Origin of the sequence: Paenibacillus contaminans (genome assembly GCF_003285015.1) — a bacterium.
In the GTDB taxonomy this organism is placed as follows: domain Bacteria; phylum Bacillota; class Bacilli; order Paenibacillales; family NBRC-103111; genus Paenibacillus_V; species Paenibacillus_V contaminans.
Genome location: NZ_QMFB01000035.1, coordinates 1 through 57,671, shown reverse-complemented (window position 1 = coordinate 57,671; position 57,671 = coordinate 1). Strand labels below are relative to the sequence as shown.

Here is a 57,671-nt window from a genome sequence, read left to right as displayed (position 1 = left end):
CTCCAGACGGATCAGGGATCGCTGCGTGTCGGGCCGTTGAACCCGATCAATCTGGCTCCCTGGCAAACAGCGAGTGTAAGCGCTGTCATATCGGTGCTTGCGCAAACGATAGACGGTACGTATCAAGTGGAGATGAAGACGCTTGCGAATGGCGAGGAGCTGGAGCTGCTAACCTTGAACGTGCAGCTGGATCGGAATATCGTTGTGAATTCGGGCTTCGACGCCGATCTTGCAGGCTGGTGGGCATCAACCGGTGTCGCAACGCGAGATGTGACGGAGAAGCATAGTGGCGCGTCTTCCATGCGCATAACGGTGCCCGCAAGCGGTTACACGTATGCGCGGACGGATCAGAAGCTGTATTTGGAGCCAGGGCGCGAGTACGTGCTGAAGGCGTGGATGAAGGGATCGCGTGCGGGCAGAATCACGATGGAGTTCCGCTCGCTCAAGAATAACAGCGACATTACGAATGGTTCGACCAAGCTGCGTGTTGAGATCGGCGCCGATTGGACTTACGTGGAGATCCCTTACACGCGCAATCCGAATTTGGACTTCGATTATAACTGGATTGCAGTATGGGCTTACAATGATGCCATTGGAACGAACACCTTGTGGGTCGACGATGTAACGATTAGCCCCGCCAATACGGCGGAGGAGTTGGGGAACGAACCGGCCGTGAACACGCCGGCCAATGTGGAAGCGCCCGAATCCGGCGCCGAGCATACCCGCATTATACTGGCAACGCCGGAATCTTATCCGGAGCTGTCCACGTTGTTTGCGGACGATTTGGCTTTCTTGGAGAATTCCGATGGATTCGCTGTCCGGCAATCGGGGAACACCATCTATATTTTCGGCTCTGAGCCTCGCGGCGTCCTGAACGGCGTCTATGATTTTCTGGAGAAAAACGCTGGCGTGCTGTGGACCCGGGCGTCCGATGTTGGAACGATTTACGAGCCGCGGCCGACCATTCAGGCGGTGCAGACCGACTATCGGGAGAAATCGCCTTTTGCGATTCGCGGCTGGCATACGCCGGGCGTTGGCGCGAACGGCGAATTTCATACGGATGCCCGAACGAACCAGATGCTTGCCCGCAACAAACTGAACGCCAAGTTCGCGGAATTCGGCAATCTTTCGTACTGGGCGGGGCATGAAAGCATCGGTCTCAAAGCGGTTAATCTGGGTCACAGCTTGAGTTACTGGCTGCCGAACCAGGAATTTTTTAGCTCACATCCGGAATATTACAACTGGGAAAACGGACAATACGTGCCTGTCACGGGTGCAACGCAAATCAATTTCTATCATCCGGATATCCCTTCGATCATTGCGGGGAAAGTGAAGACGTTCTATCAAACGTACGGGACGGAGTATATCGGAATCGGGATCAACGACAATCATAGCTTCACGCAAAGCGCGGAGAGTAAACTGCCGTTCACGACGCCGGGCGGTCTCGTTGTGCAGCCTGACGATCCGGCTTACAAGTCTACCGTCTTTTTCACCTTTCTGAATAAAGTGGCGGCGGAGGTGAAGCAGACGAATCCGGAAGTGAAAATTGTTTCGTACGCGTATTTCTTTACAGAAGTGCCGCCGAAGGTTGAATTGGAGGACAACATCGTCATTGTGATGGCCCCGGCCGGCGAAGACGAGCGGATTCCGATCAATACGGAGAATCAGCAAAGCAACAACTACAAATATAAACAAATGCTTGAAGAGTGGGTAAAGCTGACGAAAAACATCGTCATGTACAACTATTACGGCTGCTGCTATGCAAAGTCTTATGAGCGGCCGCTCGCCGAGAAGGTTCAGGCCGATGTGCAGTATTATCGCGAACTGGGTATTCTGGGCATGTTGCCGGAAGGGATAGTCGACGCCAAGAGCGAAGCCTGGGGAGTCAATGCGCTGCAATTTTGGCTGTTCGAGAAGTTGTTCTGGAATCCGGATGCCGACATCGAGGCGCTCACGAATGAATTCGTCCACAAGGCATATGGTGCGGCGGCCGAGCCGATGAAACGGTACTATAATCTGATCAAGCAGGGCTGGAACTACGACCAACAGCCGATCAATTGGTACTCGAATGAGAGTCAGCTGATCGGGCAATACATTGTGCAGGCCGGCATTCAGGAGGCAGCGGCGCAGGAGCTCAACGAAGCCTGGGAGCTTGCGGATGAACGCGCCAAAGCAAGAATTGAACCGATTCGTTCGACCTTTATGGAAATGACCTTCAAGTACGGGGGACGTCAGCAGGTTACAGGCAATGCGGTAAAAACGTCTGCAACACAGGAAGAGATTGTAAGCGCGCTTGATTTCAGTCAGGGCCCCTGGTCAGTCGCGGAACCGATAACCGCTTTCCTGAAAATGGGCACCAATCAGACTCCTTCTGTCGAGACGAAGGTATATCTGTTGTGGGACGATGAGCATTTATACGTCGGTTACGAGAATTTCGACAACGATATGAATGGCAGAATCATAAGTCAGGACGCGCCGGGATCATGGTGGAGAAGCGGTGCTGACGATTCGGCGGAAACGCATTTGTCTGATGGCAAAGGCGGCACTACCTATGCTTATTTCACGAATCCGCTAGGTGTTAAGTTCACGTATAAAACGGGACCGAAATTGGCTCCTGAAGCAGAGTTTACGGCCGGCGCCACTACGCTGGGGGATCGCTGGAATGTGATTCAGGCGATACCGTTTGCCAGCTTTGGGGTGGACCCGCAAACCGATGACAAATTCAAAGCGCTTTTCCTTCGTAATTATCATGGTCAAACGGCTTGGTACAGCTGGGGCGGCGGTGCGGTCTGGAGTCCTGCCGACCAGAGCGTGGTTCATTTGGTTACGCCTGTGTATGCTATCGCCGAAATAGGCGACCAGACAGCAGCGCAGCTGCGGGCGGGTTATGAGCCTGGCACGCAGGAGACGAAGGTCATTCAGGTGGGGAATAGCGGAACAGCGGCTTTGAGCGGGCTGACCGTTGCGGTTAGCGGTGAACATGCGCAAGATTTTATATGGACCCAGCCGGAAACGGCTACGTTAGGCATTGGAGAGTCTGCAAGCTTTACGGTGAAGGTCCGGCGGCAGGAACCTACACCGCGACGATAAAGGTGTCGGCTGCTCATATGCAGGATGTGACCTTCACGATTACACAGGTCGTTAACGAGCAAGGAGTCCCGGCCGCTCCGCAACATTTGCAAGCAACCGCGGGAGATCGGCAGGTTGTTCTGACATGGGATGAAGTGCCGGATTCCGTCTATTACAACGTGTACATGTCCACTGCGGCGGAGTCGTTCCCGTTTGATGAAGCGATCACGGTGACAAATGCTACTTATACCCTCTCCAATTTGGTTAATGGCATGACGTATTATTTTGCAGTGAAGGCGGGCAACTCCGGCGGCTTGAGCGTTGCTTCCAATCAGGTGAGCGCGACTCCAGCCACGATTCCGGGCGTGCCCGGGAATGTGTCGGCAACTGCCGGAGACGGCGAAGCGACCGTTTCTTTCACGGCCCCGGCAGACAATGGAGGAAGTCCGGTTACGGGGTACGAGGTGATGGTTTCACCGGGTAATCAGGTGGTGGCCGGAACGGCAAGCCCGATCAAGGTTAGCGGCCTGACCAACGGAACGAGCTATACGTTTACGGTGAGAGCGATCAATGCGATGGGCAAAAGCGAAGTTTCTTCGGCTTCCGCTCCGGTTGTGCCGAATAAGAGTAACAATGGCAATAACGGGAACGAAGGTAACAACGGTAATAACGGTAATAACGGTAATAACGGCAACAATGGCAACAACGGTAATAACGGTAATAACGACAATAATGGAAGCAACAGTAGTAACGGGAATAGCGGAAATAACGGCAACAATGGAAACAACGGCGCTGCCACGCCTCCTGTCGTATCGGCTGATCGAATTCAGTGGTCTTTGCAGCCTGACGATGATGGGAGCATTACGGCAGCGATACCTACGGAGGCAATCCGTAAGGCTATGGATAGTGCCGCGGGAACCCTTACGATTGAACTGGATGTGAAGGATGATGCGAAGAAACTGCAGTCAGTTGCCGTCTCGTTTCCAATCGACGCACTTTCCGATGTAGTGAACCGCGGGTTGTCTTTGTCCGTCGATATGGGCTTGGGGACAGTCACGATTCCAGCCGACCAACTGAAGCAAGGGGTGTCGAGCTCCGCAGCCGGGGTGCTGACTCTATCTATTACGCAAGTAGTTGGGAAAGACCTCCCGTCTTCCGTGCGCGATCGGATCGGCGATCATCCTGCAGCCAATTTTACACTGTTGCTGGACGGAGCCAAACCGGAGCATATGGAAACGGTCAAAATTCGGATACCTTATATGAAGCAGTCCGGGGAGAATGCCCATCAAGTAATTGTCTACTCCATTACGGCCGATGGCAAGCTTGAAGTCGTTCCGTCAAGCCAGTACGATCCTGTTAACGGCTTTGCAACGTTCCAGGCGGACCATTCCGGCAGCTATGCAGTTGGCTATCGCGACGTTAGCTTTACTGACCTGGATTCCGCTGACTGGGCGCGTGAAAGCATTGAAGCTCTGTATGCCAGAGACGCCGTGGAAGGCAAAGGCGACAATCGTTTCGATCCTGACGGCACCGTTACCCGTGCCGAATTCCTTCAGATGCTGATGAACGCGTTAGGACTGAAGAACAGCGTCGCTGCTAAGTCTGCCTCCTTCACTGATGTCGATGATGCGCAATGGTATATGGAAGCAATCAGGAATGCTGTTGCTTTAGGTATTGTTAATGGACGGGAAGACGGCACATTCGGCGTGAACGATGCGATTCGGCGCGAAGACATCGCGGTCATGATCGACCGCGCGTTGAAGCTGAAAGGGCCAGTTTCCGCCAATATATTCACAGACATAGAAGCCGTCTCCGGCTACGCCCGCGATGCGGTCGCAAGGCTGCAAGGTGCGGGTCTGATACAGGGCTATGAGGACGGCAGCTTTAGAGCAGCGGCGCACGCAAGCCGGGCGGAAGCCGCTATCATGATCTATTCTGTCTTGATGAAACTAGAACGTCTGACAAATTGAGCGTAACCGGCTTACGATCATGGTAAAAAAAGTATATTTTTAGGGAGTTGTCTCGAAAGTCCTTAGGGACTTTTCGAGACAACCCCCGTTATTATCATCTCTATATCGCATTAATTTGAGGAGGAACGAGAAATGGGAAAAGCAAAATTCGTTGCTGCAAACGAAAATGAAAGCGTTTTACCGACCCGGAATGAACCGATGAGCAGGCGAAAACTGTTATTATCTCTAGGTGCGGCGGGTGCGGCATTATCCGCAGGCAGTTTGCTGCCTTTTCAAGGGATGACGGGCGTTGCGCAGGCAGCGGCAGGCGGCGTGGAAACGTTGACGCTTGCGGATTTACGATTGACGTCCGCACCGGACCCGCTGACCATCTATTTCGTTACGGATAGCGGAAAAGAAGGGTATTTTCACTACGATTCTTCGGACATGTCCTCGGCGGATAATACGGGGACGGTTGTCGTATCGACATCCGGAGCGCGCTTCAAACGGATGACGGACGGGGAATTCGTCAATGTGAGGTGGTTCGATGCCAAAGGCGACGGCATTACGGACGATACCGCAGCGATGCAGGTCGCCCTGTACGCAGGAGCAGGGACGGTGTTTGTTCCTGACGGAACTTACATCGTCGACGGAGTCGTATCATCGGCCAGACGCGACACCCCGAACCGCGGACTGGACATCCCGGACAACACGCATTTGCAGTTATCGCCAAAAGCCGTCATCCGGATCGTGACCAATTCTTTGGATAACTACACGATCTTGCGTGTGCAAGACCGGAGCAACGTGAGAATAAGCGGCGGTACGATTGAAGGAGACCGCGCTACGCATACGGGCACGGGGGGAGAATGGGGCTACGGGATTTGCCTGAACGGGGCGAAAAACGTAACGATCGAAAATATCATTGTCAAAAATTGTTGGGGTGACGGCGTGTTTATTAGCCGGGGAATCGCAACAACCGCCCCCTCATCGAATATTAAAATCATCGGCCTTACATGCGACAACAACCGCCGGCAAGGGATGAGCTGTCTCGCGGTAGACGGTCTGTACGTTGGCGGGAGCAGTTTTCGAAATACGAACGGTACGCTGCCGCAAGCCGGGATTGATTTTGAAGTCGAGCTCGACATGACGAACAAAAATATTAAAATTGTCGGATGCGAATTCGTGAACAATGCGGGTGACGGCATCCAGTTGAACAAAGCGACTTCGCAGTTTAATATTAGCAACTGCACGTTCGCCGGTAATGGCGGCAGAGGTGTTTCCACCTTTTTGAACGCATACGGTTCAATTATCGGCAACACGTTTACCGGCCATACGGCAAGCAACGCGATCATGGTGTTGAATTGCAACTATATGACCGTTTCCGAAAATACTTGTACCGGTAATAGTGTAGGCATTTACGTCGGCGCTTCCGCTTCCTATCTGTCGATCAGAAGCGGCGATCATAATACGATAGCGAATAATACCTTAGAGTCGAATACGACATGGGGAATGATCATCGCTACTTCCTACAATCAAGTGTCGGGCAATCATATCCATAACAATGCGAGCGTCGGGCTCTACTTATCCTCAGCCACGCATACGAGGGTGTCGGATAATAAGGTAAGCCTTAACGGGACGGGGATTTACGCCTCCGTCAGCTCCAGCGATATTATGTTTAGAGGGAATATCGTCGAACGGAACAACAAAGACGGTATTTCGATCAACGGCGGCGCCAATTACTCAGCGTCCGACAATTACTGTACAAGCAACGGGCTGCTTACGAACGCGACTTACAGCAATATCGTGCTGAACGCCTGTACGAATTCTTCCGTAATGAACAACATTTGCCGCAAAGGGGATCTGACGAACAAGCCGGCAAACGGCATTTTCCTGAGCGGTGCCGGCAATGCCAACTTTGTAACGAACAACGACTGCTACCAAGGCGGAACCGCGAACGGGATCAAAGATTCGAACACATTGACCGTTTTCGGGGCAGGCAATCGAACGAACGGCGGGACGTTTTCCATTACGCCGAGCTAGGCAGGCGAAGGGGCTGTCTCAATGACCTCAAGCTACACGTGAAGCAACACTGAAAGGGAAGTAAATCACATACCGAAACGAAATTTGAACTGATTTTGGAAAGCTGCATGACAAAACCCCTTCAAGCTTGGCTTTCGAGAGAAAACTCGAAGCCTGCTTGAAGGGGGTTTTTTGTGCTGCTATTACTCCGTCGCAACCGATTGATCGGCTTGCAAACCGACCGGCGCGATGCGCACGAAGCTAGTGTCCAAGTTATCGAGCAGCGTTTGAACCTTCGCCGCCGTATCGGCTTGGCCGGAAGCGGCAAGCTCATCGCGGTAAGCGCCGAGCAGCTCGTTCAAATCTTTGCGGCTTTGCTGGCCGATCGCTTCCACCTTTACCTTCGCGCCTTTGGCGACACGGCGCTGAATCGCCGCTTCGTCCAACCCCATCTCGGGATTCAGGCGCTGGTAGATCACGCCGCCGGTCATGCCCGCGCAAATCCATGGACCCGGGTCGCCGAGAACGACCGCACGGCCGTTAGTCATATATTCGAAGGCGAAGCCTTTCAGGTTCGCACGGCTGGCGATACCGCCGAGCTCGTCGCGCAGAGGAGAAGTAATTTCTCCGCCGAATACGACATCTGCGCCCGAGAACCGGATACAAGCCCGCGTATCGGCGTTGCCTTGAATAAGGAACAAGCCTCTTTGCGCTCCGTAGCCGAACGATTTGCCGACCGAGCCGTTGATCAACGCTTGGTTTTTGCCTTGCGATTTCAAGATGGCGACTTTACCGCCGTTCGCCATTTTGCCTACGCCGTCCTCAGCGCCGCCTTGAACGGTAATGTTGACGCCGCGTGCGTTGAACGCGCCGAGGCCGTTACCCGGCACGGAGCCGTCCACAAGCTCGAGCTTGACCGGAGGCAAGCTGTCGAAGCTGCCGTCGAACCGGTCTCTGACGCGATGGCTGGAGAAACGGCTTCCGAGAATGCGCGTTTCGGCGTCGATTCCGGACCATCTGCGTTCCACAGGCGCGTCGAATTCGAGCGCATCCGGGAACATCGCTTGGCCTTCGGCCCCTGCAGCAATACGGATATCTGAGGATACCTCTGCTGCCGCGACCGCCGCTTCCGAGTTCGCTTGTTCGCGGGAAACGAATTGCAGCGGAGCCGGACGAAGGATGTCGCTCAGATCGATTTTATCGAGCTTCGCAATTTGCTGCAGCAGGTCTGAACGTCCGACCAGCTCCTGCAGGCTCTTGTAGCCGAGCTGCGCGACGATTTCGCGCACTTCCTCGCCGATGCCGCCGAACAGGCGGATCAAGCTTTCTACAGCCGTGTCGTAGACACGCGGCACGAAACGGCGCAGTCCTTTCTCCTCGGCTTCGCCGAGCGAGTCGATCTGCGTGGCGATACCGACGTGGCAGGTGTCGAGATGACAGCCGCGGCAAGTCGTACAGCCGATGGACTGCATCGCGATGCTGCCGAAGCCGCAGCGGTTTGCGCCCATCAAGACCATCTTGACGACATCGGCGCCGGATTTGAGACCGCCGTCCGACCATAGCTCGACTTTATGCCGCAGTCCTGCTTCAATCAAGGCCACGTGCGCCAGCTTCGTTCCGATCTCCGTTGGCAGGCCGACGTGTGTGATCGAATGGATACGGGCCGCGCCTGTGCCGCCATCGAAACCGGACAGGGTGATGACGTCCGCGCCGGCTTTGGCGACACCGACTGCGATGGTGCCGATACCCGGTACAATCGGAATTTTGACGATGATTTTAGCTTTCCGACCGCTTGCTTCCTTCAGCTCGGAAATGATTTGCGCCAAATCCTCGATCGAATAAATATCATGGTTGTTCGAAGGCGAAATCAGGTCGGAGCCGATCGTCGCGTTACGTGCGGCGGCGATTTTGGCCGTTACCTTCGAGCCCGGCAGGTGACCGCCTTCGCCCGGCTTCGCGCCTTGACCGATTTTGATCTCCAGGAATGCGACGGCATTGGCAAGCTCGACATTGACGCCGAAGCGTCCGGAAGCGACCTGAGCGCCGCGAGTCCGCTTGTAGCGGCCGAGCATGTCTTTGATTTCCCCGCCCTCGCCGTTCATCGTAACCATGTTCAGACGCTCGCCTGCTTCGGCATAGGCGCGGAACGCGGTTTCGTTCTGCGAGCCGAACGACATCGACGAAATAAGCATCGGCAGATCATGGCCGCCGATCGAAATATCGACTTCGGACGGATCGAGCGGCTTGCGGCCTTCGGCCAGCGCCTTCTCGAAATTGATGCCGGCGATATGACGGATCGAAATCGGATTGCGCTGCTCTTCCTCACGCAGCTTGTCGCGATACTCGCTGTAAGGAACCGTACCCGCAGCGGCGTCGCCGAGCGCTTTCCACATTCTTTGGAAAAAGCGGAAGTTTTTCGCCGCTTTGGCTTTCGGATTCGCAAAGTCGTTGAAACGGGCTTCGGCGTCGGCTTCGAGATCGGCAAAGCCGGTTCCCGCTTTTTCGCTGCCTAAATAGTTTACGATATCAAGCACTTCGGCAAGCTCCGGCTTCAAGCCGATCGACGAGTAGAAGCGGGTGTAGCCGCGCAGCTCGTGCGTACCTATAGTGGAAATGACTTTTTCCAAGCCTTTGCTGAGCGCTGTAAACACTTTGCGCGCAGCTGGAGCGCTGTTCTTCGCGGAAGCGGTGGCGAACAGCACGTAAGGCGACAGAATGTCGGCGCCAAGGCCGCAGGCGACGGCAATGTCGTGAAGATTGCGGATCGCCGCCGAGCGCAGCACGATTGAAGCGTGACGGCGAAGGTTATCGCCGCTGCCGAGCTTCTCCGCGCGCAGCGCGATGTCCACTTTCGACACGGCAAGATGCGGATCCATCCACAAGCGGTCGTTCCGATGAGCGTCCGCGTCGTCGAGGACGAGCAGCCTCGCGCCATTTTGCACGGCTTGAACGGCTTGGGCGGCGAGTGCATCGAGCGAGTCTTTAAGCGATGCGCCTTTGGCGAATGTTAACGACAAGGTGGCGATGGCTTGCTCGCCTTCGGCACGGAACAGGGCAAGCAGCTGCTCGAGCGATAGATGATGAAGCTCTTTTTCGCTGTCGATGCCGTTGTCGCCTTCAAGAATAAGCGGGTAGAGCAGCTCGATAGTCGGACTGCCGCCAACTGCGCCGTAAACGGTCGGGCGCGCGCCGACTACGATGCGGGTGGAGAAATGCTCCATTTCACGGTCGCGGTCGATCGCAGGGTTGGTGACGACGGCGACGCTCTCTTTAATAAAGTCGGGAATATTGTTGCGCTCCCAGTTTAATGCGGCATGCGGGCTGTCATGACCAAGCGAGCGAATCGGCTCGGCGCCGGTTTCGGCCGTCGATTCGATCATTTGAATACCGTCGCGGTCCCAGCCGAATGCGCTGTATACGGAATCGGTCACTTCCGGCGCCGCGTTCGGGGCAGCCTGGATGCCGCTCTCGTTGTAGCCCAGATGCTTGCGCAGACCCGTGTAGTCGATTCGGGCGCTGGAGCGTTCGTGCACGAGCGTTTGTACCTCATAATACGGAACGACCTGAACGTGCTCGCCCGGCGTTAAGACGACGCCGACTTTCTCGCCCGGTGCGATCGATTTCGGCTCTGCGACCATTTCGTCGACCGTAATGACGCCTTGCTCGGAGGAGAAATATAGCGACGTTTCGCTTTCGACCATCCAAACCGGACGAAGACCAAGCGCATCCACAGAGAAAATGCACTCGTTGCCGTAACGCGAAACGATACCTGCAGGCCCTTGCGCATAATGTCCCCAAATTTGCCGGAAATAGACGTACATATCCTGCAGCTCCGGACGGAACAATTTCATTTCATTATGAATAGGAGGGAATACGACCTCCATCGCCTCGAACAGGCTCATGCCGAAACGGTGAATGAACGTCTCGATCACGCGGTTCATATCCTGCGAGTCGCTGCCGCCGTTAACAAGCGGAACCCCGATCATGTCGGCTTCGTAACGCATTTTTTTGACGGTGTTGATTTCGCCGTTATGACCGAGCAGCGAGAACGGCTGGACACGGAAAAAGCTGGACAGCGTATTCGTGGAATATCGGTTATGGCCGATCGTTACTTGGGCGGTAAAGAGCGGATCGCGCGTATCGTTGAAATATTTAGGCAAAATGCTGGCTGCGCCAAGCACTTTGTAAGCGGCTGTAGTGTTGCTGAGCGAAGCGACATGAACGTTGAAGCGCGCTTCAATGGCGACGTGCAGCTCGTAGAGATGGTCGGCTGCGACCGTATCGTTCTTTTCGCAGATCGCGGCAATTTGCCAAAATACGGGTTCGTCGTTTTTGCCGTTCGGACCGAGCACGCTGCTGTCGACCTGGTTTTCCTGTTCGAACAAAATATTGATGTCGAATTGCTGAAACATGGAGCGAATTTCCGTTTGCATATCGGCAGCGCTGATTGCAAGCTTGCGCGGTACGAAAATATGGCCGATCGAAAAACGCGCATCATAAGCCAGCTTGCCGTCCAGTCCCGCATCCTGAAGGCGTTTCTCCCATAGGGCGCGGGGTATGTCCGTCAGAATACCGCAGCCGTCGCCTTCACCGGCGATGAAACCCGAACGATGTTCCATCTTTACAAGTGCATCGATCGTCTTTTGGATGTTATCACGGGTAGGGTGGCCATTCTTCTCGATTATGCAAATTATCCCGCAGCTATCATGTTCCGTTTCCAACAAATGTTGAAAGCGTCCTTCGTTGATCATCGCTTGGTTCATTGATGTCAGGTCAGTTTTTCTGACCTTCACCTCCTATATATAATGAATAAAAATACACAATAATGTATAGCGGACGTCTTCGGCGGTCACATTTGCGAATGGAAGAGCTGCCGCTTGGCCTCGAAGGAAATCGAGCCGGGAGACTGGTCGAATGCTCCCAAAGCAGGGGGAAAGAGGGAAGATTTTCATGGAAATTCAGTGGTATGCTACGTTTCGACAACAGCTTAAAAGTACATATAGAATAGCATGAATTTTGTTTTCATACAATAGCGAACCGATCACTTTTCTTTATGAAAGCGCTACCTAACCTGCATAATATTTGAATAATTATTTTATAGAGACAAATTAGAGTCGTCGGAAAGTGCAAATAAAATGACGATAAGTGCAAACTATCGTCTGAATATTACAAATTCGTTATAACGTTCGGGTTTTGTTCGAATTTTGTAAAGATGTCCTTGAGCGGAATGTTCGGTTTCTCGACAAAAAGCGCAGTTGGCTGTAACATGCGGCCATACAAGGAGAAGGCGGCGCATCGCAGTAAGCAACAAGCTTGAGGAGGACTCGCAGCCAAGAAAGTTTTAATAACTCGGAAACATTGCCTGCTTGAGACACTTCCTGCAGTTGAGGCACTTCTTGTTCTTGAAGCATTGCCTGTCTGAAACACTTCCTGCAGTTATGGTATTTCTTACTTCGAGCACTGCATACTTGAGACACTTCCTGCCGTCGAACCATTTCTTGCTTTCGAAGCACCGTTGTTTGAGACATTTCCTGCATTGGAACATTTCTTACCTTCAAATCCTTTCCTTCAATGAAGACATTTCTGCTTCGAGGCATTCCCTAAGCGAGAAAATGCCTATGATGTAGAATATGCTTTGGGGCATAGTATTGTTTTTCAGGCTAACGGGAAATCATACAGCTAATTTCGGCTAAAAGGCGAGAAAAAGGCATTTAGCTGGAAAAGCTCCATGTAATTTTGGGTATTTCCGTATATTTGGGGAATTTCAATGATAGTAGCTGTAGGTTTTCCATGAAGATCTACAAAACAAGGATATTTTCGAAAAGTAACTGTAGGTTTTCCATTTCGCATGATGATTTTGCGAGTTTACCCTTTGTCAATCTGCGGTTTAAGAGTTGAAACGTTACTAACCATTACATTTCTTTTTGATATACCAAGCAGGTGGGATTGTTGCGTGGTGACGATGTATTCAATTTGAGCGTCTACCATAAAATCCAGCCTCGGAACATGTGAGGCTTCCGAGGCTGGTTTGAGGTAAATGGGACGCTTCAAGCCAGGCCATTCCGCATAGCAGATAAATACGATTTATCGGCGGATGGTTCGAAGCGCTAAGCTTTCATTTGCCGGAAAGCAAGCTCCGCTGCTTGAACGGTTTTCTCGATATCTTGCTCGGTATGGGCGATGGTCAGGAACCATGCTTCGTACTTGGATGGGGCGAGGCAGATGCCTTGTTCCAGCATGAGGCGGAAGAAAGCCGCGAATTGCTCGCCGTCCGTGTCTTGCGCTTCTTCATAGTTGGTCACCGGATGATCGCAAAAATGAGTGGAGAAGGCGCCGCCGATACGATTGATCGTAAGCGGTACGCCATGCCTGGCCGCAGCTTCGCCGATGCCGGATGCTAGGCTCGCTGCCAGCTTGTCGAGCTTGGCATACGTGCCCGGCTCCGCAAGCGCCTGCAGGCAGGCTATGCCTGCGCTGATGGAGGCCGGATTGCCGGCCATCGTTCCGGCTTGATAAGCCGGGCCGAGCGGGGCGACCTGCTCCATCACTTCTTTGCGGCCCCCATAGGCGCCGATCGGCAGACCGCCGCCGATAATTTTGCCGAGCGCCGTCAGATCCGGCTCGACATCCAGCAGGCTGCCGGAAAGCGGCAGTCCTGCAAATGTTTGAGCAGCGCCGTAATGAAAGCGGAATGCGGTGATGACCTCGTCGTAAATAACCAGCGCGCCGTATTCGCGGGTTAAGCGGCAGAGCTCCTCGAGATAGCCGTGCTTCGGCATCACCATGCCGAAGTTTCCGACGATCGGCTCGACCATGACGGCCGCCGTTTCATGTCCCCAACGTTCAAGAGCCGCTTTAAGCGCTTCGATATCGTTAAACGGCACGGTGATGACCTCGTGCGCGATCGTCGTCGGGATGCCTGCGCTATCCGGAATGCCAAGCGTAGACGGGCCGGAGCCGGCAGCGACAAGCACGAGATCGGAATGGCCGTGATAACAGCCCGCGAACTTGATGATTTTGCTGCGGCCGGTATAAGCCCGGGCTACGCGGATCGTCGTCATGACCGCCTCCGTACCGGAGTTGACGAAGCGAACCTTGTCCAGCGAAGGGACGGCCTCTTTAATCAAACGCGCAAATTCGATTTCAAGCTCGGTGGGCGTTCCGTACAGCGTTCCGTTTAAAGCGGCGCGGCATATCGCCTCGGTTACATGCGGATGCGCATGGCCCAAAATGATCGGTCCGTAAGCCGCCAAGTAGTCGATGTACCGGTTGTCGTCTTCATCCCAGAAGTAGGCGCCTTGCCCGCGCTTCATGAATACAGGCGCGCCGCCGCCGACAGCCTTGAACGAACGGGAAGGGCTGTTCACCCCGCCGACGATATGAGTAAGAGCTTGTTTGTACAATTGCTCGGAACGAGTCCGGTTCATGGAAATTTCTCCTCTATGCAGGTTTTGTGGGCAGATACGGCAAAACGGTTGCGCCACAGCGCGCGGCAAAGAAGCGCTATTGGCAGAACGGCATGCGCAGAAGTCGCGACCGGCAAGGAACGCGTTCGAACAAACCGCGCATACGATTCAATCGCACCATAGCCATATTGCATCTGCTCATTATTTTACCACATATAAAATGAAGTGATTATTTATGCATTTCAAATTCATGATCAATAATGAACATGAGAAGGTGCTCCCCCGCAACAATCAGCCGCCTAAATAGGGGGGAGCTGAGAAACGATCAATCGTCTATCGGCTACAGGATTGTATTGTAACCAAAAACTAGCGCTGCTTGCCGGAGCTTCGTTCGTATTCCGCCTCTTGCTCGGCATCGGCTTTCGGAAGAACCATTCCCTTCTCCCAGATGATGACCCGATCTTTTTTTCCATTCCCCTCATAAATAATCGACGTTATTTCTTTGTCTTTCAGCGGCACCCACCTTTCCGGTATCGAAACCTTATTCCGGTCTTGATCGGAAAACAGTCTCCTGTGCTCATAAACCCGGATTACCTCCGAATCTCCGTCGTTGCGCAAGAAAACGTTGCTCAAATAACCCGTCACATTGGCATCTATACGGTAATGAACGGAGCCGTCTTTCATTTGATACACTTCGCTGATTTTTACTTCGCTGCTGGGAATGGCAAATTGTCTTTGGCTAATGAAATAAAACACGGATGCAAAAAGCGTTACGGCAACAACCACGCTGCATGCAGCGATGATCCATTGCCGGCGTTTAATTTTTTTGAGGAAATTGATCTGCTTTTGCGGGGCCCTGTTCATTTCTTTCATCTCGTTCGTCATGTTGTGCAATACCGCTTTACACTCGGCACAGGAAGAAAGATGTTCTTCGAGCGTTTTGTTCGTCACTTCGCTTGTCAAACCTTCAATATAATTAGGCAAAAGATCTTGCACGATCCTGCAGTCCAATTTATTTCCCATTGCGATCCCTCTCTTTTATCATTTTTTGCTTGCCGCGGTAAAAGGTCACCCGAGCCCATGTTTCGCTTTGGCCTACGATTTCTCCAATTTCGGAAAAGCTCAGCTCGCCGGAGAGCCGCAGATACATGACTTCTTTTGTTTTTTCGTCCAAGCTATGCAGCAGGCGAAACATGGCAAGCTTTTCTTCATTTTGCAAAACGTCGTTTTCAATGTTTTCGCGAGCATATAGCGGGAAACCCGGTTGCTCCGTCGAGCGGGTCTGCAGCTTTTTATTTTTGCTCATTTCTTTATACCAAGCCCGCTTGGCGATTTGACATAACCAAACGGAGATTTTGCATTCCCCTCGAAAATGACGAATGGTTCTCATAGCCTGGTAGAACGTTTCTTGTGTAAGCTCTTCGGACAATTCGGCATTTTGCGTTATGCTGAACAAGTATTTGTACACGGTTTGAGCATACGCTTCGTAAAGATGCTCAATGCTCTCCATTTCTTCACCTCCCGCTATATAAGTGCGGCTATAAGCCATTTCGTTACAAGGACGATTCAAATTTTTTTTGCATAGCCAAAAAAGCCCCCAGTCCGTATGCGGATCTGGAGGCTTGCTTCGTCGAGCTATTCGCTTTTGTTGAGCGTGCTCGGCGGCTTGGTCGTCGAGCCGGGGGCGGAGGCGCCGCTTTTGCTGCCTGTGCTTGTCGTCGTGCCGCCGGTTTTCTCGGCTGCGCTGACTTTGCCTGGCGGCTGGGTCGTATCTTCGCCTTTAAATTTTTTCTGAATATAGGTCTGCAGCTTCGACGGATTGACGCCGATCACTTCTGCGCCGCGCACCTGCTTCTCTTCAAGAAGCTCCGCCGGAGGCACCTGCATTCCTTCGATCCCGCTGGCTTTGGCTTCAAAACCGAGCGAACCGAGCTTCACCATGTCCATAACGGACAAGTTCGTTTCGATGTAAGGGTCGATGCTTTGCAAAATGCGCGGAAGCTTGAGCAGCGACGATGTCGTTTGCAGCTTCTCCGCGAGCGCGGTCATGAACTTGCGCTGACGCTCCGTTCTGGCGAAATCGGAAAGCGCGTCATGCCGGAAACGTACGTATTGAAGCGCCGTTTTACCGTCCATGTGCTGCATGCCCTTTTTCAAGTTGATATCATATACATGATCGTCCGCGCTGTCGGAATATTTCATGTTTTTCTCGACGTCGATGTCGATGCCGCCTACGGCATCAATGAGTGCGATGAATCCTTTGAAATCGGTATAAACATAATATTGAATAGGAATGCCGAGCAAATCGCCGACCGTACGCATAGCTAGAGCAGGGCCGTCTATCGCCAGAGCGGAATTGATTCGGTCTTCGCCGTGTCCGGGAATTTTAACATAAGTGTCCCGAAGGATGGAAATCAAGTGAGCCTTCTTCGTAACCGGATCGATGGAAGCGACCATGAGTGTATCGGATCTCGGTACCTCGCCATCCTTCAGTCCGCGCGAATCGCCGCCAAGCAGAAGGACGTTTACACGGGATTTGCCCTCCCATACCGGAGGCGTATATGTTTCAGTTGGAGTTTTATTCGATACGGTTTGCGGTTTAACCGATTGAATGTTGGATTCGCCCGGGTCCTTATGAATGCTGTTGGCAAAGGAATAAACGGAATACCCGTAATAACCCGCCGTGCCAAGCAGAATAACCATCAGTGTCAGCATCGTCCATTTAAATATTCGCAAGTGGCGCCGCCTCTCCTTTCGTCATCTCGAATTTGATGTTCTCGGAGCTCCCGAATGATTCATTCTAGGGAGATGTTGGGTACATCCTAATGCCCGTCTTTCGATTAAGGAAGGCATGATGTATCATAAGGAAATGCAGCACCTCATTAATGTGCGTAAAATGAGTGCATTCATTCTGCCGTCATTCGCCAAACGTTGACATTTCCCGTAGCCGCTGCTTCCATTATAGATGGGAATTCATACCTCGGGCAAGTTTTTGTCGAACGATGAGGAACGTAAAAAGCCGCTTCTTAACCAAAACAGACGCAGAGAATTGCCGAAAAGTTGCATGTTTTGTCGGACGGGTCTCGTTAGGAACGAACGGAATGCCCGCCGCAGTGCTGCTGCTTAGACATGAAAGGAGAAAGACAGACCATGCTTGCTATAGACGTTCATAAGCTGCGCAAGCAGTTTAAGGTTCAAAAAAACCGCGAAGGGCTGAAAGGCGCGCTTCAAGATTTATTCCGCCGCGAATACCGCGAAGTGACGGCGGTTAACGATATCAGCTTTCAGATTCCGCAGGGCGAAATATGCGGCTATATCGGCGAGAACGGCGCAGGGAAATCGACGACGATCAAAATGCTCACCGGCATTCTCGTGCCGACCTCCGGAGAGCTTCGCGTTAACGGCTTCGTGCCGCACAAAGAACGGGAATCGTTCGTGCGCGGGATCGGCGTCGTTTTCGGTCAGCGAAGCCAGCTGTGGTGGGATATCGGCGTCATCGAGTCGTTCCAGCTGCTGCGGAAAGTATACAGAGTCGGCACAGAGGATTACCGCAAACGGCTTGACGAGCTCGTCGAACGGCTCCAGCTGGCGGAGCTGCTGAACCGCCCGGTGCGGAAGCTTAGTCTCGGACAGCGGATGCGCTGCGAGCTTGCCGCTTCCTTGCTGCATAACCCGTCCATCCTGTTTCTGGACGAGCCGACGATCGGCCTCGATATCGTCGTGAAAATGGAAATCAGGGAATTTCTTAAGTCTTTGAACGAACGCTTCGGGACGACGATTTTGCTGACGACCCACGACCTGCAGGATATCGAAGCACTTTGCTCCCGCGTCATTATGCTTGACGACGGCAAAATCATTTATGACGGCAGCCTCGACGATCTCAAAAACCGCTGGGGCAAAGGCAAGGAGGTCGTGCTTCAGTTCAGCGAGCCGTTCACGGCCGAGCGGCTTACCGAGCTGACTGCCGGTCTGCCCGTAGCTTGGACGCAAACCGGCGATGCTTCGGCCAAGGTTTGGGTGCCTTCCGATCATGCCAGCATCTCCGAGGTGCTCGGTCGTGTCGTCACCAGCGCGCCGATCTCGGACGTGAAAATTCTCGAGACGAATACGGATGACATCGTCCGTGAAATTTATAAGTCCGGCTCCGTCGCGGATTTATCGGCTTTGAACCCCGGGGCTAACGCCGGAGGCGAAGTTGCCGCCGTTATGCAGGGCGCATCGCCGAGCGCTTTGACAGAGCAGCCTGCTGCAGCAGGCGAGCCGCCCGAGGCAACGGACGACGGCAAAGCGGAGCGCGAGAAGCAAGGGAGCGGAGTTTCATGACCGGCGCTTATATCGATCTCATCCGCATTCGTTTTCTCATGATGCTCGCTTATCGGCTCAATTACTATACCGGCATATTAATATATGTAGCGAATATCGGCGCTCAGTATTTTTTGTGGAAAGCGATCTATTCGGGCAGCGAAGCGATCGCCGGAATGGATATGGCGCAAATGACGACCTACGTCGCCGTAACTTGGATGGCCCGCGCATTTTATTTCAACAATCTCGATCGCGAGATTTCCAATGAAATCAAGGACGGAAGCGTTGCTATCCAGTTTATCCGCCCCTACAACTATTTAGTCGTCAAAATGATGCAGGGCATGGGCGAAGGGCTTTTTCGGCTGCTGCTTTTTTCGACGCCGGGGATGATTATCGCTTCGCTGCTGTTTCCCGTAAAGCTGCCGACCGATCCTTACGTCTGGCTGACGTTTTTTGTGATGCTGCTGTTCAGCTTTTTGATCAACTCGCAAATTAACATTTTGACCGGGTTATGCGCGTTTTTTATGGAGAATGCGGAGGGCATGATGCGGATGAAGAGGGTGGCGGTCGACCTGTTTTCGGGCTTGATCGTGCCGATCAGCTTTTTCCCGTTATGGGCGGAGAGCATTTTGAAGGTGCTGCCCTTCCAAGCGATCTCCTATTTGCCGGGTGCGGTGTTTTCGGGCAAGGTAAGCGGCGTGAGCGTCGGCAGCGTGATAGGAATTCAGGTCATTTGGTTCCTCGTGCTGCTCGTTCCGATCGTGCTGATGTGGCGGCAGGCGAGACATCGCTTGTTCGTGCAAGGGGGTTGACCGGATGTTTTATGCATCATTGTTTATGGATTATTTGAAAAATTATATGAAAACCCGGATGACCTACCGGTCCGATTTTTGGGTCGAAGTCATCTCCGATTTGCTGTTTCAAGGGGTCAACTTGTTTTTTATTCTTGTCGTTTTCCTGCATACCGATATGCTGGGCGGCTGGACGCAGGCGCAGGTGTTGTTCATTTACGGGTTCTTCATGGTGCCGTACGGTATTTTCGGCTGCTTCTTCAATCTGTGGGGGTTTGCGGAACGGTATTTGGTCAAGGGCGAGATGGATCGCGTCCTGACCCGGCCGGCGTATAATCTCGTACAGCTGATGCTCGAAAATATGGATCCGGCATCGCTTATGGGCTCCGTTGCGGGGCTTGTCATTATGGGCGCCACCTGGCCGTATCTCGGCGTCGACCTGAGCTGGTACGATCCGCTCGTGTTCGTGCTGCTTGTCGCAAGCTCCGTGCTTATTTACGGCGGCGTGTATATCGGCTTGACGTCGATCTCGTTTTTCGTCGATGCGCCGACCGGCATTTTGCCGCTCATCTGGAACATCCAGAACTACGGGAGGTACCCCGTTAACGTGTATAACAAAACGATGACCGTTCTGCTGACGTGGATCCTTCCGTTCGCTTTCGTCGGTTTCTACCCGGCTTCGTATTTTCTCGATCGGGCGAACTGGGGAGGGATGGCGCTGCTAACGCCGGTCGTCGGCATCGCATTTTGCGCGCTCGGGCTATCCGTTTGGAATTTCGGCGTGCGGCGTTACCGCGGAGCGGGGTCGTAGGAGCTAAAAGAAAACCCCGGATTTCACACTGTAAAGTGTTTGAAATCCGGGGTTTATTATTAATGTAATTGGAAATTAATTACATAAATTCTTAGGGGCATACCATATCATCAGAATAACTTAACGTAAAGAAAAAGTCTATTCTTTTTTGAGGATTTTTCTTATATTGGATATGCCGCTTCCGCGGGGTGGCGACTCGAAAACCGTGCAGGAGCGTGAATAATGGTCACAAACCGGTCAACGAAGCTCGTAATATACGGATTGTTAATAGGGCTAATCCTCTCGTCATTGGATCAAACGATTATAGCAACTGCAATGCCGACTATCGTCAGGGAGTTGGATGGTCTTTCGCTGTACAGCTGGGTGTTTACCGTTTATATGTTGGCGTCCACGACAACGATGCCCCTATACGGCAAAATGGCCGATTTATTCGGCAGGCGAACGGTCTACCTGATCGGTCTGTTCCTATTTTTAGCCGGTTCCGTACTATGCGGCTTTGCGGCAACTATGATGGAGCTGATCGTTTTCAGAGGAATACAAGGACTCGGTGCCGGTGCCTTGATGCCGGTCGCTTTTACGATTATCGGGGATATACTCCCTCCCGAACGCCGCGGGAAGTTTATGGGTTTGTTCGGCGCCGTATTTGCGTTATCCAGTATACTCGGGCCGATGCTTGGAGGCGTTATCGTCGAGTATTGGCAATGGAGCTGGATTTTCTATTTGAATATACCGATCGGCGTACCGGTATTCATCATGATTGCCACTGCATTAAAGGAGAGCAAAGCCAATGAGAAGCGACCCATCGACTGGTTCGGCGCGATTACGCTGAGCGGTGCGATCGTATCCGTTCTGCTTGCGCTGGTTTTGGGCGGCGAACAGGGCATAGCTGCTGACGAAGGCTGGAAGGCTGCGAGAATTGCCGGATTGTTCGGTGCGGGAGCGGTTCTTCTCGCACTGTTTCTTTGGATAGAGACGAAGGCGAAGGAGCCGATCATTCCTCTGCGCTTGTTCAAAATTCGAACGATTGCTTTCGGCAATATCGCCGGATTTTTTATCAGTGCGGGCATGTTCGGAGCAATTACGTACATTCCGCTGTACGTACAAGGCGTTATCGGCGTAAGTCCGTCGATTGCCGGTTATATTTTGATGCCGCTTATGCTGTCCACGGTAGTTACTTCCACAGCCAGCGGAAAATGGATGAACAAGTATTCCTATCGTACGATTCTTGTTCCAAGTTTGATTCTGATGGCTGTCGGTTTTTTCTTGCTAAGCCGAATGACCGTAGATACGCCTGAATTCCAAATCGTGTTGTACATGATCGTTTCCGGATTGGGCATGGGCGCCGTTTATCCGACGCTCGGTACGGCAGCGCAAAGCGCGGTCGATTGGAAAAGCCGTGGCGTCGCCACAGCCTCATCCCAATTTTTCCGCTCTATGGGAGGAACGATTGGCGTTAGCGTGCTTGGCAGCTTGCTGGCGCGGCAAATGGCGGCGGGATTGGATGAGCTGGGCTCCCGGCAAACAGCCGTTCCGGCGGAATGGCTGACGCAATTTGCGGACCCGCAGGCATTGCTCGACTCCGAACTCCGGTCAACCATGCCGCAAGAGATCATGTCGGGACTGCAAAACGTATTCAGTCATTCGCTGAACACCGTATTCCTTGCCGTATTTGTATTTGCGGGCATCGGCCTCGCCGCATGCATTTGTATCGGAAATGCCAGATTAGTCAAGTCCTCCGAAGGCTAAACTGACATCGGGTTGCCCCAGTAGGCAGGAGTGGAAAAGGCCGGTCCCAATCTAAAACAGCTAAGCTTCCAAAACCGCTGCGAAAGGAGGATGGGAGCTTAGCTGTTTGTTATTATAGCATGTTATACTCTACCGGTTGGATGGCCTTTGGAACAGATCCGTTCGCTCGGAGCCTCTTTGTGACAACATTGAAAGGTTCGCGGCGGCATTTTGTAATAGAAATCGATGTGTAAGGTAGCCTGTTTCTGTCTATACTATTGCTAAGAAGCAAAATCTATCGAATATTTCCGATATGATCATAGTATAGGGAGCTGGTAGAGATGAAAGAAGAAAAAAACTTATTGTTCAGTCAAATCGTCACGGTATGTTGCTTCGGCAGTATCGCCTTATTGTGCGGAGCCGCTGTCGTTGTAGAGGCCGTTAAGCGTTTTATTTTATGAATCGGTAGTTTCCGCTCCGCGCAATAAGATGAAGTTGTGCGCAATACCTCCATGTATACGAAGCCGCCTTTGACGGGAACGGTTTCGCCCTCCGTATTAAGCTCTGTGACCTTTTTGGTTTCTTCACTTTTTCGTTCTAGCCCGTTTTTCATATATTCCACCTTCGCTCCCAAGATCTAAAGATCCGAACGGGAAACCCGGCGGAATACCTGCGCACGTTGCCGCGGTGTTTGACGGCCCCGTAATCGATGGCCTCCCCTGATTCATATTGAGAATTATTATCAATTATAATACAAGGAAGTTCCTGGTATTTCGACCCTATCGCTGCATTATCGCAGACGGAAGAGTTGGCAGGTTGGCTTGCTGCTGGGAAAAAGTAGCTTTGCCGGCGGCGGATGATGAAGCGTAGGAAGCGATGCTTTATGTCGGGTTATACATTTGTATATGCGAACATTTGCTTTTGTCCATTGCCACAAGCAAGTAAAGAGGCCTATACTTTAATAGGCAAATGCCGCCTCTGAATTTATTTGTGGTGCAAAAGGAGTTGAAAACGCAAGATGATTCGCCGTTTTTTTGCTTATTACCAGCCATATAAGAAGCTGTTCATGCTGGATTTCGGCTGCGCGGTGCTTGCCGGTCTGCTGGAGCTCGGTTTTCCGCTGGTCGTTAACCGCTTCATCGACGATCTGCTTCCGGGCGGGGAGTGGGGCTTAATCGTATGGGCGTCCGTCGGTTTGCTGGCGCTGTATATTTTTAATACTTTTTTGCTGTATATCGTCAATTATTGGGGGCATATGCTCGGCATCAATATCGAGACGGACATGCGGAAGAAGCTGTTCGATCATCTCCAGAAGCTGTCGTTTCGTTTTTTCGACAACACGAAAACCGGTCACCTGATGTCCAGGCTGACGAACGATATGATGCAGATCGGCGAAATGGCTCATCACGGTCCGGAGGATCTGTTCATCGCGGTGATGACGCTTGCCGGCTCGTTTACGCTTATGCTGATGATCAATTGGAAGCTGGCGATTCTGACTTTCATCGTCGTTCCGGCGATTATTTGGCTCGTCGTTTACTTCAACGGCAAAATGACGAAAGCGGTGCATCAACTATACAACGACATCGGCGATTTCAATGCGCGGGTGGAGGATAACGTCGGCGGCATCCGCGTCGTTCAGGCGTTTTCGAACGAGGAATACGAGAAAAAACAATTTGCCGTCAACAACAACCGGTTTCGCATGACGAAGCTGCTTTCTTACAACCTGATCGCCAAAAACAGCTCTATCAGCTATATGATGATGCGTTTCGTTACGCTGTTCGTTATGGTGTGCGGGACATGGTTTGTCATTCGCGGTGAGCTGTCTTACGGCGGATTTATCGGCTTTCTGCTGTTGACCAACGTATTTTTCCGTCCGATCGATAAAATCAACGCGATTATCGAAAGTTATCCGCAAGGCTTTGCCGGCTTCAAGCGTTATGTCGAGCTGCTCGACAGCGAGCCGGACGTCGCCGACGCCCCGGATGCGAAGGAAATCGGGGAGCTGCAGCGGGAAATCCGTTTTGAGCAGGTTTCCTTCGGCTATGACAGCGACTCGCGCGTGCTTCATAACATCGACATGACCATTTACAAGGGCGAAACGGTTGCCTTCGTCGGTCCTTCCGGCGCAGGAAAAACGACGCTGTGCAGCCTGCTGCCGCGATTTTACGAGGTCGCTTCGGGGGCTATTACGATCGACGGCGTCGACATCCGCAAAGTCAAGCTGAGCTCGCTGCGCAAGCAAATCGGCATCGTACAGCAGGATGTGTTCCTGTTCTCGGGGACGATTCGCGAGAATATTTTGTACGGCAAGCTGGACGCGGCGGAAGAGGAGATTTGGGAAGCGGCCCGGCGCGCGCGGCTCGACGAATTCATCCGGTCCCAGCCGGAAGGGTTGGATACCGTCATCGGAGAGCGCGGCGTGAAGCTGTCGGGCGGCCAGAAGCAGCGGCTTTCGATCGCCAGAATGTTTCTCAAAAACCCGCCGATCCTCATCCTGGACGAAGCGACATCCGCGCTTGATACGGAGACGGAGGCGATCATTCAACAATCGCTCGCCGAGCTTTCGGAAGGGCGGACTACGCTGGTGATCGCCCACCGGCTGGCCACGATCAAAAACGCCGACCGCATCGTAGTCGTTACGGAGCAGGGCATTACCGAGCAGGGGCAGCATCAGGAGCTTGTCGCCGCCGGCGGCGTATACAGCAGGCTGCACCAGGCGCAGTTCGGCACGTAATTGATTATTGAATGACGTATGATGAAACCTTGATCGGCTTAATGCCTTCAAGGTTTTTTTAATGTAGAGGAGAGCGGGTTCGTGCGGACACGAGGGGCCTCAAAAAAGTACTCGGAATACGCCGCGCACTTTTGGAGGGATTGTCGGGAAAATGACAATAACGCAAAACGAAAAATCAGTTATTCATACGAGCTGTATCATCCGCTCATATAGTTCGCCTCGTCCCACGGCATACTTGCGTATGATTTTTCGCATAGAATCATTGAAATTAATGCAAAAGGATGAAATGTATATGATTTTTCGAATAGAAGTAGCGAAATAAGCGAAAAGTGAAGAATTCTGTATGATATTTCGCATAGATTTATTTTCTTATTGTCTGAATCTGATAAGGGACAGGAGCCGAAGTAAAGGATGCTAAAAAAACTTAGTTGGTATAAGATGGGAGGGGAAGTCGAACGGAACAAAATCCGATTCAGGTCGCGGATATGTTGTGAACGATTAACATGCGTATGGAGGAACTTGTGATGACTAACGAGCGTTTGCTGAAACAAATTTCTTTTATCGTGGAAATAGACAAGCTCAAAACGATTTTGCGCAAGTCGCTTATTATGGACAGCTCGCGTTTGGAGAACGATGCGGAGCATACTTGGCATTTGGCGATGATGGCGATTATTCTGATCGAGCATGCGAACGAAAGCGATCTGGACATTCTCCGGGTGCTGAAAATGCTGCTCATCCATGACATCGTGGAAATCGATGCGGGCGATACGTTCGCTTATGATACGAAGGGGCATGACGACAAGGCGGAGCGGGAAAATGCAGCAGCCGAGCGGATTTTCGGTTTGCTGCCTTCCGAGCAGAAGGAGGAGTGCTCCCTGCTTTGGCAGGAATTCGAGGAGAAACGGACGGCCGAGGCCAAATACGCCGGCGCACTCGACAGGCTTCAGCCGATTCTGCACAACTACCATACGCAAGGCCACAGCTGGCAAAAGTACGGCATCACGAGCGATAGGGTGCTGGCTTACAACAAGCAAATCGCCAATGGCTCCGAAGCGCTCTGGGCGTTCGCGCAGGAGCTGATCGGCGACGCCGTCGCGAAGGGTTATATAAAAGCATAAAGAAACCGTCGGTACTCTCTGTACCGGCGGTTTTTTTGCGCGTCATAACGGATATAAAGCGCAAGGCCGCAGCTGGCAAAGGTACGGTATCACCAGCGATAGGGTGCTGGCCTGCAACGATCTTGCGGGCGTGAACTTCAGCATGAATGACCCGCCGAACAGACATCCATATAGAAGTATTTATTACTTATTTTTACTTTCATCAACAAATCGAGACAACCAATGCAGCGAATCGCGACGATTACCCGCAAACAGGCGCATGATACAATGAGGACGCAACAGGTACATCGAATCCCGATGGAAACATGCGGCGGATGACCGCATGCACGCATCGCCCCGCATCGCCCGGGAGCTGCGCTCGGTGCATATATTCGCGATCGATGATCCGGAGAAAATGTCATGTTTCGAGCTTTGGGCGCGCAGAGCCGGAGCGGGGAAAGATGATGGAGGAAACATCATGTCATATGTGGTATTTGCTGCAAACGCGATGGAGCGCAGGATTGTGGACGGAGCCGATATGTTCGGAATTTCGCAGCTGGCAGATTGTCAGCTTGATCGATATGAAGCGATCGTCATTATCGGTTCGGGGAGTATAGAGACGGAAACGGCATTATCCGCCGGGGTTTTGGATAAGCTGTGGCATTATGTGAAGGCGGGCGGAACGTTGTATGCGGAGATGATCGGCGCCTTCGATGGGATGGCACCGTACGCTTGATTTACCTCAACGATGCGGAATATGTGCCGAATGTACCCGCATTGCTGTTGTACGACCGTGCGCCTTCCTTGCAGGAGGCGGCAGCGGATGATTTGCTTCATAACGGAAAGGAGAATGGCGATGAGTAAGCATAGACATGCGGATGTCGTTATTGTCGGAGGAAGCACGGGGGGCTGCGCAGCTGCGCTGTCTGCCGCCAAGATGGGCAAGACTGTAATTTTGACGGAGGAGACCGATTGGATCGGCGGTCAGCTTACCAGCCAGGCGGTGCCGCCCGACGAGCATCCTTGGATCGAGCGATTCGGCAGCACGGCAAGCTACCGGGAATTTCGCAGCCGGGTCCGCGGCTATTACAGGAATAATTTTCCCTTGACGGCCAAAGCGCGGTCGACCCTCTATCTGAACCCGGGCACCGCGAATGTCAGCCGCATCTCCCATGAGCCGCGCGCGGCGCTCGCCGTGCTGCAGGACATGCTTGCGCCTTACGTGCACAACGGGAAGCTGCTTATTTTGACCAACTGTAAGGCGGAGGAAGCGGAGACGGAAGGAGACAGCGTCCGTTCCGTTACCGTGCGGCATTCGGATACCGGAGAGCGGATCGTGCTGACGGCGCCATATTTCCTCGATGCTACGGATGAGAGCGATGTGCTCCCGATGGCAGGTGTCGAGTATGTGACGGGCTCCGAATCGGTCGCGCAAACCGGCGAGCCTCATGCGCTCGAAGGGGAAGCCGACCTGACGGATATGCAAGCGTTCACCTGGTGCTTCGCCGTCGATTATATCGAGGGCGAGGATTTTACGATCGCGAAGCCGGCGGAATACGATTTTTGGCGGCAGTACAAGGCCGATTTTTGGCCGGATATGCAGCTCAGCTGGAGCGGGCTAGTGCCGCATACGCTGGAGCCGGTCCGCTACAGCTTTTTCCCGGACGGCAAGTCGTTCTCCCTCTGGAACTACAGAAGGGTCATCGATAAGTCGAATTTTGTCGAGGGGACATTCGACAGCGACTCGACGATCGTGAACTGGCCTGCGAACGATTATTGGCTCGGGCCGATTATCGACGTATCGCCGGAGGAACGGGCCCGTCATTTGGAAAGCGCGAAGCAGCTGAGCTTGTCCTTGCTTTATTGGATGCAGACGGAGGCGCCGCGTCCGGACGGCGGGGCCGGCTACAAAGGATTGCGGCTGCGCGGCGACATGGTCGGGACGGAAGACGGCCTGGCCAAGAGCCCGTATATCCGCGAGTCCCGCAGAATCCGCGCGGAGCTGACGGTCGTCGAGCAGCATCTCAGCCCTGCGCTGCGGCCGGACTGCAAATCGGAGCGTTACCCGGACTCGGTCGGGATCGGCTGTTACCGGATCGACCTGCATCCGAGCACCGCTCTGCGCACCTACGTCGATGTTTCGAGCCTGCCTTTCCATATCCCGCTTGGGAGCCTGCTGCCCGTACGGGTGAACAATCTGCTGCCGGCATGCAAAAACATCGGCACCACGCACATTACGAACGGCTGCTACAGACTGCACCCGGTCGAATGGAATATCGGGGAGGCGGCGGGCTTCCTGGCTGCCTTCTGCCTGGAGCGCGGCTGCTCCCCACGAGAGGTGCGGCATAACGAAACGCTGCTGCACGACTTCCAGAAAGTATTGACGGAAGCCGGCGTAGAGCTGGACTGGCCCTCGATTCATGCGGTTTGACGCATGAAGGCGAGCCGGCGTTAGATCTGTTCAGCTGTCCGGGATCCGATCCCTGGAATGGTGATGAACCGTTCCAGGGGCCTCCTGAAAAGGAGCCAGCCGCCGTGCCAATGTCATTAAGTTAAGGCGTTGGCCCAAAAATCAAGAACAAGAGCAGGTTATCGAAAAGATAACCCGCTCTTTTTGTGCAGCCTCCTTGTCGAGGGCGACAATTCGTTCATCAAGAAAGTTTCTAAGTCATCAACAAATATGGGGCGGAAAAAAGGAAAGGACAGAAAATTGTCGAATAGTCGAATATGTGCAACCTGAACAATTGTCACGTGGGTAAGCGAAAGTTTAGCACATTTTGGAAGCGCTTGCGATTTCTGATGCGCATAACATCACAGGAGGTTACTAGGTTGGTCGATACACCCAGATTCATCATTCTTCCGGGTTCGCGCCGGTATCAGGTGGATTGTGCGTATTTGCGCGAGCCTATTCGTTTGGGTCCTCTATCTTTAATTCAAATTGGCGATTTGAGCTGTGATCCGGATTTCGAATTGCTCCCGCATAAACAAATTTGCTTCGAGATTTCTTACATCGTTACCGGCAAAGGCTCGTTCACGACCGATGGGATTTCTACCCGCTTGGAAGCGGGGGACATCTATATTGGCAGACCCGATGAAATTCATCAAGGAAGAGCGGATACCAAAGACCCTTATCGTTTTTTATATCTTGGCTTTGATTTTATTGATGATGAGAGAGAGGACCATAATCCTTATTGGCGGATTCGGCAGATGATGATGGATAACAGACAAGGATCGTCTTGCAGAGACCGGTTTCACATTCATACTCCATTTGTTAACGCCCTCAAGGAATTGAGCAATGTCACCGAGTTCTCAAGTCGAATGCTGCAGAGTTATGTGGAGCAAATTGTGGTGCTTACCTATCGCAACTTCTTTACGAATTGGGAAGCGGCCTATCCGAGGGACGGATTGAATAACGCTTCGAAAAAGATCGTCTATTCGGCCATCACGTATATCGATGAAAATTTGCTGCAAATCTCCGACAGTAAAGAAGTAGCCGAGCGATTCGGCTACAGTTTGACGCATCTGTCCCATTTGTTTGCCAAAGAAACCGGGTACACGATTCACCATTATATAACGACCAAAAAATGGCAAAAAGCGATTGAGCTTCTTCGGGAAGGGAACTATAGCATTACGGAAGTCGCAACGATTATGAACTTCGCTTCCATCCATACGTTCAGCCGGGCATTCAGAAAAGCCACAGGTCTTTCTCCGTCGCAATATACCAAGAACAAGCAGCCATAACGAGCATTTGATAATCGGACAGGTATGAAATCGACGCCGCTCCTTCGTTTCGAAGGCAGCGGCGTTTTTGTGTGCAAGTCTCGGAAAGCAAATCGTGGAAGCGGCTCTAAACCTTGGTAAACGCGCCTGTCCTTAAAGGACGGCGTAGCCGTTTATCCTTATGCAGCCGCACAAAAGAATAATAATTGCACAATGTTTCGGCAGGGTTGGAACAATACATTTTGCAGCCGCCTTGCTATGATCTAAGCAATCGCACAATAAAGGGGAGAGATGCGGAATTAGAATGGAAGCGCTGTTACAGACACAAAAAACGATGAAAAGGAATGAACGTGGATGAACAAAACAAAAAAGGCGGTCTCTTTGCTGGTTGCTACTGCGTTGACAGGTTCTATTTTTGCCGGTTGCTCCAACTCCAAAGACGGCGCGGCGGGTGCGACAACCTCGCCATCGGACGGTCAAGCGACTCCGAAACAAAACGAAGAACGGGTCAAGCTGAAAATGTTTTACAATATAGCGGGAATGCCTATGCCTACCAACATTAATCTGAGCGACAATCCCGTTATCAAAATCGTCGAGGATTCGGCCAACGTCGACCTTGAGTTTGATGTTCCGCCCTATAACGAATACGTGACGAAGCATAATCTGCTGCTGGCTTCCGGTCAACTGCCGGATATTGTACATTCCACGGTTCCCGACGGGGCGATGGCAGCCGCTCGCGATGGCGCGTTCATCGATCTGAAGAAGTATTACGACAATTCGCCTGCCTTGCAAAAAGTCATTACTCCCCAAATGATGGAGCTCGCGAAGGATCCCGTTTCCGGCAAATATTTCCGAATCCCTATGGCATACGACAAAGGGCCTCAAGGCGAAGGGCTGATGGTTCGCTATGATCTGGTGCAAAAGTACAACGGCGGCAAATACCCGGCTTCCGTAGAAGAATGGATCGAGCTTATGCGAAAGGTGAAGAAGGAGGATCCATCCTCGATTCCGATGTCGTTCCGCGTGGCCGGCGATAATATGTTCTACTACGGCGGAGGCGTCATCTTCGGAATGTACGGAGCCTTGCCGTACGGTTACCGGATCGATCAGGGCAAGATCATCCCGAATGTGTCGACGCCTGAGTTCAAGGAAGCGGTTAAAGTGTTAAAGGGGCTTTACGACGAAGGCATTTTGGACCCTGAATTTGCGGTTACCGACAGCGCGAAATGGTTTCCCAAGCTGTCTGACAAAAATGTGGTCATGCAATGGAACAGCGCGGATCAAATTCTGAATTATCAAATCCAGATGACTTCGGAGAAAGCGACGCCTGCGCAACGAACCCAGGTATGGTCCATTGCGCCTCCTTTGACGAAATATCCTGACGTTCTCAAAGACCGGAAATATGCCATAACGGGACTTGGAGCGCCCATAACCGCTCACGGGTTATATATATCGTCCAAAACGAAAGATCCGGACCGCGCTTTCAGAGTGATCGAGGCATTTGCCAACGAGAAATTGAAGGATGCGATATTCTGGGGGAACGAGGGCGAAACGTATACGGTAAAAGACGGGAAGCGGGCAGCCAATCCGGCAAAGATGAGCGCGGAGGATCATATCTGGAAGCGTCAATATGCATTCGTTTTCGGCTATACCGACGGTCAGGATGCGCAAAGCGCCAACTACGAGGCCCAGTTGAGCAAAGAGGTGTACACGCAGCTCTCGAACGATGTGAAGACGATCGGCAAAGCAGCGGGAGAAATCGGTTTGGATAAAATGCCGGGTTATACCGATCCGGAAGATGTGCAGAAGAAAAACGCGGAAATCATGCAAGCGATCAACAAGTTTACAACGGAAGCGATTATGGGACGGATTACGATGGAGCAGTTGGATGCCGAGATTGGCAAATGGGAAACGAAATACCGTTCGTTCAAATACGATCCGATGCAAAAGTTCCTCGATGCAAACAAAGAACAGCTGCTCAAGAACGGCTTCAAAAAAGCAGGATGGTAAAGAGTCGGACGGATTTATCGGGAGGTGCACGCATTGTCGCAGGCTGACATGACGAAGGAGCACGAACGAGTCCGAACGGTAAAGAGCCATAAAGACAGGACCCGCCTTCGGGCGCTCCTGTCGCTTTACCTTTTGGCGGCTCCGACGGTAATTTTGCTGTTTGTATTCAACTATATCCCCATGTATGGCATTATTATCGCCTTCCAGGATTACTCCATCTACAAAGGAATCTTGGGCAGCGATTGGGTAGGGTTCAAGCATTTTTCATACTTCCTTACGGATGACAAGTTCTGGGCCATCATGAAAAACACGTTATTGATCAACTTTTATGATATTGTGTTCGGGTTCACGGCGCCGATTTTGTTTGCCCTGTTGGCCAATGAACTGTATCAAAAAACGTTCAAGAAAACGATGCAGACCATTTCGTATTTGCCGCATTTTTTGTCATGGGTTGTTGTATCGGGAATATTTTATCAAATCTTGTCGCCGTCCACCGGAATGGTCAATGCGATATTGGGCTGGTTCGGCATAGAACCTATATTTTTCATGACGGAGCCGGGCATATTCAGAGGAATCTTGGTAGCATCGGACATTTGGAAAAATGTGGGGTGGTCGGCAATCTTGTATTTTGCTGTCATCGCGGGGATCGACGGGGCCCTGTACGAGGCGGCGTGGATGGACGGAGCCAACCGCTGGAAGCAAGCCATTCATATTACGATTCCGCATTTGATGCCGATGATTGTTTTGCTGTTTTTGTTGAAGCTGGCGCATATTTTTGGCATCGGGTTTGAGCGTGTGTTCCTGATGCAAAATCCGCTGGTATACGATGTATCGGATGTCATCAGTACCTATATATACAGGACCGGCGTGGAGCTTTCCCAGTACAGCTTTACGACCGCAATCAATTTGGCGCAAAGCATCCTGGGCTTCATCCTTCTGGTCGCTTCGAATCGATTGTCGAAAAAATGGATGGGTCTGGGCATGTACTAAAAGATAAAAGTAGGTGTCAGTCGACATGCATTACGCAAGCCCGGGACGAACCGTTTTTCAAACGCTGAACTATATGTTTTTTATCGTGTTTTCCATTTCGATTCTGGTCCCGTTCATTAACGCCTTGGCCATTTCCTTTAGCAGCTATGCGGCCGTTTCCCAGGGGCGGATCAGCTTGTGGCCGGTGGATTTTCAATTGGACGCTTATGCGAAATTGGCATACAATTACACGTTTCTGCGCTCCCTGATTAATACGGTTGGACTGACCATTGTCAATACGATCCTGAGCGTTACGATTTCATTATGCTGTGCCTATGCGCTTTCTCACAAACGGTTTGTGGGAAAAAAAGTGTTGATGACCTACATTCTCATTACGATGTTTTTCAGCGGAGGGTTAATTCCGTCCTTCCTGCTGGTCAACAATCTTGGTTTGGGCAACACGTATTGGGCGCTTATCCTGCCTAGTCTAATCAGTCCTTTCTATATTATTGTGTACAAAAATGTGATCGACCAGCTTCCGAAAGAGATTATGGAGGCGGCGGAAATCGACGGAGCCGGGGAGTTTTCTTTGTTGTTCCGAGTCGTTCTGCCCCTGGTGCTTCCGATGACGATGGCCTTTATTATATTCAGCGCGGTCGCTTATTGGAATGAATGGTTTGGCGTGCTTCTGTACATCAAGGATAAAACGATGTGGACCTTGCAATTTCAATTAAGAGGCATTTTGGCAAACGCGCGGTTGGAAGATATGGACGTCAACCCGCCCGGCGTACAAGGGATCCATCCGGACAACTTGAGAATGGCTGCCCTTATGTTGACTACGCTGCCCATTATTATCGTCTACCCGTTCTTGCAAAAATATTTCATTAAAGGCCAGTTCGTGGGCGCGGTCAAGGGATAAACTTACCGATTGCAATCAGTTCCAATCTATTTGGAAGGGGGAGTGCATAGATGATAGCCGTAAGAAAAATGGGGAGATGGACGGGATTTTGGTTAAGTTTACTGTTGTTTTGTTCGTGCTTCGCCAATTTGCTGCCAATCCGTTCGCTGACAGCGGCAGCGGCGTTTGACCCGAATTTGCATCTGGATGAAGGACAGCTCTCCTTCAGGGGACCTGCTAACGCTCACGACTTGCTTGTGACCCCTTTAAGCTATAACGGCAATCTTCGCAAGATCGTGGCGGAAGCGGATATTACGCCTGTGAGCAATCCCGGGAGTTCATGGGCCCCCTCCTTGTTTCTCTATTGGGGGCAGTCAAAATGGGCATCCGTAGGCATATCCTCTAACAGCAAATTTTATTTGCAGCCGACAGCGGCTTTCGGCGGATATACAGGGACCGCACCGCTGGGCCAAACCTATCGGGTTCGAATCGTATGGGAACAAGAGGTAATCCAGCTGTGGGGGGGAGTAAAAGGGACTGCATTGTCATTGTTGAAGACAGGAGCGTCACCGGAAGCCACTCCCCCAACCCATCTGATAATCGGTAAAGGATTTGGCGATAAAACTACGTATACGAATCCATTTCTCGCAAATAGCTTTTCGACCGTCGGCAGTGCGGGGAATGTATCCATGGATAACGTTTCCTTATATTACAACGATGAATTGCAAATGAATGAAACGTTTGACGACGGCATTGACCTGGCCCGCTGGACCATGCTGATGTCGCCGGCCAGCGAGCCGAAACAACCGGCCACGCTTGAAGAGCTGTTTCCCAACTGGATTAATCCCGGCGTACGCGGAGACAGGGAAGGCTCCAAGGTGTTGTACAAAGAAGCCGATTGGGATGCTTACCAAGCGCGTTATGCAGCCGACAGCGAATTTCGGGCTTTCGCCGACAGCCAGATTGAAGCGATGAAAAACGATGTAGCGCTCACCATGGGTTACGGAATGACGGAAATCAACAATATGATCCCGGCTACGACGCCTATAGCCGATTTGTTCACGCCTTGCCCAAGCGAACCGGCAGCGGGGTTCCCGCATGGCCTATGGACCTGGAATCCGGCAGATCCTGATCGAATATACTGCGGCGGGGTTGCTTTTCCTAACGAGCAGTATCCCGAGGAAGGAGAGATGGTCGCGCATTGGGGAGGGGTGGAACAGAAATTCACCTATTACAACAGGGAATCCTACGAGTATTTGGGATTTCAATTAAGCCCCAGCTTTACCTCCTATATCCGCGCGAAAAAGGTAAAGTATATGTCCTTTCAGCTGCATAGAATCGCAATTCTCTATAAACTGACAGGCGATTTGAACTATGCCATGCAGGCCAAAAAAATTTTGTTGCGGTTTGCGGAAGTGTATCCGCATTGGCTGCTTCATTCCGGATTCGGAGAAATAGCGGATATCGACCCGAAATATGCGGCTTCCACCATTAGCAGGCTTAACAAGAACGAACTGACTCCTCCGGGCAATACGCCGGACCGCACGCTCCATTCGGGCTATTGGATGGCGGGCCGAGCAAGGGGAGACGGACTGGAAGGGTCGTTTCTGCTTCCTGTGGCAAGCTCCTACGATATGATCGCAAATGCCAAAGCGTCCGGTGAGTGGGTGTTAACCGACGAAGAGCGGCTGCGTATTGAACGGGACATCTTGCTGGAAGGGGCGACATTATTAATAGCGGACCCCGCAACAAACAACAAGTCTATTTCGAATCAAACGGCGGCCGCCGCGATCGGGGCAGCCGTATCGGAGCCTGTTCTTGTCCATTTTGGCCTTAATGGATTTAATAAGCTGTTAAGCGACTGGTATAAGGCGGATGGATCTCCCTCCGAGTCCCCCACCTATGGTCTGCAGGCAATTGGCTACCTCTGGCAGCTGGGTGAGATTTTGAACGGGTACTCGGATCCGGAAGGGTATTTGCCGGAGGCAGGCCAGCAGCGATTGGACCATTTTTCCGTGTATAACCGGTCTGATTATCGCATGGTATTTAGAACGCTCGGTGATTCCCTCCTGCCATCCATGAATTACCCGGCTTTGGGGGATTCGTATACAACGAGCAAACCGACGAGTACGATGCTGGCAATCGGTGCCAAAAGAACGGGGATTCCTTCCTTGTTCAGCTTGATGGAACACGGCGGTTTTGAACTGAAGGGCGCGGAAAATCTTGTTTACCAGATGGAAAACACAAGCGAAGCCGATCCGATCCGGCTAAACAGCTTATTGTTCCCGCAGTGGAAGCTGGCCTTCCTGCGCGGAGGAGAGAACGGAATGGGGAGTGCCGCCATATTGAATGCAAGCGAATGGGGCGGCCACCGTCATTTGGATAGTCTGGACTTCAGTTATTGGGCGAATGACGGCGAAGCGCTTTCGGACCTCGGTTATTTGTGGGATAGTCCCGATAAAGCGATGACATCCCGCTCGGCTGCTCACAATCTGGTTGTAGTCAACCAAAAGGATCAAACGACGACCGGCAGAGGCGGAAGCATTGGGCTGTACGAGGGTACCGAGCCGGTCGTTATAGCGGAAGCAAGCTCGCGCGCCTATGCGGAAACGGATGTATACGCCAGAACGCTCATGCAGCTACAAAAAACGGATTGGAAGCCGGAATACGTGGTGGACTTCTTTCGCGTTCGCGGAGGCAGCTCGCATGATTACATGCTGCACGCCTCGACAACGGACTTTATTGTCGACGATATCGAGTTGCAGCCGGCCGGCGCAGGGGCTGTCGGCGCTTATCGGCTTGAGGAAGTGAGCAGCGGCGTCGCGTCCGGGGTCTGGACGACTGACTGGAAAAACGCGGGCGGTACCGCCCGTACGAAAACATGGCACATCCCTTCGCCAAATGAAAAAGTATATATAGGTGACGGTTGGGGGCAGCGCGGCAGTCTTGATGTTGGCGCAAAGCTGCCCTATCTGGTCCGGAACCGCAGCAATACTCCGGGAGGAAATATGTTTGCCAGTGTATTCGAATCTTACCAGGGCGCAGCGGGCATCCGGAGCGTGGAGCCTCTGGTTGTACGGAGCGAATCGGTGTCCGTTCCCGGTTCAGCAGGAGGTCTTCAACAGCCTGTAGGCTTGCAGATCAGCGGTGACGGCTGGCGGGACATCGTGATTGGGGCAACGGGTTTATCGCAGCAGTCGTGGGAGTTCACGGATAACGTATCCGACAAAACGGTTACATTCAGCGGCCGATATGGCGTTATTTCTTACGGGAAAGGCGATGGGAGCGGCGAGGCGGCGCAAATGGTTCTGGCGGGAGCAGGCCTGTTGGAGCATGACGGCGATGGAATCAGCATCGGGGAAAGTGAAGAGAAACAAGGATTCGTATCGGAAGCTTTCGCCAACGGATTCTCGGCAACAGAGACGGTTCCGGGAGGGGAACGTTGGAAGGGAAGCCATGTGCTCGTGAAGAAGGGCTCCGATTGGACGGCATATCCCGTGCTTGATGTGAAGATAGAAGGAGGGAAAACCCGGTTTTACACGTACAATGGAACCGAAGGATTTCCTTTTGCAGGAGGCGAGGAATGGAAGCTGATTCCTTATGCGGCTGTCAAGCGCGCCGATAACGGCGAATGGATGATTACATCGTCTGCCGGCCTCGCAACTACGTTCAGCAAAGATAGAACACCGCCCCTTGTTTCGTTCAGCGTTAACGGCAATACATCGTCGGAGACTTCGGTTTCTACGGCAGTCACCGTCATGGATCAAGGCAGCGGCGTTGATCCGTCATCGCTGGAGTATGTATGGTCGGATAGCGCTCAACCGCCGATAAGCGGCTGGCTTACTTTTATGAACGGGGACATTGTTTCCCTGTCGGGTATGGAAGGCGAAATGTATCTCCACGTTCGAGCGGGGGACCTTGAAGGAAACCAAGCTGTTGTAACTTCCAATCCGTTCAGGCTGGATTCGGTGGCTCCGGTGACGACAGATAATGCTGTGAGCGGCTGGCAAGCTTCGGCTCAAACGGTTACCTTGACGGCGAGTGATGCGGGAAGCGGCGTAGCCGATACGTTCTTCAGCGTTAATGGAGGAGCGGAAACACGAGGCGCAGCGGTGGAACTGAACGAAGACGGCGTGTACGAAATTCGTTACTACAGCGTTGATGCCGCTGGCAACCGGGAACAGGTAAAGTCGGCGCAAATGAGGATCGACCGTACCGGGCCTGTGGTGGAGTCCCCTGCAGCGGGAAGCGACTCCGTTACGATTAGCGTCTATCGTTCCGACACGGCGAACATCCCGTTTTACGTTACGGACTCGCTTAGCGGCGTGGCTTCGGTAGCGGCGACGCTGGACGGGGAGGCAGTTTCTCTGCCTGTCTTGGTTAATCCCCTGACTTTAGCGATCGGCGATCATCCGCTTGTTGTCACTGCTGCCGACCATGCGGGGAACATAACGGTGCGGACGTTCACGCTTCGTACGGAGATGGATGAGGAACATTTGGACGATATGCTGCGATATGCGGCAGACCAAGGCTGGATCACGCATCATGGCATCCTGAACAGCTTGATGTCGAAGGTGGAACATATCCGGAACAAGCTGGAAAGAGGGCAGAATAAGCGTCAACCTTATCAGGCGCTCATAAACGAAGTAAAGGCGCAAACCGGCAAAAAAATCGATGCGGATTTTGCGGGCAAGCTGCTTGCCGATATCGAGTATTTGATCGGAAGTTTAAGCGATTAATGGAAAAAGAGTCAGCCGCTGCAGCTCTTTCCGGACTTGCGGCGGTTGGCTCTTGCTTTTTGCGATATATAGGAAACGAGACTGAAAATGCCGAAAAAATACGAAAAGAGGTATCTTTACATTCGATGAATAATAAGAAGATTGCGATAATAACCGAAAATAAAAGCGACCTGTCCGAGCTGTTGCAAAAAGCGATCCCTGGAACCCGGATCATCAAGCCGGAGCACTTGACATTGGTCGATCTGGACGCTTTCGATGCGATCGCCGTTCTTGGCGGCACGCAAGAAAAGCCGCTGATGCTGCAACCGCGAAGCCGGGCGAGCATTGAAGCGCAAATCAAGCGGGGCAAGAAAGTTTTTATTGAGTACTGCAGCGCCGTCGGGTTGAGTTATTATGGCCCGCCGACGCCTACCCGCTTCGATCGCCTTGTATTTTGCGGGGAGGACGGCGGGGAGTTCGGGCTGAGTCAAGGGGACTTGCTGGATGACCAGTGCAATACAGCTTTGCGAAGTTATCCTTCCGCTCATCCTGAATATCGTCCTGTTCTGCAATATATCCGAAAGGATGCGCATCGCCGCATTCCGGTTAGTCCGGAGCTGTACGAGGACTCCACCTATCGTGCGCTGTGGCTGGAAAACAATGATCGCCTGATGGTCTGCACGATTCGCCTATGCAATTTTGTCAAAGCCCGTTTTTCGCCATTGACAAAATGGAAGGGGCTTGCCGATTACATCGTGAGCTGGCTTTATGATGAACGAGTGACGATTAGCGGCTTCATTGAGGATGCGTACAGCACTCGCGCGTTTGCCGGGGAAGACAGCTTTGAAGCGAGATTGCGGGAATCGATCCAGCAGGGCGTCTCCTGGTTCCGCGAAGCGGGACTGCTCATCGATGAGGGCAGAGAAGGAATCATGGAAGGGATCGCCACGGAGATTTATCCCGATGGGAAGCAGCGCGTATTGACGGATGTTCGCAACGATTGCACCGGTGAGGTGTCGATGGCCTATTTCATGCATTATTTGTTGACCGGCGACCCCAATAGCAAGCTCGTTTCGGACCGGCTTATTTCGGTATGCTTTGATGTTTTGCAGGAGAAAGAAGAAGCACGGCTCAAAGGCATGCTGCGCTGGTCGGGCTGGCAATGGGGGATCTGTTACCAGGATGACGCGGCAAGGGTGCTGATTCCGCAGCTGCTCAAATGCCTGTACACCGGCAGCGATGATTATTTGGCTGAATGTACGGATGCACTCCATTTTCTGGTCTCGACGACGGGAACCGACGGTACGCGCATCGGCCGCACGAATAATATGTATCTGACGGAAGCGGAAATACGAAGGCTGGCTTCGGAGCCGGGGAATTTTCCGAGCGGCCATTACAACGGTTATTATTTGGCTTCGTTGCTGCTTGGCTATCAATTGACGGGAATCGAGCTGTTTAAGGAAACGGCTGTCAAAGGCATGCGAACGATAATGGACGCCTACCCGAATACGAGGAGGGAGCATAGCGAAACCCAGGAGATGTGCCGGCTTATCCTGCCGCTAGCCTGGTTGTATTGGGTTACGAATGACGATGAGCATAAAGAGTGGCTGTACCGGGTCACGAAGGATTTGCAGCGGGTTCGCCATTCCTCCGGCGCTTATCTGGAATGGGACACCGGATATCAAGCAAACCGCAGCGTCAAAAACGACACCGAGGAATGCTCTTTACTGACGAACAACGGCGATCCGATCGCGGATTTTCTCTATTCCGTCAACTGGCTGCCGATCGGCTTTATGCAGGCTTACTTTGTTACTGGCGACGATTATTTCATGGAGCTATGGCGGGACCTGGCGAAGTTTATGATATCCGCGCAGCTTCGCAGCGGCAACAAGCAGCTGCATGGCGGCTGGGCGCGCGCTTTTGACGTCGAGTTGATGGAAGTATTCGGCTTGCCCAAAGACACCGGCTGGGGCCCGTGGGTCATCGAATCGGGCTGGACGGTCGCGGAAATCGTCTCCGGCCTGGCGATGGGTGCGATGAGCGAACGGCTCAAGCCGTTTTATTCCTGTAGGGTGGTTGAATGAATGTAGGTGTCTAAGGAGCCTCATTCGCTCCGTCATATCTTCATCTCTTCCTTCTGTTTTTGAATTAAGAAGCCCGCTTAAGCGTCCAAATTCAGGCACTGATTTTGCGATTGTGCACAATAAAGACCGTCCGGAAAGCTTGCCGGACGGTCTTTATTGTACGGCCAGGCAACGGCCTGCTTTTGCGGCTGCGCCGAGCTGCGAAAGGATAATAGTAGTTCAGCAGGAAGTTGACCCAGTCCCAGCGGTACGCGGATCTAATCCAAAGGAACATTGCCGGCTGAGATTCCCGCAAGAAGGCCGTCCAGGCTGTTCAACGTTTCGGTAAGGCCTGCGATCATGCCCATATCGAGCGTTTCTTTGAGTTCCTTCGCCGTTTTGAACTGGAAGACAATATTGAGCTTGGTCCGGCCCTCGTATTCGGCGAACGTCATCGTTGCGAGCTGCTCGGGAATATCGTCGGTCGGGTTGGCGTGCTCATCCGCGAATGTACATGTGTAAACGATACGCTCCGGCGCGACGATTTCGCGATATATGGCTTTGACCCAATGCTCGTCGCCTTGAGGCGATCTCATGCTGTAATGCCATACTCCGCCCGGGCGAAGGTCGATGTTGCAAACCGGAATCGTATAACCGCCCGGCGCCCACCAGCGCGAAAGGTGCTCGGGTTGCGTAAACGCTTGGAATACGAGCTCCCTTGGCGCATTGAACATGCGCTCCACCGAAAATTCGCGTTCTCCTGCTTTGGTCGTGAGACTGCTTGCTGGACTGTTTTGCGTCATGTGAAATCCTCCTTGTTTTAAATGATAGCGCCTAATATGCTAAGTTTCGTCAGGTTCGAATGCTTTGATGCGGGTTTGTTTGGAATAAGCGTAGTTAATCTTGATTTGAATATACCGTATTAAGAATATTCCTGTCAAGGAATGTTTGGGCGGCTAAGAGATGGCAGCGGAGTTAACGGCACTAATCATATTCACCAAAATTCGTATTTGGCAGCATTTCAAGAGAAGACAACAATTAACAGGGTATAACCTATGGATGCCCGGAATCGCGTATGGAGGAGAGGAAGCCTGCGGTCAGGGAAACGCATGATTTGACGGGGAGTTCTAAAGCAAAGGGGTTGTCCGAAAAGGGTAAGCTAAAGTGAGCGGATCCCATAAATGATGCAAAAAGAACCTTCAAAACCACTATGTAAGTGGAATTGAAGGTTCTTTTGTTAAACAAGATCGCGTATGAAGCTGGGGCCGAAAATTCCGAAAGCGACTTTTGGGTCAGCCCCCGTTGCAAGTAAAACCAGGTGAAAGCAAGAGGCGCAAAACCGGAAGTTTGACGGAGCAGGAGTCCGGCGCGAAAACCCGGTCAGCCCAGCCGCACAACCTCCGTCTCCGCCTCATAGCCGTCCGGAGGCTGAATAAGCAGCTCCAGGCCGCGCGGGGCTTCGATCCGCAGCCGGATGCGGCGGGCGGCTTCGTCGAGCCGCCATGAAACGGCGATGCTGCCGCCGTCCGGCAGCGGCACGGTGCCGCGGGCCCAGGTCAGGCCGGCCGGCTGAGGCTCGACGATGACCTTCGACCAGCCGGGATCGGCGCCGCGAACGCCCAGCGTATAAGCGCCGAGGAAATATGCGGGGCCGGCGGACCAGGCGTGGCAGTGGCTGCGCGTCGGCATTTTCGGTCGGTTAACCGGGTCGGGGTACATCTCCCAGCAGGTGGTGGCATCGTTTTCGACCATAGCGCCGTAATTGGTTCTTATATCTTCAAGCAAGACGTCGAAGCGGCCCAGCTTCACAAGCGCTTCATGATAAAAGAACGACATGAACGGACTTCCGATTTGCACGAACGCGGCAGGCGGCTCCGTCAAATAACGCTCGATCGTCTCTGCGCGCTCGCCCTCCGCAATACCGCAAAGACTTGCGACTACCTGCGTCTGCATACTGGTCGTAGCGGATGGCCGTCCGTCTTCATGTAAACAATCGATGTACGCTTGGCGGCTTTCATCCCACAAATGCATATTGATTGCTTCCCGCAAACGATCTGCATAGGCGATATACGTCCGGCTCTTCGCGTCGTCCCCGGCGACGGCGGCAAGCCCGGCCGCATCGCGGAGCGCTTTCGTCATAAACATGTTCTGCGGCGTGACGATGCCCGCGTTAGGCTGCTCGAACGGCGCCCAGTCAAGCAAATTCCAGCCTCGCATATTCAGCAGACCGCGCTCGTCGAGATTTTGCATATAACGGTCGAGCGTTTGTTCCGCCTGCGGCCACATTTCCTCCGCGAAGGTGCGGCTGCCTTTATACTTGTAATATTCGGCGCAGGCGGTAACCCAGAAGAACGTCCAATTCGGAATGACGCTGCTCCAGCCGCTCGGTACCTGATCGGCATAAAGCGGAGTCTGGAACTTGGAGCCCGGGACCAGCCGCAGGCACCGCTCGACGATCTCGGAAGCGCCGAACATATAATAGCCGATCAGCGCTTCGTTGCGCGCGTCCCCAACCCAGAACGTTTGCTCGAATGCCGGGCAATCGACGAACGTATCTTCCATGCAAAGGCGGGTCGTATGGCGGCTGATTTGCCAAATATCGTTCAGCATCGGGTCGGAGCATTGGAAGCGCCCGATTTCCGCAATCGGGAAATTGCTTTGCAAAAGCTTAACCTCGTAAAGCTTTACCGGCGAAGCCGCGCCGCGAATCGCGATCATCAAATAGCGCAGCCCTCTGCGGACGAAGGACGTATAGGCTTGACGCCCTTCGCGGCTCGTGTAGCGAAGCGTATTGTCGAGCTGGTACGTATGCTGGATCCAGCCGTCGCGCATATACTCGTAGCCGTAAAAATCGACGATCGTACCTGCGGCTGCCTCCAATTCAAACGATAGGTAACCGGAAAGCTCGCGGCCGAAGTCGACGATCATCTCGGTATCCCGGCCGGAATATAACGGGATGACCGACGGATCGCAGCTCGCGATGACCATATTTTGCAGATTGTGGGGGACAACCTGAGGTTCCGACTTTTTCCAGACGAATGCTCCGAACGCGTCTTGAGCATTGAAGTATTCGGCCGGGAAAGGCTTGACCCATTCCGCAAATTCGCTCAAGCCGGCGGCATCGGCCAAGCTTTTGGCCCGAATGTAGTCCGGATGATCGCGCTTCAGATGCGTAGGGGCCTGGTGGTCGATATGCTCGGCCGTATCGAACGGACCGACGGTCACGAACGGAGTTGCTTGTCCGTCTCCAAGCGGGGATACGACTTCGAACGTCTCCTCGCTGTCGAAACCGATATGGAAGGCATGTCCATGGCTGGTGCCGGTAACGTCCATCATGAAAAAGTTGTCCCCTTGCCGCAGCTCCACGGTCAAGTAGCGCTCCGGCAAATCTCCGGTAAACGAGTCCGCTTCATACCAAGTCCCATTTATGCTGCACGGCCCGAAAATACGGCCATCATCGGTAATTCCGATAGTTGCCCGGGCCGGCTTGTTAATGCGGATGACGGCCGCCAAATAACCGCTGAACGATACATTGTTCGCGTGGTCGGCGCTATTCGGCACAAATTGGGAGCGCAAGTCGAGGGCGGCGAGCCAAGACGCGGGCGTAACGGCGCTCAAAGCTTCGACGCGTACAGGATATGTCGGCTCCTCGGTCAAATGGGGAATGTCGCGTTCAACGAGCCGTACCCACGGCTCCATCCCGACAGGGCCGATGACGGCGGCATTTTTCCAGCTTGCATCGTCATAGCCGGTGGCCATCCAACCTTCGTCCCAAGCTCGCGCATCGGTTATTTCGGTAAAAGCTTGCTGGCACGACATACGGGAAGAGCTTGCCTCATGTCCGGCGTGAACGGCGGTTTTCCAGGTTTCGTCTGTTGCGAGCAAAGTTGTTTTCACGCCGTCTGCGGCAGCCGTTTCGAGCTCCGCTACAAGCCCGCCGCGCCCGCGCAAATAATAGAAGTTGGAAACCCCGAAATGCAAAACTAACACGGCGACGGTATTCGTTTCGCCCGGCTTCAGCAAATGACCGATTTCATATTCGTCGTATTTGAGCTCGAACGGCCACGATCTTACGGGTCCGCGTCCGACTTGCTTGCCGTTTACGTACAGAACGTAACGGGAATCGGCCGTTATCCGGATGGAGCAGCCTTTTTGTCTTTCATTCGCGTCATACGTAAACGTTTTGCGGAAACAGCGCCATTCGTTCCTTGGGCTTTCAACGCCGCTTCCCCATATCCATTGCGCTTTCCACGCCGCTTGCTCCGTCATTGCAAATCGACCTCCGTGTTTATATTGTTCCAGACATTTTTCCCGATCGGTAATGGTGTGGCGTATGCGTCACCGAAAAGACAGCTTTATTTTAATACCCGAAAGCGGTTGTTTTTAGGGTTGATTCGGCTATAAAATGGGGTTAATTCGGACATTTTTAACACTGCGGCTTTTCCGACAAATTCGGAGGAACCGCGACGGGAGGCGGTACGGCTGAAAGCCAAACGAATCGTCAAAACGGACGACGGAAGCAATTACTTAACGCCGGAGCTCCCCATCTACGTCAATCGGGTGCGGGAAACGTTCGTCCTCGAGTTGCATAATCACGCTTTTGTCGAAATCAATTATGTCAGCGAAGGGGCGGGCTTTCAGTACATCGAAGGGCGGACGATTCCTGTGGTGAAGGGCGATCTTTTTTATTTGCCGATCGGCGCCTCCCACGTTTTTCGACCCGCCTCGCCGCAGAAGGACCGCAATCGTCTGATCGTATACAATTGCTTGATGGGCGAAGCTTTCCTCAGGCAGCTTGTGAAGGCGTTCCCGCTCGGAGAGCGCCTGTCGAGGATGCTCGCAGCCGAGTATCCGGAGCAGCCCTGGCTGCATCTTAAGGACCGGGACGGTACGTTTCAGCTGCTGTTCAATACGCTGATGGATGAATACGCGCGGAAGGGAACGGATTTCTATCCGCTGCTTCAGGCCGAGGCGCTGCGGCTGCTCGTTCATATAAACCGATTGCAGCATTCGCATCAGGGGGAGGAAGCGCTGCCGGGCGACGATTTCTCGCCAAGCCTGAAAGAGCCTGCGGCCGATCCGCTTGATCGCGCCATCGCACGGATGAGAGGACGTCCGGACGAAACGCCGACCGTAGCTCAGCTTGCCGCAGAGTCCGGATTGAGCGAGCGCCAGTTCAGGCGCCGTTTTGCGATGAGGACGGGGATGAGCTACACGGACTACGTTCATAAAATGCGCGTTGAAGCAAGCTGCAATCTGCTGCGAACGACAACGGACAAAATCGCGGCGATCGCACAACAGGTCGGCTACCAGGACATTAAATTTTTCAACCGGCTGTTCAAAAGCAAAACGGGCATGACGCCGAGAGAATACCGCGGGATGGAGCGGAAGCGGCTATTTCCCTTGGACAATAAACAGTGAGGATGATGAATATGGCGACGAACATTTCGATCAAAATGGGGCGGTCGTTCCTGACCGAGTTGCGGCTAGGCAAGGGTTCCTCGAAGCTGCAAGGAATGCGGAGCTTGTCTGAACCGCAGGCGAATGAGGGGAACGATACGCTGTCTGAAAAGGGAAGGGAGGGTCTGACCGAACTGCAGAGAGCTGCGGATAACGATACGCTACTTGAAAAGAAAGGGCGGATATTGACCGAACTGCAGTCGTATGAGAGAGCTGACGAGCTGCCTGCCGGTTACCGGCTTCGGCTGTTTATGCCCGGCGATGAAGCGAATTGGGCGCGCATCGAAACGGAGGCGGGCGAATTTGCGTCCGTCGATGATGCTATGAACCGGTTCCGCGATGAATTCGGGGCGTCGATCGACGATATGCGCGAGCGGTGTATCTTCATCGAGAACGGGGAGGGCGAGCCGATCGGCACCGCTACTGCCTGGTACAAAACGATCGCCGGCGAATGCTTCGGCCGTCTGCATTGGGTGGGCATCGTTCCGAAGGAACAGGGGCGCAAGCTTGCGAGACCGCTCGTCGCCGCCGCGCTGCGAGTGCTTGCCGCGAAGCACGGAAAAGCGATGCTGACCTCACAGACGGATAGCTGGAGAGCGATCAAGATGTACCTTGATTTCGGCTTTGTGCCGCTGCTTGACGGGACGGAAGATTGTATGGAAGCCTGGCGGTGGCTGGAGAGTCAGCTCGGCCTTGCGATTATGCCGTTAGCTGTTGCCGAGGACATGTTTTTCGAGGGAGCGGAGGTGTAGGCCGGACGCGGGCAGCGAAGTACAGCCGGGGCACCGGTGCCGCTAAGAAAAAGGCTCGCCCGGCACATGCCGGTCGAGCCGAATATTTTCATCGCGTCGATTGGAAAAACTCGATCCATTCCCCGTCAGGGCCGTGGAAAAAGAAGTAGCGCGACCCGTTAGGCAGCGTCGTTATTTCCTGATCGATGAGCTGCACGTCCAGCGAGCGGATGCGGGCGAATTCCTCCTCGACATCGTCGATGCGGAACGCCAGATGATGCACTTTGCCTTCCTGCGGAAGACCGGCGTTATAGCCTTCGATCAGCTCGAGCTCCGTCTCGCCTTCTTTGCCGAAGCCGAGGAAAGCCAGACGTATGACGCCGTTCGTATGAAGCAGCGTATCCTTGTGCGTAAGACCGACAATTTCCTCGTAAAACTTGATGGACGCCTCCAAATTTTGCACCATGACGCCGACATGCTCCAATCTCGTTCTTGCCATGAGCGGGACACCTGCCTTATTTGTATAGTGTAACAGCTAGCTTGATTGTAGACGAACCAAACGCCGGGTTCAACGGGGAATTCTCTGGCTGCCGCTTCGGTTAATGCAATTTTGGCAGCTCGCTTAATCGTACGCTCAAGCGACATCGAACCGCTATTTATTCAGCTCGTCATCCAGCGATGTGGTCCCCAAGCAAAGCTCCGCGAAGGAATCCGCGACCTTCCTGCAGTCCTCGTAACCCAAATTGCCGGAGTGGGCCGCAACAATCGGGTACTCGCCATCCCTCAACGCTTCCCGCATATCGAAAATATAATGATTGCCGCAGCCGTCCATGCCGAAAGAAACCGCTCCGCTCATATACTGCGGAAATTCGTACGCCAGGTTCATCTTCCTAAGCTCAGCCGCCTCGAAAAACTGAAAATACCTGTCTCCGTTTCCGAATTCTCCGCCGTTCGAATACCCGAGAAACTCGATATAGCTGTTAGGCAGCTTTTGATTCGGGATGGTCCACCTGGCGGGATCGAAGGGCCGATACTGACTATATAGAGGATCCGTGACGGGAAAAGGATTCCGCTGCCGTTCCGTAATCTCCGCGATTTCTTTTGCGGTCATCGGCGAATTCCACTCGCTAAGGAAGCGATGCAGATCGTCTTTGGCCAAGCCTTTCTTCTTCTCATATTCCTTCCCGAACACCGTACTCCATAACATGGCGGGTCCCCCTTGCGAAAGTGCTGTATTAACACCACTATACCCGTCCGTTTCGTTTGCTGTCCATGGCGGTTGCGGTATAATAATGGAATGAGGATTGGAAAGGAAGATGCTTCATGACTGAAATAACCGAAACGTCCGGCGGCGAAGAACGCACGATACCCGTGCTCGGAGAGCTTGCTCCCGATTTCGAGCTTCCGGCTTCCACCGGCAAAAAAATAAAGCTTAGCAAGCTGCGCGGCAAAAAGGTCGTGCTTTACTTTTATCCGCAGGACATGACGCCGACCTGTACGCAGGAATCCTGCGATTTCCGCGACTATAACGGCAAGCTGAAACGCGCCGGAGCGGTCGTGCTTGGGATCAGCCCGGACGATCTGAAGCGGCATGCGAAGTTTATCGAGCAGTACGAGCTGCCGTTCCCGCTGCTGGCCGATACGGAGCTTGAGATATGCAAGCTGTACGGCGTTTGGGCGCTCAAAAAGCTGTACGGCCGCGAATATATGGGCGTCGAGCGGTCGACGTTCCTGATCGATGCGGAAGGCAAGCTTGTTCGCGAGTGGCGCAAAGTGAGAATCAAGGGCCATGTCGATCAGGTGCTTGAAGCGGTGAAGGCGCTAGGGAAGAGCTGAGAGCTGAAATTACCGGGTGAGCTGCGGCGGGGACAAAAGCGATCGCTCTGCAAATCGCTGCCGAAGCGTTTTGTCGGCTCGATTCCGAAGGAGCGGGAAGAAGCGGCCTCATTCGAGGGCTGCAGCTTCTTCGGGATTTACCGGCAGGCCTTTTTTGCCGCTGCTGGGCGGGGGGGTTGGTTTCGCGGGTTTGTTCTTCTTTTGTAAGGCGTGAATCTGCGAGATAGATATAGCGAAGGGGGCTGGAACGATGAGCAGTCAATCCGATTTTTTCAACGCTAAAGACAGCGCTTTCAATTCGGTGGAAGCTAGGTTTATGGCGAGCTTGGACAACACATGGGCGGATGTCGAACGAAAGGTGCGGCGCATGGCCGGACAAATCGGGGACAAATCGCCGCACGTCGCCAAAGACGGCGTATATGACGATATGCGGGTCGACTGGTGGACGTCGGGCTTTTGGCCGGGCATCCTCTGGATCATGTACGATATGACCGGCGACGTAGCGTTCCGCGACCAGGCATGGGAGTGGGATGCGCGAATCGAGCAGTGCCTCGTGCGGGAGTCGAATTTGCATCATGACGTAGGCTTTCAATTTCTGCCTACGGCCGTTCTGAAATATAGGATTACCGGCGATGCCGACGGGAGGCGCAGAGGGCTGCAGGCCGCAAACTTCCTTGCGGGACGCTTCAACATCGCGGGAAGCTTCCTGCGCGCTTGGAATCAGGACAAAACCGGCTGGGCGATCATCGACTGCAGTATGAATTTGTCGCTGTTGTTCTGGGCGGCCGAAGAAATCGCGGACCCGCGCTTCCGGCATATCGCTTGCGCCCATGCGGGCACGGTGCTGCGGCATTTTATCCGCGAGGACGGCTCAGTCAGGCATATCGTCAGCTTCGACCCGGAGACCGGCGAGTTTCTGGAGGCGCTCGGCGGACAAGGCTTCGGGCCGGATTCCGGCTGGAGCCGCGGCCAGGCGTGGGCGCTGTACGGCATGGCGAACACGCACCGGTTCACGGGCGAGGCGCGGTATTTAAACGCCGCGAAACGGGTCGCGCATTACTTCCTCGCCTCGCTCGAACCGGATCATGTGCCGCTGTGGGATTTCCGCACCGGCGGCGGCGCCTCTTCGGAGCCGCGCGACACGTCGGCGGCCTCTTGCGCCGCTTCCGGGCTGCTGGAGCTGGCGAAGCTGGTGCCTGCGGCGGAAGCGGGCTTTTACCGCAATGCGGCGCTGCGTATTCTCGCTTCGCTGACGGAGCGTTACGCTTCGCTGGGTGAAGCCGGCGGGCAGGAGCTGCTGCGCGAAGGGACAGGCAATAAGCCCGCGGGTCAGAACGTAAACGTCGGCCTTATTTATGGCGACTACTATTACGTCGAAGCGCTCGCCAAGCTGAAAGACTGGAGCCGGACGGTGTTTTGATATTTTCCCGCGGACCCGCGTTTGGAAAGGCTACTACGCAATCAAGTCTAACTCCAAGGATTGCTGAAGACACGGTTACGATAGTAAACACGGAAATCGTAATAGTTATGCATGAACCGTGCGCCTAATGTAGGAAACCTCACTGTTAATGAGGCTTTCCGCATTATTTCACCGGTAAAACGCTCGTTCTCGCCCGTTCGTGAGGCAAACGCAACTATTCATTTCGTTTGCCTCACTATTAGTTGCATTTGCCTCATTAACTCGCCGGAACACGGGTTTTCGGCGAGAAATAGTGAAGTTTGCCTCATGAACAGTCAACTTTTCCTAACTATTTCTCCAGGGCATAAGTCATCAGCGGCATTGGAGCGAACCTTCATTCCGCATTCTCCATCGGCGAGCCGGAGCCCATGTCCTCCCCGCCGCGTTGTCTCCGGTATTCGCCGGGCGAGAGGCCGGTCGCTTTCCGGAACATGCGGATGAACGAGTTCACCTGGTAATAGCCGACCTGCTCGGCAATGTCCTGAATTTTATGCTTCGTGCTCAGCAGCAGCTCCTTCGCTTTGCGCAGGCGAAGCTCCGCAACGTAATCGAGGAAATTCATTCCCGTTTTCTCCTTGAAATATTTCGAGACGTAATGGATCGATACCCCAAGCTCATCCGCTACCATTTCCAGAGAAATATCCTTGTCGTAATGCTCGCTGACGTATTTCATCAACAGATGCTTGATCGGATCGGTTCCTTCCTTCTTCTCCACGATCATCCGAATGGCTTCGGACAAAAAGCGCTCGCACAGCTCGACGTAGTTTTGCAGGCAGACGCATTCCTTGATTTTCCGGTAAGGCGATTCCGCATCCAGCACGGAGCTTATATCGAGGTTCATCGTCAGCATCGTTTTGATCGTTTTCGCCACGATTTCTTTGACGAAGTCGGCGTACTGCTGGGCGGTCGTGTCCATGTTCTCCATCCGATAAAGCTGCCGCGTAACGACGGAGACGGCGTTCGTCTCCTGCCCGGCCTGCAAATAGGCGAGAAACTCCTGCTCCTGTGCGGGAGTAAACCCGGCCACAAGCGGCTCGGAGGGCATTTCGACAATGATTTGCGTTTCGGAGCCCAGCTTGCGCCGGTTCACCATCTCCAGCGTTTCCTCATATGCGGCCGTAAAGTCGGAGGGGCTGCGCAGAACGGGCTTCACGGCTATCGTAAAATAGCAAAAATCCTTATCCTGATCGAAGACGAGCTTCAGCCGGTCCAGCATGGGGAGGAGATCGGCCGATTCTTGCTCGCAGAAAATGAGTGACAATATTTGGTCCTTCTCGATTTGCAGCGTTACCGGATCGTCGAACCTTTCGGAGAGTGCGATATGAATATATTCGCGGATGTAAGACATCGCTCTGTCCCGTTCCTTCTCCGCCAGCATGCCGAACCGCTCCGTTGCGGTCAGATGAAAAACGGCCAAGTAAAACGGCTTATCATCGTCCGGCAGCCCGCTGTCCCCGCTGTAAATGCTTTTGGCTTTGCGCATATAGCGGAAATAGCGCAGCTGCGTAAGGTTCCGCTTCAGGTCGCCGTCGATGTCCTTTTTGGCCTGCATGAACCGGTTGACGTTGTCGTAGATGTATTGATATTCGTCGATTTTGCTTTGCAGCGGACTGTTCGTGCTGTGCTTTTGAATGGCGTTCATGATTTGCTTAATCGGATTGTTGAATTTGATGCTCAGGACGACCGAGATGAAAACGCTTAACGTAACGGCCACCACGGACATCGAAAACAGCACCATGTTAAACCGCGACATTTCGCCCGCGATAATCGTGTTCGGCACGACGCTCACATAGGTCGTTCCGGTCAGCGTCCCTCTTTTATGGAAGAGGTAATAATCGTCTCGCTTCACATAGTCCTGGGCGTCGGTAAACCCGCTTGCAAAATCGGCCGCAAGCCCGGTCCCGGGCGGTTCCGCGGAAGAACGGTACAACTGCCGGCCTTCCTCGTCAAACATATAAAAATTCGTCTGATTCGAATTGTAGAAGGCGGCGAACATTTTTTCGGCATTCAGCATGGCTGCGATATAAAATTGATCGATCGCTTTATTTTTAATGATGAAAGGAAGAAGAGTCCGGTTCGTAATTTTCTTTTTGTCGCTGAAGTCCGCTTGCGGGAACAGCTTCATTTTATAGGATTGGTCCAATTGCTCGCGCCAGAAGGGAACTGCGTATTCTTTGCTGATGTAATGCTCGGTGAATATCAGATCGGTTTGGCTGGGACCGGCTTTATCGATGGTGAAATCGTTTTTATGAAACTGTAAAATGATGTTGTCGAGGAACAAAAAATCGTTGTTCGTAATCGTCTTGATCTCGTCGACGACCTGATTGACGGGATCGATTTGGAGGGAATTTCCCGTCTCGTTCAGCAAAGCGACTTTATCGCTGAAGTAAAGATGGACGACCGTATTCTGAATGATTTGAAAATGGTTCTCGAACCGCTCGACGGCATTGGACAAGTTGGATCTGTTGTTGCGGATGATTTCCTTTTCGAGATTGTCGCTGAAGAAGGCGAAGGTGAAAAAGTTGAAGGACAGAAGCAGCGCAGTAAGACCGACAAAGCCGCCTAACAGCTTGATGAAGAGGGAATTTCTTTTGAAGGGGAAAGGCTTTCTCGTCGGCATTTTCTCACCTCTGACAAGATTAATGTAACGGAAGCTTCCGAAAAATTATCCTCATTGTAGCACAGGGGCCGTCACGCACCAAGAATCCGGCATATTCAATTTAAGGGAATGTATGCAATTTCGGCGTTGCGGCCGATATGGGCCATTTTAACCGAAATCGGGGCTGTCTTTGCCGGGGCGGAGGACTTACATTCGAGTCATGGAAGTGTGCGCGGAACCATGATTCCAAAGGGGGAAGGCGCGAGTGATCACGAAGCTTTGGAACGGAATGAGGCGGTCGGGGCTAATGGCGCTTGTAGCGGTTACGGCTGCTGCAGCGGCTCTTTCAGGCTGTATGTCGGACGGGAGTTCCTCGAATGGAGGCGGAACGAAAGAGGACGGCAAAGGGAATGTGCCGAGTATCAGTCCGTCCGAATTGGGGCTGGAGCCCGTGGAGGGGAAGTACGATCCGCCGCTCGAGCTGAGCATGGTCAATTTTATGTACGGGGCCCCGAAATTTTCCGAAGGGGAGGATATGAACGACAACCGCTGGGTCAATTACATTAGAGAGCAATACGGGATTATTTTGAGAACGCTGTGGGAAGCGCCGACCGATCAATTGGAGCAAAAGGTGAATATGATGATCGCCTCCGGCGATATACCGGATATCGTGCTGGTGACGCCGACGCAGCTCGTCCAGCTGACGAAAGCGGGCATGATCGAGGACTTGACGGATGTCTACGAGCGGCACGCGCCCCGAAGCGTCAAGGATGTCGTCGAAAGCGCCGGGCAGGAGGTGCTGGAATCCGCGACGATTAACGGCCGCCTGATGGGGCTGCCTTTCACGGGGACGGAGAAGGAGAACGTTCCCGTCCTATGGATCCGCGAAGATTGGATGAAGAGGCTGAACATGCCGGAGCCGAAAACGATGAACGATCTGTTCGCGATTTCGGAAGCGTTCTCAACCATGGATCCTGACGGCAATGGAAAGCAGGATACGTTCGGATTGCCGCTCGACAAAAATTTATATATGCTCACCGCGATATTCAACGGCTATCATGCCTATAGAGGAAACTGGATTAAGGACCGGGACGGCAAGCTTGTTTACGGCAGCGTGCAGCCGGAAGTGAAGCAGGTGCTCGCCAAGCTGCAGGAGCTTTACAAGGCCGGGCAAATCGACAAGGAGTTCGGTGTGAAGGATATGCTCAAAATCGAAGAAAGCGTGGGGCGGAATCAGCTCGGCATCTATTTCGGCACGATGACCGGGGGGTATGCGTTGTCCCATTTTACCCCGGGCGTCAAATGGCTTCCTTACCCTGTGCCTTCGAGCGACGGCAAGCTTCCTTTGCTGCAGCATCCGCTCAACATCACCTACGGATACTGGGTCGTCAAAAAAGGAGTGACGCATCCGGAGGCCATCTATAAGCTGGCCGATTTGTGGCTAAAGCTTTTTTACGAAAACAAAAACGACGAGGTGTACGACAAGTTCAACACGGACACGAAGGTGGGGTACTGGACGGCAGCTCCGATCAAACTGTATAAGCCTTTTAAAAACATGGAAATTTCCCTTCATCTGGAGCCGCTCCTGAAAAGCGGGAAGCGGGCGGACGCCGGGCAGCTGGGCAAGCTGACGCCCGAAGAGCGTCAGGTGTACGACATGATCCAGGCATACAAAGCGGGCGACCAGAAGCTGTGGTTTTACGCTTCGCGGAACGATATCGGCGGCTCCGGCGAAATCATTTCCAACTACGTGAACAATAATCAGTTTATGCCCGATCAGTTTAACGGCACGATGACGCCGACGATGGTGCAGAAGGGAGCGATTTTGAACAAAATGGAAACCGAAATGATGACCAAGGTCATCATGGGCGCGCCGCTCAGCCTTTTCGACGAGTTTGCGGCCGATTGGAGCAAGCTGGGAGGCGAGCAGATGACGAAGGAGGTGAACGACTGGTACGCAAGGAAGTGAGGAAGCACATTCAGAGCGGAGTATGAGGGGGAAGGACATGCACGAACGTGTTCCGGATATCAGCAAGGTGAAGGAAATTCATATCATGCCGTATTCGCATCATGATTTTGCCTGGACGTATTCCAGACAATGGCATATTCGCAGATACATTCAATGCTTTAGCGAATTGTTGGACGTGATGAACGAAAATGAGACGTTTACATGGACGATCGATAACGTGTTTCATAGCCTTCTTCCGTTTTTGGAGCATTGCCCGGAGAGGACGGAGGAGCTGAAGCGTAGGGTGAAGGAGGGGAGGATCGCCATTGCGAACGGCGGGGCCAGCTTAGTGCGGCCTACGTATGTAGGGGAAGAAACGTATGTGCGGAATATGGTTGCGGGCAAACGTTTTTTTCAATCGCTGTTCGGCACGGACGACATCGATTTTTTCCTGAACGCCGACGTCGGTTGCGGACATAGCCAGCTCCCGCAAATTTTGCGGCTGGGCGGGCATCGGTACTACCGGTTTCAAAGACCCGAGGAAGCGCTCGATATAAAAAAGGTGCCGCGGCAATTCGTCTGGGAAGGGTTGGACGGCTCCCGCATCCTCGTTTCGAGAGGCACGTACGGCGGATTTGTCGAAGCGAAATATGTCAACGGCGACTACGAAGGCGACTGGGAGCGGATCAAAGAGCAGTTTTCCCGGGAGGAGCTGCGCGAGAAGGTCGACGAATTGCTGGCCGCGGACATCGTTTGGTTGAACTACGGCTGCGACGATTGCAGGCCCATGCGCAATTTGTACGACGAGCCGCTCCAACTGCCCGCATTCGTTGAGGAGTGGAACCGGCGCGAGGAGACGAAGCTGCTTTTTTCAACGCCGAAGGCATATTTTGAAAAGCTGGAGAAGTCACCGCTGCCCGTATGGCAAGGGGTGCTTGATCCGGTTGAGCTTTCGTACAACGCTCCGCTCCGGGGAGGCCACTCGATGTGGAGAATGCGGCAGGAGCTCGACCGGCAAATCGTCAAAGCGGAAAGCTTGGCGGTGCTCGCTTCCAGCACGGGAACGGCATATCCGTATGAGGCTTTAGCGGAGCTTTGGGGCAAGCTGTTCGAAATTGCGGGGCACGCGATCGAATACGTGTTTCGGGAAGATTTTGAGGATTTATACGCAACTGCGGTTAGCGCTAAATTGACGGCTAACGCTTTGATTAAACGACTATGCGGGGAGATCGCCGCAAAGCTGCCCGCTGCCGACGGCATCCAGCACGCGGTCTTCAACAGTCTCGGCTGGGTGCGCAAGGAAATCGTGCAGCTGCATATCGCGAACCCATCCGGGCTCGACGGCTTCGAGCTTGTGGACGGGCAGGGCAGGCGCATCCCGTATCAGATCGTAGACATATGCGAATCCGAACGGTATGTCGGCTATCGCTACACCGCGGTCGATGTCACGGCGGAAATCGAAGTTCCCGCGCTAGGCTGCGCCGTCATAACCGCCGTAAGCGACGGGACGGTGCTGGCCGAACGGGTGAAGGCCGAATTTATCGACCTTTTGGCGAAACGGACGGCCAGTATACTAGGCGGCATGGTGGAGGGCGATGGCGAGCCGGAGAGCGGTAGCGGTCTGCGGACGATCGTCGACAATGGGGTCCTTGAGGTTGTTTTTGACAGAGGCAAAATCGCCAAAATCCGTGTATCCGCATCGGATCACAAATTATATGAAGAAGGCCTTGATGATACGTCCGGAATCGGCTGTTTGAAGTTCGTACAAACCGACCGTGAAATATCTTGGCTGTCTTCGTGGGCGGCGGTCAACGAGCAAGCGATGAAGCCCGTGAAATGGGAGCTGGCTGAGAACGGCCCGCTGCGGTGGATATATCGCGTAAGCGGAACGGTCGGCGGCAGCACGTTCACGCAGGACATCGTCCTGCTTAAGGGAGAGCGCGCCATCGGCTTCGACCTGCAGCTGGACAGCGCCGGAGAGGAAGGATATTTTGCCGTCGATTTCCCGGCCGACCCGGATACTCCGCTGCATGCCGACATTCCGTACGGCGTAGAGGAACGGAACCTGACGGATGAAAACTATGCAAGCTCTCCTGAAAGCTCCGTCAATTACAACGGATTCGAGCGGGGCTGGGAAGGCCAGTTTTATGCGAAAAGCTGGGCGTCTTACCGGCATGCCGGGAAGCCTGCCGCAATCGTCTCCGGGAACTGCTCCATTTATTACCGGCATGACCGGAGCAATGATGTCGTGTCGCTTGTTTTAAACCGCTCGATGCCTTTGGCCGGGAAGGTTGAGCGCTGGTTCAACCGGACGCACCCGTCCATAGAAGGCAAGGGAGTTACGAATTACCGGTATTATTTGAATTTGCCCGAACGGGACGGAGAATACGCCGATATGGCCAAGTACGCCAAGGAGAAGGCGGTACCGGTTGAAACGGCGGTTAAATACAACGCCGAATCCGCTCATCGGCTGCCGTCGGAGCTGTCGCTTATGCAGATCGATGCCGGCAATGTCGTCGTAACCGCATGCTACAAAGAGGAAGACAAGATTTTGCTTCGCTTCTACGAAGCGGGAGGTTTCGGCTCGGCGGTAACCGTAACGCCCGGCTTCCGGTTCGGCGGTGCGAGAATCGTGGATCTGCTCGGGAACGAAGCGGAAGCGTCTGCTGTAACGGTGGACGTGGACAATCGCCGCATTACGGTGAACGTAAAGCCTTGGCAAATGGTGACTCTGCAATTTGATGTGATCGAGTAATTACAGGTAGTGTAGCTGCAAGCGGGCAATAGCAAAGATGCGACAGGTGCAGAAAAGATGAGCAGTTACGATGGGTAGTAAAGAGGAGTAATGGAGAGCAGCAAAGGTGAGCGGTAAAGATGAGCGGTAAAGATGATCAATAAAGATGATCAATAAAGATGATCAATAAAGATGAGCAGTTACGATGGGTTGTAAAGAGGAGTAATGGAGAGCAGTAAAGTAAGCAGTAAACATGAACAAGAAGGAAGAAGGGGATGGCATTAGAACTCATTCTTTGTCCTCCGCCACCTAGCCGTCCGGCGCTTTCCGGGCGGTTTTTTTCACCTATCGAACTAAACTAATACTCCATCAAGTCTAAAACTAGGGATTGATAACCTGGTTATGAAAGAAAAACACGGAACTCGTAATGGTTATGCACGAACCGTGCGATTAGTGGAGAAAACCTTATTGTTCATGAGGCTGTCCTCACTATTCCACCGGTAAAACGCTTCTTTTCGCCAAATAGTGAGGCAAACGTTACTATCAATTTCGTTTACCTCACTATTAGCATTCCTGTAGGTGCTAAGATTTCGGCTTTGAATAGTACGAGCACCCTCTGTATA

General features: G+C 53.0%; 34 protein-coding genes (1 of these 34 running past the window's edge). 24 read left to right on the top strand and 10 right to left on the bottom strand.

Going from position 1 to position 57,671, the window contains the following annotated elements:
• The 3 genes from DQG23_RS35530 to DQG23_RS35520 all read left to right on the top strand — a co-directional run.
• On the top strand, window positions 1-3,090 hold the 3' portion of the coding sequence (locus DQG23_RS35530) for a DUF4838 domain-containing protein (protein ID WP_158560871.1). 549 nt of this gene lie to the left of the window's left edge; the window shows 3,090 of its 3,639 coding nt (coding positions 550-3,639); its start codon lies off the left edge, out of view; it ends in the stop codon at window positions 3,088-3,090.
• Between the two features lie 17 nt (window positions 3,091-3,107).
• On the top strand, window positions 3,108-5,039 hold the full coding sequence (locus tag DQG23_RS35525; RefSeq protein ID WP_158560870.1) for an S-layer homology domain-containing protein: 1,932 nt from the start codon (window positions 3,108-3,110) through the stop codon (window positions 5,037-5,039).
• Between the two features lie 132 nt (window positions 5,040-5,171).
• Window positions 5,172-7,058 (top strand): right-handed parallel beta-helix repeat-containing protein, encoded by a 1,887-nt coding sequence (locus tag DQG23_RS35520; RefSeq protein WP_113035793.1) that lies wholly within the window; start codon window positions 5,172-5,174, stop codon window positions 7,056-7,058.
• A 182-nt stretch (window positions 7,059-7,240) separates the two neighbouring features.
• Here the strand turns inward: DQG23_RS35520 and DQG23_RS35515 are convergent, their stop codons facing one another.
• From DQG23_RS35515 to DQG23_RS35495, 5 genes are all read right to left on the bottom strand, one after another.
• On the bottom strand, window positions 7,241-11,788 hold the full coding sequence (locus DQG23_RS35515; protein WP_192894678.1) for a glutamate synthase-related protein: 4,548 nt from the start codon (window positions 11,786-11,788) through the stop codon (window positions 7,241-7,243).
• A gap of 1,356 nt (window positions 11,789-13,144) precedes the next feature.
• The gene (locus DQG23_RS35510; protein WP_113035791.1) at window positions 13,145-14,464 is read right to left on the bottom strand and encodes a glutamate-1-semialdehyde 2,1-aminomutase; all 1,320 of its coding nucleotides are present in this window, start codon (window positions 14,462-14,464) and stop codon (window positions 13,145-13,147) included.
• A 345-nt stretch (window positions 14,465-14,809) separates the two neighbouring features.
• On the bottom strand, window positions 14,810-15,466 hold the full coding sequence (locus tag DQG23_RS35505) for a zf-HC2 domain-containing protein (protein WP_113035790.1): 657 nt from the start codon (window positions 15,464-15,466) through the stop codon (window positions 14,810-14,812).
• Window positions 15,456-15,953, bottom strand: coding sequence for an RNA polymerase sigma factor (locus tag DQG23_RS35500; protein ID WP_113035789.1), 498 nt, complete (start codon window positions 15,951-15,953; stop codon window positions 15,456-15,458). The genes DQG23_RS35505 and DQG23_RS35500 overlap by 11 nt, the downstream gene beginning before the upstream one ends.
• A gap of 125 nt (window positions 15,954-16,078) precedes the next feature.
• Window positions 16,079-17,158 (bottom strand): LCP family protein, encoded by a 1,080-nt coding sequence (locus DQG23_RS35495; RefSeq protein WP_113035823.1) that lies wholly within the window; start codon window positions 17,156-17,158, stop codon window positions 16,079-16,081.
• A 435-nt stretch (window positions 17,159-17,593) separates the two neighbouring features.
• On the opposite strand from DQG23_RS35495, the gene DQG23_RS35490 reads away from it, so the two are divergent.
• The 15 genes from DQG23_RS35490 (at window position 17,594) to DQG23_RS35420 (ending at window position 40,302) form a co-directional block, all read left to right on the top strand.
• Window positions 17,594-18,766 carry an ABC transporter ATP-binding protein gene (locus DQG23_RS35490; RefSeq protein ID WP_113035788.1) on the top strand — a complete coding sequence of 391 codons (1,173 nt, stop codon included), beginning with the start codon at window positions 17,594-17,596 and terminating at the stop codon, window positions 18,764-18,766.
• Complete coding sequence (locus tag DQG23_RS35485; RefSeq protein ID WP_113035787.1) at window positions 18,763-19,557, top strand: ABC transporter permease; 795 nt, start codon at window positions 18,763-18,765, stop codon at window positions 19,555-19,557. The genes DQG23_RS35490 and DQG23_RS35485 overlap by 4 nt, the downstream gene beginning before the upstream one ends.
• 4 nt (window positions 19,558-19,561) lie before the next feature.
• On the top strand, window positions 19,562-20,347 hold the full coding sequence (locus DQG23_RS35480; protein ID WP_113035786.1) for an ABC transporter permease: 786 nt from the start codon (window positions 19,562-19,564) through the stop codon (window positions 20,345-20,347).
• 222 nt (window positions 20,348-20,569) lie between these two features.
• The gene (locus DQG23_RS35475) at window positions 20,570-22,093 is read left to right on the top strand and encodes an MDR family MFS transporter (RefSeq protein WP_192894676.1); all 1,524 of its coding nucleotides are present in this window, start codon (window positions 20,570-20,572) and stop codon (window positions 22,091-22,093) included.
• A gap of 997 nt (window positions 22,094-23,090) precedes the next feature.
• Window positions 23,091-24,806, top strand: coding sequence for an ABC transporter ATP-binding protein (locus tag DQG23_RS35465; protein ID WP_113035783.1), 1,716 nt, complete (start codon window positions 23,091-23,093; stop codon window positions 24,804-24,806).
• A 524-nt stretch (window positions 24,807-25,330) separates the two neighbouring features.
• On the top strand, window positions 25,331-25,924 hold the full coding sequence (locus tag DQG23_RS35460; protein WP_113035782.1) for an HD domain-containing protein: 594 nt from the start codon (window positions 25,331-25,333) through the stop codon (window positions 25,922-25,924).
• 322 nt (window positions 25,925-26,246) lie between these two features.
• Window positions 26,247-26,639 carry a hypothetical protein gene (locus DQG23_RS35455; RefSeq protein ID WP_113035781.1) on the top strand — a complete coding sequence of 131 codons (393 nt, stop codon included), beginning with the start codon at window positions 26,247-26,249 and terminating at the stop codon, window positions 26,637-26,639.
• Window positions 26,636-26,767 carry a hypothetical protein gene (locus DQG23_RS43540; RefSeq protein WP_272949089.1) on the top strand — a complete coding sequence of 44 codons (132 nt, stop codon included), beginning with the start codon at window positions 26,636-26,638 and terminating at the stop codon, window positions 26,765-26,767. The genes DQG23_RS35455 and DQG23_RS43540 overlap by 4 nt, the downstream gene beginning before the upstream one ends.
• Window positions 26,760-28,334: an FAD-dependent oxidoreductase gene (locus tag DQG23_RS35450; protein WP_113035780.1), complete on the top strand. Its 1,575-nt coding sequence runs from the start codon at window positions 26,760-26,762 to the stop codon at window positions 28,332-28,334. Before DQG23_RS43540 ends, DQG23_RS35450 begins: the two co-directional genes overlap by 8 nt.
• Before the next feature lie 398 nt (window positions 28,335-28,732).
• Complete coding sequence (locus tag DQG23_RS35445) at window positions 28,733-29,644, top strand: helix-turn-helix domain-containing protein (protein ID WP_158560869.1); 912 nt, start codon at window positions 28,733-28,735, stop codon at window positions 29,642-29,644.
• Window positions 29,645-29,977: 333 nt separating this feature from the next.
• Window positions 29,978-31,633: an extracellular solute-binding protein gene (locus tag DQG23_RS35440; RefSeq protein ID WP_113035778.1), complete on the top strand. Its 1,656-nt coding sequence runs from the start codon at window positions 29,978-29,980 to the stop codon at window positions 31,631-31,633.
• Between the two features lie 33 nt (window positions 31,634-31,666).
• Complete coding sequence (locus tag DQG23_RS35435; protein WP_238178188.1) at window positions 31,667-32,623, top strand: ABC transporter permease; 957 nt, start codon at window positions 31,667-31,669, stop codon at window positions 32,621-32,623.
• A gap of 25 nt (window positions 32,624-32,648) precedes the next feature.
• Window positions 32,649-33,521, top strand: coding sequence for a carbohydrate ABC transporter permease (locus DQG23_RS35430; RefSeq protein WP_113035777.1), 873 nt, complete (start codon window positions 32,649-32,651; stop codon window positions 33,519-33,521).
• Between the two features lie 50 nt (window positions 33,522-33,571).
• A complete protein-coding gene (locus DQG23_RS35425) occupies window positions 33,572-38,239 on the top strand; it encodes an OmpL47-type beta-barrel domain-containing protein (protein ID WP_113035776.1) in 4,668 nt (1,555 codons plus the stop codon).
• A gap of 125 nt (window positions 38,240-38,364) precedes the next feature.
• Window positions 38,365-40,302, top strand: a complete 1,938-nt coding sequence (locus tag DQG23_RS35420) for a hypothetical protein (protein ID WP_146762448.1) — start codon at window positions 38,365-38,367, stop codon at window positions 40,300-40,302.
• Between the two features lie 257 nt (window positions 40,303-40,559).
• Here DQG23_RS35420 and DQG23_RS35415 read toward each other — a convergent pair whose 3' ends face one another.
• Window positions 40,560-41,084 carry an SRPBCC family protein gene (locus tag DQG23_RS35415; protein ID WP_113035774.1) on the bottom strand — a complete coding sequence of 175 codons (525 nt, stop codon included), beginning with the start codon at window positions 41,082-41,084 and terminating at the stop codon, window positions 40,560-40,562.
• A 577-nt stretch (window positions 41,085-41,661) separates the two neighbouring features.
• Complete coding sequence (locus tag DQG23_RS35410; protein ID WP_113035773.1) at window positions 41,662-44,550, bottom strand: family 78 glycoside hydrolase catalytic domain; 2,889 nt, start codon at window positions 44,548-44,550, stop codon at window positions 41,662-41,664.
• Window positions 44,551-44,865: 315 nt separating this feature from the next.
• On the opposite strand from DQG23_RS35410, the gene DQG23_RS35405 reads away from it, so the two are divergent.
• Window positions 44,866-45,702, top strand: coding sequence for a helix-turn-helix domain-containing protein (locus tag DQG23_RS35405; RefSeq protein WP_146762447.1), 837 nt, complete (start codon window positions 44,866-44,868; stop codon window positions 45,700-45,702).
• A gap of 11 nt (window positions 45,703-45,713) precedes the next feature.
• Entirely contained in the window at window positions 45,714-46,493 is a 780-nt protein-coding gene (locus tag DQG23_RS35400; protein ID WP_238178187.1) for a GNAT family N-acetyltransferase, read from the top strand.
• Window positions 46,494-46,581: 88 nt separating this feature from the next.
• Here DQG23_RS35400 and DQG23_RS35395 read toward each other — a convergent pair whose 3' ends face one another.
• Together DQG23_RS35395 and DQG23_RS35390 are read right to left on the bottom strand one after the other, a co-directional pair.
• Window positions 46,582-46,971, bottom strand: a complete 390-nt coding sequence (locus tag DQG23_RS35395) for a VOC family protein (protein ID WP_113035771.1) — start codon at window positions 46,969-46,971, stop codon at window positions 46,582-46,584.
• A gap of 153 nt (window positions 46,972-47,124) precedes the next feature.
• Complete coding sequence (locus DQG23_RS35390) at window positions 47,125-47,679, bottom strand: SMI1/KNR4 family protein (RefSeq protein ID WP_113035770.1); 555 nt, start codon at window positions 47,677-47,679, stop codon at window positions 47,125-47,127.
• Window positions 47,680-47,795: 116 nt separating this feature from the next.
• Here DQG23_RS35390 and bcp point away from each other — a divergent pair, with 116 nt between their 5' ends.
• Window positions 47,796-48,308, top strand: a complete 513-nt coding sequence (bcp, locus tag DQG23_RS35385) for a thioredoxin-dependent thiol peroxidase (RefSeq protein WP_113035769.1) — start codon at window positions 47,796-47,798, stop codon at window positions 48,306-48,308.
• Between the two features lie 316 nt (window positions 48,309-48,624).
• A complete protein-coding gene (locus tag DQG23_RS35380) occupies window positions 48,625-49,728 on the top strand; it encodes a glycoside hydrolase family 88 protein (protein ID WP_113035820.1) in 1,104 nt (367 codons plus the stop codon).
• 373 nt (window positions 49,729-50,101) lie between these two features.
• Here the strand turns inward: DQG23_RS35380 and DQG23_RS35375 are convergent, their stop codons facing one another.
• Complete coding sequence (locus DQG23_RS35375) at window positions 50,102-52,387, bottom strand: helix-turn-helix domain-containing protein (protein ID WP_113035768.1); 2,286 nt, start codon at window positions 52,385-52,387, stop codon at window positions 50,102-50,104.
• A 244-nt stretch (window positions 52,388-52,631) separates the two neighbouring features.
• Here DQG23_RS35375 and DQG23_RS35370 point away from each other — a divergent pair, with 244 nt between their 5' ends.
• Both DQG23_RS35370 and DQG23_RS35365 read left to right on the top strand, forming a co-directional pair.
• The gene (locus tag DQG23_RS35370) at window positions 52,632-54,335 is read left to right on the top strand and encodes an extracellular solute-binding protein (protein ID WP_113035767.1); all 1,704 of its coding nucleotides are present in this window, start codon (window positions 52,632-52,634) and stop codon (window positions 54,333-54,335) included.
• Window positions 54,336-54,372: 37 nt separating this feature from the next.
• A complete protein-coding gene (locus DQG23_RS35365; RefSeq protein ID WP_158560868.1) occupies window positions 54,373-57,069 on the top strand; it encodes a glycoside hydrolase family 38 N-terminal domain-containing protein in 2,697 nt (898 codons plus the stop codon).
• Window positions 57,070-57,671 lie beyond the last annotated feature (602 nt).

Excerpts from the sequence above, each read along its gene's own strand:
- DQG23_RS35525 (WP_158560870.1), top strand. The coding sequence starts at position 3,108 with ATGCAGGATGTGACCTTCACGATTACACAGGTCGTTAACGAGCAAGGA.
- DQG23_RS35520 (WP_113035793.1), top strand. The coding sequence starts at position 5,172 with ATGGGAAAAGCAAAATTCGTTGCTGCAAACGAAAATGAAAGCGTTTTA.
- DQG23_RS35515 (WP_192894678.1), bottom strand. The coding sequence starts at position 11,788 with ATGATCAACGAAGGACGCTTTCAACATTTGTTGGAAACGGAACATGAT.
- DQG23_RS35510 (WP_113035791.1), bottom strand. The coding sequence starts at position 14,464 with ATGAACCGGACTCGTTCCGAGCAATTGTACAAACAAGCTCTTACTCAT.
- DQG23_RS35505 (WP_113035790.1), bottom strand. The coding sequence starts at position 15,466 with ATGGGAAATAAATTGGACTGCAGGATCGTGCAAGATCTTTTGCCTAAT.
- DQG23_RS35500 (WP_113035789.1), bottom strand. The coding sequence starts at position 15,953 with ATGGAGAGCATTGAGCATCTTTACGAAGCGTATGCTCAAACCGTGTAC.
- DQG23_RS35495 (WP_113035823.1), bottom strand. The coding sequence starts at position 17,158 with ATGCTGACACTGATGGTTATTCTGCTTGGCACGGCGGGTTATTACGGG.
- DQG23_RS35490 (WP_113035788.1), top strand. The coding sequence starts at position 17,594 with ATGCTTGCTATAGACGTTCATAAGCTGCGCAAGCAGTTTAAGGTTCAA.
- DQG23_RS35485 (WP_113035787.1), top strand. The coding sequence starts at position 18,763 with ATGACCGGCGCTTATATCGATCTCATCCGCATTCGTTTTCTCATGATG.
- DQG23_RS35480 (WP_113035786.1), top strand. The coding sequence starts at position 19,562 with ATGTTTTATGCATCATTGTTTATGGATTATTTGAAAAATTATATGAAA.
- DQG23_RS35475 (WP_192894676.1), top strand. The coding sequence starts at position 20,570 with ATGGTCACAAACCGGTCAACGAAGCTCGTAATATACGGATTGTTAATA.
- DQG23_RS35465 (WP_113035783.1), top strand. The coding sequence starts at position 23,091 with ATGATTCGCCGTTTTTTTGCTTATTACCAGCCATATAAGAAGCTGTTC.
- DQG23_RS35460 (WP_113035782.1), top strand. The coding sequence starts at position 25,331 with ATGACTAACGAGCGTTTGCTGAAACAAATTTCTTTTATCGTGGAAATA.
- DQG23_RS35455 (WP_113035781.1), top strand. The coding sequence starts at position 26,247 with ATGCACGCATCGCCCCGCATCGCCCGGGAGCTGCGCTCGGTGCATATA.
- DQG23_RS35450 (WP_113035780.1), top strand. The coding sequence starts at position 26,760 with ATGAGTAAGCATAGACATGCGGATGTCGTTATTGTCGGAGGAAGCACG.
- DQG23_RS35440 (WP_113035778.1), top strand. The coding sequence starts at position 29,978 with ATGAACAAAACAAAAAAGGCGGTCTCTTTGCTGGTTGCTACTGCGTTG.
- DQG23_RS35430 (WP_113035777.1), top strand. The coding sequence starts at position 32,649 with ATGCATTACGCAAGCCCGGGACGAACCGTTTTTCAAACGCTGAACTAT.
- DQG23_RS35425 (WP_113035776.1), top strand. The coding sequence starts at position 33,572 with ATGATAGCCGTAAGAAAAATGGGGAGATGGACGGGATTTTGGTTAAGT.
- DQG23_RS35420 (WP_146762448.1), top strand. The coding sequence starts at position 38,365 with ATGAATAATAAGAAGATTGCGATAATAACCGAAAATAAAAGCGACCTG.
- DQG23_RS35415 (WP_113035774.1), bottom strand. The coding sequence starts at position 41,084 with ATGACGCAAAACAGTCCAGCAAGCAGTCTCACGACCAAAGCAGGAGAA.
- DQG23_RS35410 (WP_113035773.1), bottom strand. The coding sequence starts at position 44,550 with ATGACGGAGCAAGCGGCGTGGAAAGCGCAATGGATATGGGGAAGCGGC.
- DQG23_RS35400 (WP_238178187.1), top strand. The coding sequence starts at position 45,714 with ATGGCGACGAACATTTCGATCAAAATGGGGCGGTCGTTCCTGACCGAG.
- DQG23_RS35395 (WP_113035771.1), bottom strand. The coding sequence starts at position 46,971 with ATGGCAAGAACGAGATTGGAGCATGTCGGCGTCATGGTGCAAAATTTG.
- DQG23_RS35390 (WP_113035770.1), bottom strand. The coding sequence starts at position 47,679 with ATGTTATGGAGTACGGTGTTCGGGAAGGAATATGAGAAGAAGAAAGGC.
- bcp (WP_113035769.1), top strand. The coding sequence starts at position 47,796 with ATGACTGAAATAACCGAAACGTCCGGCGGCGAAGAACGCACGATACCC.
- DQG23_RS35380 (WP_113035820.1), top strand. The coding sequence starts at position 48,625 with ATGGCGAGCTTGGACAACACATGGGCGGATGTCGAACGAAAGGTGCGG.
- DQG23_RS35375 (WP_113035768.1), bottom strand. The coding sequence starts at position 52,387 with ATGCCGACGAGAAAGCCTTTCCCCTTCAAAAGAAATTCCCTCTTCATC.
- DQG23_RS35365 (WP_158560868.1), top strand. The coding sequence starts at position 54,373 with ATGCACGAACGTGTTCCGGATATCAGCAAGGTGAAGGAAATTCATATC.